This is a genomic window from Thermanaeromonas sp. DSM 22490 (genome assembly GCF_056378755.1).
The window spans coordinates 1-57121 of the sequence record NZ_JBJHHE010000014.1 but is presented as its reverse complement, the minus strand read 5'-3'; the positions used below and the strand labels follow the sequence as shown (position 1 = coordinate 57121).

Genomic DNA, 57121 nt, shown 5'->3' with positions numbered 1-57121 from the left:
CTCCTTCCCAGAAACAAGTCCGAAAATTGGTGCTTTGCTCCTTTTTCCAGGTTAAGCCGGGATTTAGTCCCAGGATTTGCGCTGCTTCAGCAGCTATTCCGGAGGCTTGCTCTAAATCCACAAAAGCCTCTTTAACCCTTCCCCAGCTTTCCAGTCTGGCACTTCCGCTCCTCGCCCCAGCGGCCTCTAGGGCTTTTTCCAAAAGTTCAGGTGCTCTGTTTTCTATCCTCTCCTTTAGGATCTGGTCAACCACCTGTGGCCGAGTTTCACCCGAAAAAAGTCCTCTCTCAATAAACCACCCGGAGATAAAGCCCGATATAAGTACTCCACTTACTATAAGCTTTAACTTCAGTGATCTTAATGATTGCCAACGAAACAAGGGACAAGATCCCCCCTTAAAAGCTTTTTCACCTCCTAGTCTTACCAGTTGACCTGCAGTATAATCATAAACCGCTAAAAGCGGCCCTTTATAACCATAACAATTATAGGAGGCAGAGAGGCACGATCATTTAGCCCGGCCTGAGGGGCCGGGCTTGTAAAAATCCAAAACCCTAACTCTTTTCTTCTGCTGCTGCTTTCAGGCGGGCTATGGCGCGCTTCAGGGCGCCCTCCGCCCGGGCTACATCCAGACCGGGCGGCCGCTCTTTCAGCCGCTTTTCCGCCCTTTCTTTGGCCCGCCTGGCCCGCTCCACGTCGATTTCCTCGGCTTTTTCGGCTGTGTCGGCCATAAGTATCACCCGGTCGTCCGCCACCTCCAGGAAACCTCCGCTCACGGCCAGCTTTTTTTCCTCCGCGTTTTGCCGGTAGGTAACTACGCCGGGCACCAAGGGCGTAACCAGAGGGGCATGGCCCGGTAAAATGCCCAAGTAGCCGAGGGCTCCAGGGACGACGACACTGCTAGCCGTAGTGGTAAGGACTACCCTTTCCGGAGTTACTACTTCCAGGTTAAGCGGGCCGCGGTCCACCTTTTCTTTTTCGGCCATTCAAACGTTACCTCCCGGCCTACATCATTTCCTGGGCTTTTTTCACGGCTTCGTCAATGGTACCTACCATATAAAAGGCCTGTTCCGGTAAATTGTCGTGGCGGCCTTCCAGGATTTCCTTAAAGCCCCGGATAGTTTCCTTCAAGGGCACATAGACTCCCGGCCGCCCGGTAAACGCCTCGGCCACATGGAAGGGCTGGGACAGGAACCGCTGGATCTTTCGAGCCCTGGCTACTATGAGTTTATCCTCCTCGGAAAGCTCATCCATACCGAGTATGGCAATAATATCCTGCAACTCTTTGTAGCGCTGTAAAACCTGCTGCACTCCCCGAGCTACCCGGTAATGCTCTTCGCCTACAATGCGGGGATCCAGGATGCGAGAAGTAGAATCCAGGGGGTCAACTGCCGGATAAATTCCCAGCTCCGCTATCTGCCGCGAAAGAACGGTAGTAGCATCTAAGTGGGCAAAGGTGGTGGCCGGTGCAGGGTCTGTTAAGTCGTCAGCAGGGACGTAAATAGCCTGTACCGAAGTAATGGACCCTTTTTTAGTGGAAGTAATGCGCTCCTGTAGAGCTCCCATCTCCGTGGCCAGGGTAGGCTGGTAACCCACCGCGGAAGGCATGCGGCCTAAAAGGGCCGATACCTCGGAACCGGCCTGGACAAAGCGGAAAATATTATCGATAAAGAGGAGAACATCCTGGCCTTCCTCATCGCGGAAATACTCGGCCATAGTTAACCCTGTTAGCCCAACCCGGAGGCGGGCTCCAGGCGGCTCGTTCATCTGGCCGAAAACCAGTACTGTTTTATCCAGCACTCCGGCTTCTTTCATCTCTAGCCACAGGTCGTTGCCCTCGCGGGTCCGCTCTCCCACTCCCGCAAAGACCGAAAAACCGCCGTGTTCGTAGGCGATATTGCGGATGAGCTCCATTATAATGACTGTTTTACCCACACCAGCTCCACCGAAAAGACCTATCTTGCCGCCCTTGGCATACGGGGCCAGCAAGTCCACCACTTTAATACCCGTCTCCAGGATCTCGGTGGATGGCTCTTGTTCTTCAAAGGAGGGCGCCGGCCGGTGGATGGGAAGCCGGGCTTCTGCCTCCACGGGACCCAGGTTGTCGATAGGCTCGCCCAGGACATTGAATATGCGTCCCAGGGTACCGCGGCCTACAGGGACGGTAATGGGCTGGCCCGTATCCACTGCTTGCATTCCCCGCTGCAGGCCATCGGTGGAGGCCAGAGCTACGCAGCGCACCGTATTATTACCCAAGTGCTGCATGGCCTCCATGGTGAGGTTGATGCGGCCATCCTCCGTCTTTACAATAATCGCGTTTAAAAGGTCGGGCAGTTGATGGGGAAACTCTACATCCACCACGGGCCCGATAACCTGAACTACTCGTCCTATGTTCAACACTTTCACCTCACTTTATTGAAACAGCACCGGATATCTTCCAATGCTTAAGAGCAGGAAGCCTACTGCAGGGCATCAGCCCCGGCCACAACTTCCAAGATTTCCCTAGTAATGGCTGCCTGGCGGACGCGGTTAAAGGAAAGGGTTAACTTATCGATCATCTCCGCCGCGTTTTCCGTAGCGTTATCCATGGCTGTCATGCGGGCGCCATGTTCGCTGGCCTTGGCTTCCAGAAGCGCCCGGTAGACCTGGACCTCACAATACCGGGGCAAAAGCACACCCAGCACTTCTTTTTTCGCCGGCTCATAAATATATTCTCGCTCCTCTCTCTTTTCGCTCCGGGGAGGAGCAATGGGGAGGAGCTTATCTACCTGGGGTACCTGCCGGAGGGCTGAATAGAAACGGCTGTAAATGAGATAAACCTCATCCAGGGAACCTTCCAGGAAAAGCCGTATGAGCTCCCGCGCTATTTCCCTGGCCAGGCCCAAATCCGGGGCATCGCCGACATTGATATATTCCCGCAAGATTTCGGCTCCGCGTCGCAGGAAGTAATCTCGCCCCTTGCGTCCTACCGTAATTAAAGCTGCGGGCCTCTCTTCTTTGGCGAGGCGCTCCTGGGCCAGCCGGATGAGGTTGGCGTTGTAGCCGCCGGCCAGTCCCCGGTCGGCAGTAATTAAAACATATCCGACTTTGCGCACTTCCCGTTCTGCTACCAGCGGTTGTTCATTGGGATCAGCTGTAGCCACGAGATGCCCAATGACTTCTGAAAGCTTATTGGCATAGGGGCGGCCAGCAGTCACTCTGTCCTGGATTTTGCGCAGTTTCGCCGCCGCCACCATTTTCATGGCCCGGGTAATTTGCTGGGTACTTTTGATGCTCCTGATACGGCGCTTGAGATCCCGCATGGTGGGCATAAGGTCTCACCCCCTTCGGGCGATGCCCTCTAAGCCTCGTTCTGCCTCATGATGCTGCAAAGATACCCTTGAATTCATTAATGGCTTCCTTCAATTTGTTTTCCAGTTCCGGGGTTATCTCTTTCTTCTCCCGGATCCCGGACAGAATCTCCGGGCGCTGGGAGCGAAGATAGCGAAGAAATTCAGCCTCAAAGGGGCGCACCCTCTCCACCGGCAGATCGTCCAGGTACCCGTTGACTGCCGTATAGATTACCGCCACCTGTTCCTCTACCGGCATGGGCTGGTACTGGTCTTGCTTGAGGATTTCTACCATGCGCTCGCCGCGGGCCAATCTGGCTTGGGTAGCTTTGTCCAAATCCGAGCCGAACTGGGCAAAGGCCGCCAGCTCGCGATACTGGGCCAAGTCCAGGCGCAACCGGCCCGCCACCTGTTTCATGGCTTTAATCTGGGCAGCACCGCCCACACGGGAAACCGAGAGACCTACGTTGATGGCCGGGCGCACACCTGCATAAAAGAGGTCGGACTCCAAATAAATCTGGCCGTCGGTTATGGAGATAACGTTGGTAGGAATATAGGCCGAAACGTCTCCGGCCTGGGTCTCGATAATGGGCAAGGCTGTAAGGGACCCTCCGCCCATTTCGTCGGAAAGGCGCGCCGCCCTCTCTAACAACCGGGAGTGGAGGTAGAAAACATCTCCCGGATAGGCTTCCCGCCCCGGTGGCCGGCGCAAAAGCAGGGAGAGCTCGCGGTAAGCAGCCGCGTGCTTGGAAAGATCGTCGTAAATACAGAGCACATCACGGCGCTGTTCGTACATGAAATATTCTCCCATGGCACAGCCAGCATAAGGCGCAATATAGAGAAGGGGAGCAGGTTCGCTAGCTGTAGCCGATACTACTATGGTATAATCCATGGCCCCTGCTTCTTCCAAGCGCCGTACTACGCCGGCCACGGTAGAAGCCTTTTGTCCTATGGCCACGTAGATGCATATTACATTCTGGTCTTTCTGGTTGATAATAGTATCTACGGCAATGGCCGTCTTCCCCGTTTGGCGGTCGCCGATGATTAGCTCCCGCTGGCCGCGGCCAATGGGTATCATGGAATCAATGGCCTTAATTCCCGTCTGCAGAGGGGTGTTAACCGGCCGGCGATAGATAACGCCGGGTGCAGGCGACTCCACCGGACGGAAACGGTCAGTCTTAATGGGGCCTTTACCATCAATGGGCTGGCCTAGGGCATTTACCACCCGGCCGATCAACGCCTCACCCACAGGCACTTCTGTGATCCGGCCGGTGCGCTTTACCCGGTCCCCTTCTTTAATATGGGTATAAGGTCCCAGGATGACGCAACCGACATTATCTTCTTCCAGGTTCAAGACCATCCCATAAATGCCGCCGGGAAATTCCAAAAGCTCCCCGGCCATGGCCCGCTCCAGTCCATAAATACGGGCAATACCGTCGCCCACCTGGGTAACAATACCTACTTCGGCTATCTCCACCTCAGCCTGGTACTGTTCGATCTGGCTTTTTAGTATATTGGTAATCTCATCCGGACGGATGCTCAAGGGCTCTTCACCTCTCTAACACTTAACCTCCACACGGCGCAGGCGCTCCTTCAAAAGTTCCAGGCGTTTTTTCACACTGGCATCCAGGACGCGGTCACCTACCTGTACCACCATGCCGCCTATAATCTCCTGATTCAAGCGATTATTTAGGCGGACACGCCGCCCCGTCAGCCGGCTCAGGTGTTCTTCTAGGCTATGTGAGACCTCAGCCGAGAGAGGCAAGCTAGTGATTACCTCAGCCTCCAATATTCCTTCAGCTTCGTTTACCAAGTTTTGCAACTGCTCGGCCATTTGGGGCAGCAGGCGCTCCCGCCTTTTCTCCAACACCAGGTAAAGGAAATTTCGCGTTTCCTCTTTTAGTCCCGGAAAAATCTCCACCACCAGTTTCTTTTTCTCTCCTGCCGGTATTAGCTGGTGGTAAAAAAGACGCCGCAGCTTATGATGCGATTCCAGCAGCGCGGCCACTTGATGCAGCTCTTCATTTACTTCGGGGAGCACCCCCCTGTCCCTTGCCACAAGAAAGAGAGCCTGGGCATAGCGCCTGGCAACCTTTAAACTCATTGCAATCTCTCCACTTCCGCCAGAGATTCTTCTAGAAGCCGTTTCTGGTCGTCAGGGGTCAAAGATTTACGAATTATTTTCTTGGCCATCAGGAAGGCCAGGTTAGCCGCTTCATCCCGGATAGCCGCCAGGGCTTTAGCCTTCTCCCCAGCAATCTCCGCCCGTGCCTGTTCCAGGGTGCGGTTAGCCTCTTCTCGGGCCCGTTTTACGATCTCCTCTCGCATCTCTTCTCCCAGCCGGTTAGCCCGCTCGATAATGGCTTGGGCTTCCTGGCGGGCGCCCGCTAGCTGGGTTTCATATTCCTTCAGGAGCCTTTCTGCCTTCTCTTTAGCAACGGCAGCATCCTTAAGGGAACCCTCTATTTTGGCCTCCCGCTCGGCCAGGATTTTGCCCAGAGGTTTATAAAGGAGCACATAAAGGACCCCCATAACTATCAGGAGATCCAGGGCTTGCCACAGAAAAGTCCAGATATTGAAATTAAGAGCTTTAAAAATGGCTTCCAAAAACTAAACCCCCTTTAAAGCGCCTGATGGGCGGGCGAACAAGAAAGCCTTAATCCTTCCCTGTTCGCCCTCCTTGCTTCAATTAAAGCTTGGTCCACATCAGGATGGCAATAACAAAGGAGAAAAGCGTCAGGGCTTCCATGAAAGCCAGGGCCAGGAGCAAAGTAGTCCGAATGTTTCCCGAAGCCTCAGGCTGCCGGGCGATGCCTTCCATGGCACGCGCGGAAGCATTGCCTTGGCCTAAAGCGGAGCCCAACGCCGCCAGGCCGATGGCCAAACCAACACCTATGAAGCCAAGAGCCGTCATATTTTCCCCTCCTTTACTTCGTTATTCCGGCCCCTAGGTCAGTGGCCGTGCAGGAAGTTAGCGATGTAAGTAACAGTTAATAGGGTAAAGACAAAGGCTTGAATAAGGCCCATCACAACCCCCAAAAGCATGATAGGGGTAGGCAGGAGAAAAGGTACTAAAATGAGTAAAATAGTAACTACCATTTCTTCGCCAAACATGTTGCCGAAAAGACGGAGGGAAAGGGAAACGGGTTTGACCAACTCTTCTATAACGTTAAGGGGAAACATAAAAGGAGCGGGCGAGAAGAAATGTTTGATATATCCTTTAAGCCCCTTTTTCCGTATGGCAATCAGCTGCACAATAATAATGGTAGTAACGCCAAAGGCTGCCGTGGTGCTCAAATCCATGGTGGGCGGCTTCATACCGGGTATGAACCAGGAAAGATTTAAAGACAAGATAAAGATGAAAAGCGTAGCTACCAGGGGGAGATACTTCCGGCCTTCCTTCCCTATAGCCTCCTCTAAAAGGCCCAGAATGAACTCCACCACCATCTCCAACACATGCTGCACGCCGCGGGGCATAAATTGCAACCTACGGGTAGCCAGAAAGATACCAATAAAAAGGAGTGCCATGATAATCCAGGTGTTGACCACTGTGGAATAAACCGGAATAGGCCCTATGGAGAAGACTTCATGGGGCCGCACGTGCTCCATAATAGTAGCTAGCTCGTGTATTTTGGCTTCCATAAAGTAAGCCCTCCCTAGAAATGAAATAACCTGCACTCAAATCCTCCGCCATGAAAACAGCAGGGCTTCCATCATGTAGCTTAGCATTTGCAAAATTAGCCCGCTCAAAACACCCAAGAGAAAGGCCGGCCCGCCGAAGGTGGCCAGCAAAAGCATAGCTAAAAACAAGCCCATGCGGATAAGGGCCCGGCGCAAAAAAACATTTTGTGCCTGGCTCGGTGTTAAACCCGCAGCCCCTTCTACTGCTCTGACCAGCCAGCAGTAAAAACCAAGGCTCACTGGCAAAGTCATTAACACTCCTGCACTATAACCCGGCTGCCGGAGCATAAAGCCGACCGCGGCCATTAACAACCCCAGAACTAGCATTCTAACCGCAGTGGCTTTTTCTTCCCCACTCTTCTGCCCGGCCGCAGCAGCTGCCCCTTTATTGCCTTTTCTTTCCCTCGGACCCATTTTCTAAAGCGCTGATCTCCTTCAGTACGCTGTAAAAACCCACTCCTACTCCCAGCAAAATTCCTACCACCATAAGCCATGGGTAGGTACCCAGCTGCCTGTCCACCCAGTTTCCCAGCCAAAAACCCAAAAGTATACTAGCCCCCATGGTGATACCTATGGAAATGGCCAAATTAGCGTATTTCGCGTAGCTCCATAGATCCTTTCGCATATGTATTATTCCCACAAATACATGGTATTCGCGTTTTTTAGGCGAAATCCTCTTAAGTGAAGCTTAAAATTGTGGTTTTTCTCCCATACAGTGGGGAGCAAATTCCGGCGGCCGGGCTATGCTTAAGCCGAAGTAATAGCGTAGGAAACCCCGGATGCGCTTGCAGGCCAGACCATCGCCGTAAGGGTTTATGGCTCTAGCCATTTTGAGGTAGCTCTGGCGGTTCTCCATAAGTTCCCTGACCGCTGCCACAATACGCTCCTTGTTGGTTCCCACTAAGCGCACTGTTCCTGCCTGGACGGCTTCCGGCCGCTCTGTAACTTCGCGGAGCACCAACACCGGCTTACCCAGGGAAGGAGCCTCTTCCTGCAGGCCCCCCGAATCAGTCAAAACCAGATAAGAGCGGGCCATGAGATTGACAAAAGGTTCATAGTCCAAGGGTTCAATAAGGTGAATACCCTGGCAGCCTTTTAAAATTTGCTCAGCCACATTGCGCACCCTCGGATTTTTATGAACAGGAAAGACGATCTCTACCTCAGCATAGCGCTCCTTTATCTCCCGTAAGGCTGAGAAAATTTCTAACATGGGTTCTCCCCAGTTCTCCCGGCGATGGGCCGTCACCAGAAGAATGCGTTTTCTGAAATCCAGGGTAGCCAGCGTCGGATCAGTAAAAATATAATTGTCCTTTACCGTGGCCTTCAGAGCATCTATGACCGTGTTGCCGGTTACATGAATGCTGTCCGGGGGAACGGCTTCCTTAAGAAGATTCTCTTTGGCCTGGGCCGTAGGGGCAAAGTGGAGGTCGGCCAAAGCTGCGGTCAAACGACGGTTCATCTCTTCCGGGTAAGGAGCGTATTTGTCCCTGGTGCGCAAGCCCGCCTCCACGTGGCCCACAGCCGTTTGCCGGTAAAAGGCGGCCAGAGCAGCCACAAAGGTGGTAGTAGTGTCGCCGTGAACTAAAACCATATCCGGCTGTTCCTGATCCAATACCCTGCTCAGCCCCTCCAGGGCGCGGATAGTAACCTCTTCCAGGCTCTGCCGGGGGCGCATAATATTGAGATCGTATTGCGGTTCTATAGCAAAAAGCTTTAAGACCTGGTCCAGCATCTCCCGGTGCTGGGCAGTAACTGCCACACAGCAGTTGAATTCCTCTGGGTATTTTTGCAGTTCCTGGATCACCGGGGCCATTTTAATAGCTTCGGGTCTGGTGCCAAAGACGACGAGGATTTTAACAGGTGGCAAAACTTTTCGCCTCCAGGATTCAAGCTAAATATCCCTTACGCCGCAGTTTTTCCAGGTGTTCACTTAGGGCCTGTTGAATGTCCACCCCGTACTGCTCTTCTAAAACAAACATAAGGGATACTGCTGTCTGGGCTACGTCCAGAAGTTCACGCGTAATAGCGCGCATAACTTCGCGCTCTTCGAGTTCTATTTTTTCACCGCTTAGGCCCCTTAATTTACCTATGGCCTGGGCCAGCTCCCCTGCCTCCTCCATGAGCTTTAAGGCAGTGGACTCCATGGTAGGAGTAAGCTTATTTAAGCGCGGCAGGGCTATAATCTTTTGCTGCACAAAATTATCCCTCCTCCGGTTCCCGCAAGTCAACCGGATCTTCAACTTCTGCTAACCATTCCTTAAGGGAAACAGAAATTCTAGTAAGGCCCACTCCGCTTAAGTTTAATAATTCCAGGGCGTAAGGGTGCAGGCGATATTCGGTTTCATAGTAAATATGGCGAATGCCGGCCTGGATTATAAGCTTCACACAATTAAGGCAGGGGAAATGGGTCACGTAAAGATCGGCTCCTGCCGTAGCCACTCCAAAACGGGCGCACTGGATAAGGGCATTAGCTTCGGCATGCACGGTACGAATGCAATGGCCGTCCTCCATCTTGCAGCCCACATCCAGGCAATGTACTTCCCCCGAGACGGAGCCGTTATAGCCGGTGGCTACAATGCGCTTATCCCTCGTAATAACACACCCCACTCGCAGGCGGCGGCAGGTGGAGCGGAAGGACAATAATTTAGCCTGGGCCATAAAGTATTGGTGCCATGGCAACCGCCGCATGAGTTTCCTCCCCTTCTTTCTCCCGCTGCATCCCAGACGAGTTTACCACTGTTAACCGAGGGTGACAATGGGTAAAAAGTAAGTAAAAATAATAATACCCTTGAAGGTGCTAATCACCTCCAAGGGTAGAAAATCCACCTTATTACAGGGGTTCGAAGTTTTCCTTGCCCAGGCCGCAGTTAGGACATACCCAGTCCTCTGGTAAATCTTCAAAAGCTGTCCCCGGCGCTACCCCCTGTTCAGGATCTCCTTCAGCAGGATCATACACATACCCACAAGCGGTGCAGGACCATTTAGTCATAGGCCTTCCCCTTTCGCTAAGGTTAATGATAATAAATTCGACTAAAAGTACGCTATTCCTGCTGCCGCAACGCTTTTCCCTGCACGCCAAATAAATTTAATAGCCTTTATACGTAAGATTGGGATAAAGGGGAAATTGCATGCACAGCTCAGCTACAATTCCCCGGGCGCGGTCCAGCTTCTTTTCGTCCTGTCCGTAAGACAGAGCAAGGTCCATGGCTTCAGCCACACGCTCCATGGCTGCCTCATCCATTCCCCTGGTAGTCAAGGCTGCCGTTCCCAACCGGATACCGCTGGTTATATTGGGTTTTTGCGGATCAAAAGGTATGGCATTCTTATTCACAGTAATATTAACCGACCCTAAGATCTCCTCGGCCTCGCGCCCGGTTAAACCCTTGTTGCGCAAGTCCACCAGTATAAGGTGATTATCCGTACCTCCGGAAACAAGTTCAAAGCCATACTTTTGCAAAGCTGCGGCCAAGGCCCGAGCATTGTTTACTATTTGCTGTTGGTATTGTTTAAATCCCGGTTCCATGGCTTCTTTAAAAGCCACGGCCTTAGCCGCTATAATGTGCATGAGGGGCCCGCCCTGGATGCCGGGGAAAACAGCTTTATCAATGGCTGCAGCATATTCTTCTTTGCATAAGACAAGTCCGCCCCGCGGGCCCCGTAACGTTTTGTGAGTTGTACTGGTAACAAATTCAGCATAGGGAACCGGGCTGGGGTGGACTCCGGCAGCCACCAGGCCGGCGATATGGGCCATGTCCACCATAAGCAGGGCCCCTACCTCGTCCGCAATCTCCTTAAACCGGGCAAAATCGATAATCCGCGGGTAGGCGCTAGCCCCAGCAATAATAAGCTTAGGCCGGTGTTCGCGAGCCAGCGCCGCCACCTGGTCATAGTCGATGCGCCCTGTTGAAGGGCTGACGCCGTAGAACACAAAATTAAAATATTTACCTGAAATGCTCACCGGGCTGCCGTGGGTGAGATGGCCTCCATGGGCCAAATTCATGCCCATAACGGTATCCCCGGGCTTAAGGACGGCTAGATAAACCGCCGTATTGGCCTGGCTGCCAGAATGGGGCTGGACATTGGCGTGATCAGCACCAAAAAGGGTACAGGCCCGGTCGCGGGCTAGGTTTTCTACTACATCTACCCATTCGCACCCACCATAATAACGCCTGCCGGGATAGCCCTCGGCATATTTGTTGGTAAGAATACTCCCCTGGGCAGCCAGGACAGCAGGGCTAACAAAATTCTCCGAAGCAATGAGCTCCAGGTGAGAACGCTGGCGGTCTAACTCTTTTTCAATGGCTGTTGCCACTTCTGGATCGTATTGATTCAAGGGTATAAAATTCATGGACTAAGCCTCCTTCTTTAACACCGAATCATCGCTGGGGATAAACGGCGCGTTCGCCGCCAATTAGGGGCGGCCGTGTGCGAGCGAGGGTCAAGGTCGCCTTCCCGATGGTTTTCACCTCGAGACGCACGGGTACTGCCACCGGCCTTAAGTGCATACCGATCAAGGTGCTTCCAATGTCCAAACCAGCATGGGCCTGGATTCTTGCCACCACCACAGGCCGGTGTAAAGCATGGTAGGTTGCTGTAGCCAGAGCACCTCCGGCTTTGAGAGCAGGAATAACGGTTACTTCCTCTAAACCATAAATTTCCGCGGCCTGGGCTTCGATGACCAGCGCCCGGTTAAGATGCTCGCAACACTGGGAAGCTAAATAGACTTGCGCTTCCTTGGTAGCCTGAAGCAGCCCCTCTACCACTGCCTGTCCAATCTCCAGTGAGGACGCCGTGCCTATTTTATGTCCTGCTATTTCGCTGGTGCTGCAGCCTGCCACCAGGATTTGGCCAGCTTTGAGCCCGGCCACGCGCAATAGCTCTCGTGTAACTCTGGCGACCTCTTCAGTAATGTCCTTAAGCTGCACAACCCTCACCGCCCTTGGTCACTACAGCTACAGCTTGTACTTTCTTGCCGTAATGCGGACCCGTACTTTTCCTCCAGGGCAGCTATTTTAGCCACCCGCCGGGCATGACGGCCCCCTGTAAACTCTGCCTTAAGCCAGGTAATCACTATCTCCCGCGCCAGTCCCGAACCGATCACCCGGCCTCCCAGGGTTAAAATGTTGGCATCATTATGTTCCCGGGAGGCTCTGGCCGAAAAAGTGTCGTGGCATAAGGCAGCCCGGATGCCCGGCACCTTATTGGCAGCTATAGCTACCCCTATACCTGTGCCGCAGCATAAAATCCCGCGCTCAAATTCACCCCGGGCAACCGCTTCGGCCACTTGCCGGGCGAAATCAGGATAGTCTACCGCCTCCGGACTAAAAGAGCCAAAATCGTGATACTCAAAGCCTTCCTCTTCCAGAAACTTTTTAATCTCCTCTTTCAAGTAATAACCGCCATGGTCGCTGCCTAAAGCTATCCGCAAATCTTACTGCACCTCACTGGCCCAAAATTAAATTATACTTAATTATTATCTATTCGTCATAAGTCCATAAAATCCTGTTACTTAGCCATAAATTTATCGAGAGCTTGCTCGATAAGCTCTTTCAATTGGGCAACACATGCCTGGTAAACTTCCAAGGGACTACCAATGGGATCGGGTATATCGCCCGGGCAAAAAGTGGCGTATTCCTTTAAGGTAAAGGTTTTCTCCCGGGCCTGAGGGAAGCGGTCCATAACTAGCCTTTTATGCGCGTCGGTCATAGTTAAAATTAGATCTGCCTTTTCCACCAAATCCAGGTCCAGGGACCTGGCCCGGTGCCCGCTTATATCCACCTCCAGCTCGGCCATCGCCTTGATAGCTTCTTCTGTGGCCGGTGCCCCAGGCCAGGCAGCCACACCCGCAGAAAAAATTTCTAGGTCCCAACCCTTATCTTTAGCTATTTTTTTGGCCAGTCCCTCGGCCATAATGCTGCGACAGGTGTTACCTGTGCAGACAAAGAGAATAGCCGCCATAGGCACCCTTCCCCCCCTTTTTTATCCTCCGACCAACATTTTAAACCCAATGCCCATTAGAATCAGTCCGCCCACTGCTTCGGCTTTATCGCCCAGCCAGTGCCCTGCCCGGCGACCCAAGATAAAGCCTGCTGCAGTCATGCTCCCTGCTACTACGCCCATTATAAGAACCGTCAAGGGTAAGCTCGCTTGAAGGGCACCCAAGCCGAAGCCCACGCTTAAGGCATCCAGGCTCACGCTGCCTGCCAGGAGCACTATAGCCGTTACTCCTTGAGCCACCCCTCGGCCCGGTACAGCCCGTAGTACCCGTCCACCGAAGCCCTCCTTCTTCCGGTGCTCGCTTACAGCCTCCCACAACATTAAAAATCCCATACTGGCTAGGACCAGCGCACCTACTACTGCTGCCAACCTTCCCATAAGGCGGCCCAAAAAAAAGCCCAGATAAAGGCCTGCCAGCGGCATAAGTACGTGTAATAGGCCGACGATGCTGGAAAAAAATATGGCCAGACGGTTTTTAAGGCCTCCCATCCCTAAACCTGCCGCCAGAGAAAAGGCATCCGTTCCCAAGGCTACTGCCACTAACAATACCGCCAGAGAGTCCACCAGGGCATATCCTCCTAAGCCTGAATTACACGGTGGCCCGCAGCTTTGCGCAACCTGTTCATAATGGCTAACCCGAGTCCTTCTTCCGGAAAAGTTTCGGCCAAGATGATATCTATACCATGGCGATCGCAATTGCGTAAAGCGGCAAACAGGTGCCCTGCCACCTGAGAAAGATCCTGTCTGCTGCCCAGCACTTCGATATAATCCGGCCGGGGCTCCTTTAAATAATTATCTGCAGTCTCGGTGGTGGCCAATACCGCTACCCGCCGGCCCCGTTTTTGAAAAAAGGTAATTAGCTCCCGAATCCGGGCTACCATACGGGGCAAATCGCCTTCCACCAGGTACACTTCGCCTTCTGGGGCATAATGTACATACTTCATCCCTGGGGATTTAGGCGGCGAGACGTGATTTCGCTCTGCCCCGGGGTCTACAGCTACTTCTCCCAGCACTTCCAGGAGCTGCTCCCTGGTGACGGCTCCTGGTCGCAAGATAGTAGGTACCGAGGAAGTTAAATCTAAAACTGTAGACTCCAGGCCCACAGTAGCCGGTCCTCCATCTACCACGGCATCTATTTTACCTCGCAAGTCCCGCAGGACGTGGTGTCCGGTGGTAGGACTGGGTTTCCCCGAAAGGTTGGCGCTGGGTGCCGCAATAGGTAAACGTGCCACTTTAATCAAAGCTAGGGCCACCGGGTGAGCTGGCATACGTATGGCCACCGTGTCCAGACCTGCTGTTACCTCCGGAGGCACCAGACCGCTTTTGGGGAGTACCAGAGTAAGGGGGCCTGGCCAGAAGCGCTGGATGAGCTGCAAAGCCTGAGGGGGTAAATTGGCTGTTAAGGAGCGCACCATGCTGAGGTTGGCTACGTGTACAATGAGGGGGTTATCCTGAGGCCTACCTTTGGCTAAGAAAATGCGCCGGACAGCGCGGCTATCTAGAGCGTTAGCTCCCAGACCATATACCGTCTCAGTAGGAAAGGCGACTACTCCACCTCGCTGCAAAATACGCGCGGCCAGGCGTATTTTATGTAACTCCGGTACTTGAGGGTCTATTTTTAAATATTTAGTCCTTTTTCCACCAGGCACCTATTTCACCTCTATGTTGACAGTTTAAGGTTTATTCTTACCGGTTAGAGCCTGTCCTCGTTCCGGCGAGCGAGAAAGCAGCGCTCCCGCCCTGCCCAGTCCCTTAAGATTTCCCCGGCTGTATAGGCACCGGTGGCCTCCGCCAGCTCCTTAATTTTTTCGCCCTGGTCAAAACCGATTTCTAGGGCCAAGAGACCCCTGGGCTTTAAGACCTTCGCTGCTTGGGGCAAAAGGCGGCAGTAAAGGGTTAAGCCGTCAGGGCCGCCGTCCAGGGCCAACCGGGGTTCATGGCGCACCTCTGGAGGTAGTTTATCCCATTCACCCGTAGGTATATAGGGAAGATTGGCCAGGACAGCATCCAGGCCAATCAATACTACTTCTGGTTGCTGTAAAAGAGGCGCCAGCAGATCCCCTTGGCAGAAAAATATCCGGTGCGCCACGCCCAAATTTCCGGCATTTTCCTCTGCAACTTTTAGGGCAGCGGGGCTAATGTCAATGGCATAAATAAAAGCCTTGGGTAAATAGTACGCCAGACTAACAGCTATGGCACCGCTGCCCGTACCCACGTCAGCTGCCAACCAGGTTCTATCCTTGTCTACCCTGTTTAAAACCGCTTCCACCAGGACCTCGGTGTCTCCTCGGGGAATAAGAACATCCGGCGTTACCTTAAAGGGCAAAGACATAAATTCTTGGCACCCTGTAAGGTACTGCAAGGGATACCCCCTGGACCGTTTATCCACTAACTGCCAGAAATTATCCCGTGCTTCTCCGGTCAAAGTATATTCCGGATGGGTTAGCACTTTAGTCCGCGTCAAGCCGCTCACAGCTGCCAGCAGCACTTCTGCCTCCAGCCGGGGTTGTTCCACACCGGCCCTTTCCAGCAAATATCCCGCCCTGGCCAGAGCTTCACCAAAAGTAACCTCGCCGGGCATGGATCCTATTACTCCTTCACTCTATTTGTTTCAGCCGCTCGGCCTGTTGGGAAGTTATCAAGGCATCGATGATCTCGTCCAGGTCGCCATCCAGCACGGTGTCCAGCCGGTGCAGGGTCAGGCCTATGCGGTGGTCAGTAACCCTGTTCTGGGGGAAGTTATAGGTGCGGATGCGCTCGCTGCGATCACCCGTACCTACCTGAGACCGCCGGGCAGCTGCCAGTTCATCCTGCTGCTGGGAGCGGGCCATGTCCAACAATCTGGCTCGCAATACTTTCATGGCTTTCTCTTTGTTCTTGTGCTGGGATCTCTCGTCCTGGCAGGTAACCACCAGGCCGGTAGGCAAATGGGTGATGCGCACTGCCGAGTAAGTGGTATTCACCGACTGGCCGCCATGCCCGCTTGAACAGAAGATATCAATGCGCAGGTCCTCAGGTCTTATCTCTACATCTACTTCTTCGGCCTCAGGCAGTACAGCCACTGTAGCCGTGGAAGTATGAATACGGCCACCGGATTCTGTTACAGGGATGCGCTGCACCCGATGGACACCGCTTTCAAATTTAAGGCGACTATAGGCTCCCTGGCCTTCTATAAAAAGGATGACTTCTTTAAACCCGCCCAACTCCGTGGCATGGGCATCCAAGATTTCGGTCCGCCATCCTTTATTTTCGGCGTAACGCTGATACATGCGGAGTAGATCCGCTGCGAAGAGAGCAGCTTCCTCTCCGCCCGCACCGGCGCGGATTTCCATGATTATATTCTTCTCGTCATTAGGATCCTTGGGTAAAAGTAAAATTTTAAGCTTTTGTATTAGGTTTTCCTTTTCTTCTTCCAGTTTTTCAATTTCTTCCTTGAGAAGTTCGATGAACTCCCTGTCTCGCTCTTCTTCCAGCATTTCCCTGGCCGCTGTCAGATCTTCCTCTACCTGGCGGTAGCGCCGAAAGGTGGCCACTATTTCTTCCAGCTCAGCATGGGCCTTGGCAGTCTTCTGTAACTGTACTGGGTCGGTAATGATGGCCGGATCTGTCATCATCCTTCCCAATTCCTCATACTTTTCCTCTAACTCCCGCAGCTTCTCCAGCATTTATATCACCTCCTCTGCGGTACCATCACCTCGAGCGGCAGAAAGAGCTTCAAGAGCTACTTCCAGCATACCATCGTCTGGCTCCCTGGTGGTAAGCTTTTGTAACCACAATCCCGGAGCTACCACCAGCCGTACCAGAGGCGAATTCATATGGCGGCTGGAGAATTTCACGATTTCATAGGCTGCTCCCGCCACTACAGGTAAAAGGATGATCCTGGAAGCCAGTCGCCAGAGAAAGCCTCCCTTCCCCAAAAAGGAAAAGAAAACAATAGTTAGCACCAGTACCAAAAGTAAAAAACTAGTGCCGCACCGAGGGTGAAGGGTGGAATAAGCTCGCACCTTCTCAATGGTTAATTCTTCCCCTGCTTCCAGGGCATTAATAACCTTATGCTCGGCACCGTGGTATTGAAAAACCCGCTGGATTTCTTTTATACGGGAAATAGCTGCTACATAAGCCAGGAATAGGCCTAACCGCAAAGCCCCTTCCAAAATGTTCTGGCCGTAAACGGGCAAAAAGCGCTGAGAAAACATGGCCACTGCGGCCGGCAACAAAACAAAGAAAGCTGTGGCTCCCAGCAAGGCCAGGGCTACAGTTAGGATAAGGTCCCGGGGGGTAAGCTCTTCTTCCTCTTCTTCCAGAGCAAGATTAGCTGAAAAACTCAGGTAACGGATGCCCAGGACCAGGGATTCTATTAAAGCCACTACTCCTCGGAAAAAGGGCAACTTAAACAAACTATGGCGCGCGGCCCAGGATTTAAAAGGCTGGGATTCCACCAGAATATCGCCTGCCGGTCGTCGGATGGCCACCGCCAGGCGATGGGGCCCACGCATCATTACGCCTTCAATAACCGCCTGTCCGCCGTACTGAATTTCTGGCCTACTGCATAGGAAAAAGCAGAGCCTGCGGCTCCGCCTCTCCTTACTTGCCGTATTTTTTCCTAAACCTTTCAATCCGGCCACCACGTTCCACCACCCGCTGCCTGGTCCCCGTATAGAAGGGGTGGCAGTTGGAACACACCTCCACCCGGACCTCCTTTTTAGTGGAGCGGGTCTCGATTACATTACCGCAAGCGCAGATAATGCGCGCCTTATCATACGGTGGGTGAATATCGGGTTTCATTCCACGTCACCTCCGGGGCAAAATCAAACTCACTTTAGTATAGCACAGAAAGGGTACCCCTGCAAAGGGTCCGCGGTCCTGGCGTATCCTCACTTTTCGCTGGGGTGGCCTGCTTAGGCTTGGAAGCGAGCGAACAAGCCTTCGCGGCAGTCCAGGCTTTAAGCTTGGCGAAAGGCGAAAAGATTGGCCCGAGGCCACGGGTAGCCTTGCGGCCGGCAATTGAGGCAGGATACTTAAATTTTGCCGGGAAGCCTGCCTTAAGCCTTTAAGCCAAGCAAAAGTCCTGCCCGCGAGGGTTTTGAAGCGGGCGCAAGCCAAGCAGGCCCAGGCTCAAAACTGGGGATAACTCCGGTAAAGGTACATCTTGTCAACATTTAGCCTTGGTCTTATACTATAAGTAGAATACAAGTTAACTAAAGGGGAACCGGCAGGTGCCCCCACCGGGGGAGAATAGGGAAGTCCGGTAACCGGAAATAAACCGGCGATCCGGCGCGGTCCCGCCACTGTGAGTGCAGAGCCTGCAGCATTAAGGCCACTGGGATACCACCTGGGAAGGCGCTGCAGGGCGAAGAAGCACGAGCCAGGAGACCTGCCTGTCGGGTAGACCTCTTCCCTTCGCGAAAGAAAGGGGGAGGGTGAGCGGGGATGATGGCAAAGTCCCCAGCCTAACTAGGGCTGGGGATTTTTATTTTAGGGGATACCCCGGCCCTTTGCTCAAAGTACAACCTGTAAACCCTCGTGGCTCAAAGTCTTAGCTAGCCGAGACATACTTTTTTGACAAGGCAAAACCTACCGGTATAGAAAAGGAGGTAAGTTTCATGGCCAGAATTTCACCCAGCTGGTCAACCCGGCGCATAGCCTATGTGGCCATGCTCACTGCTTTATCCATAGTGGGGGCCAATTTAAAAATACCCAGCCTGACGGGCACCCCGGCTCTCGATTCGTTTCCTGGCTTTCTGGGAGCCCTCCTCCTTGGCCCTACGGACGGCGGCCTTATAGCTTTTCTGGGGCATCTTCTCACTGCTCTGACCGCTGGTTTTCCCTTAACTTTACCTCTGCATCTGTTGATTGCTGTTGGAATGGGCGGCATTGCCAGCCTTTTTGCTTTCCTCTGCCGCTACTCCTGGTGGATCGGTGGAGCGTGCGGAATATTTCTCAACAGCATCGTTTTGCCCGGTATCGTCGCCCTGCTGCCAGGGTTCGGAAAAGCTTTTTTCTTAGCTATGTTACTACCTCTCTTGGTAGCTTCCACCTTAAACATCGCCCTGGCCCTTATGGTGTTTAAAAGTCTGGGCAAGATATTTCCCGATAGCTATATTGGACTACAACGAAAAGGTGGGAACCCGTGAAGGGCCATACCTTCTGTCCCAGACGCTATCGCGATCTCACAATTATAGATTTGGATGAACATAAGGCCCTGGTCATAGCCTGCGATTCAGCCGGCGCCATCGGCCCCAAAGAGGCTGATGTAATAAAAGTATCCGGCTATATCCTAGGCCGTTTTACCAGCCGAGTGGCCTTAATGGAAGTTCTGGCGGCCGGGGCCTGGCCCTGCTGTGTGGTGAATACCCTTTGTGTAGAACCCATCCCTACCGGGTTAGATATCCAGCAAGGCGTAGCCGATGAAATACGCGTTCTAGGTATAGATCCCGCTACCATTCTTACCGGTAGTACGGAAAAAAATATCCCCACCTCTCAGTCGGGAATAGGGGTTACAGTTATCGGGGTGGTACACAAACAAAATTTGCGCATCGGCCGCTTGCGGGCAGGGGACGCCCTTCTCCTTCTGGGGAAGCCCAAGGTCGGGAGAGAGGTATCCCTGTATGACCCGGAAATCGTAAACCTGGAAACAGTGCGCCTGCTGCTCTCCAACGATGAAGTAAGGGAAATGGTCCCCCTAGGTTCCCGCGGGATAATGGCCGAGGCCCAGGATTTGGCCGAGTTATATGGTTTGCGCATACAGTGGAACGAACTCCCGCCAGACCTAGACCTTCATAAATCATGCGGCCCGGCTACCTGCCTTCTGGCTGCCGGCAACCCTGTAGCCCTTAAGGATCTAGCCAAAAGAACGGGAAAGCCCTTCTTCTCCCTGGGAACCTTTTATACTTAAAGGATACAGTCCTGACCTGGCCCTTGCCTTCCTGTCTCAGTTAGTATTTATAAACGAAAGGACCCCCGCAAACTTGGTATCGGGGGCCTTTCTGTTCTTCAATATTTAAATTAGCCACCAACTTTAACTAGGTTAACCAGGGTATCGTAAAATACGGCGCTACCACCTGGGAAATCCGTCAGGCACATATTTTTGAGCACCGGATCAATTCGCATGGCCGCGTTAGCATGCACTCCCCGGGCTCTGCGAGAATCTCCTTTTATAACCTTACCATCGATTACAATATCATTAGCACCGTAAGCCCAGTGGCCGAAGCCCAGACTAAAGGCCACTGTGCCCTGCCTTATCATTTCCGTTATTTTTACCTTCCCTACTATCGGCTTTTTTAACTCCTCAGTGATAGGCCATATCCCCTCCGGATTGCTGGCAGATACTACCTTAACTATATCCCCGTCCTCGAGACCCAAACCGGCAGCATCCTGGGGATGAACCAGGAAAAAGTTTTCGTTCATTAGCCCGTGCAGCCAGTAATCTACCATGGTCCGGGATTTGGTGTGTACAATTTCGCGGAAGGTGATGAGCTTAAGTTTGTAACCCTGGTTCTCATCCTCAAGAGGCCGGCTCAGACAGTCAGTATAAGGTTCCAGATAAGTGGCCACACCTATGAAGTTCTTACCTGTCATGCTATTTTTAGTTGTAGCTGTCTTTTCCTGGAAGATATTTATCTGTTTGTCATATTTGTTTTTAACTTGCCGCTCCGGCGAAAGATCGGGGTAATCTTCGAAGCGGCCGCCGCGGTTTAAAACATAGATAACTTTTCGCCACCAAAGGCTGCCGGCCGCCCTCTCCCAGCGAACTGGGTCGAATACCGCAGGTGGCAGGTGCCGGCGAGCTTTTAAGAATATCTCTACCTCTCCTTCGCTAGCCTCGGGCACTTGTTCGCTCCCATCTTCCTTGTCTCCGAAAGCAAGGTTGGCCACCATTTTAAGGTAAAAGTCTTCAGGTCTGGTAAATCTTAGGCCTGGGCCAAATCCATTGGGGCCGAAATTGGGTAAACCGAGCTTTTCGGCTAGAGCCAGCAACAACGCTTCTAGACTTAAAGGCTGCTCCTCGCCAAATACCTTAACCGTATCAGTCAAAGGCGCCACCGCCGGCTGGCGCACGGGCTGTACCTTGGGCAAGATGCTGGGATGCGAACCATGGAACTCCCACCGTTCCAGGTACGTAAGGTCCGGGAAAATATAATCAGCATACATAGAAGTCTCGCCTACGGTAATATCTATGGCCACAAAAAGGGGCAGCTTCTCCGGATTGCGCAGTACCTCTATATTCACCTGGCCGGCCGGCAGAGAGTACACCGGCGATCCCATATATAGGAACAGGGCCTTAACCGGATAAGGATAAGCATCACCGATGGAAGGTATGATTTCCTGGTAGACGTCGCTGGAAAGAGGATACCAGGGTCTTAAAGACGGGTACCCCTTGAACAGGGTAGTCTCCTCGTATTTGACCTCGTGGCGAATAATACTTATCCCAAAGGGAGCAAGTTTGCTAGGGTTTAGCTCTTTGAGGTTATAAGGTTTCCCTTTCTTTTCTCCAAAGTGATCGTAGGTTGTAGCCTTTACCATACCCCCTGCCCAATTAAAATTGCCCAATAGGACGTTAACACACATCCAGGCAAAAACATTGTAAAAGCCGTTGGTGTGCTGGGATACTCCCCGGTGCACGTCTACTGCCGCGGCTTTCCCGTAGGACGTTAACTCTTTAGCTACTTCCTCCAGGTCAGCAGGGTTGACCCCGGCAACTTCCGCCCACTCGTCAAAGGATTTTTTCTTTGCTTCATCGTAAAGGAGCTGTAAGGCGCTTTTAACCTGGTGTCCGTTTAAACTGGTGTCTACCAGCAGCTCTCCTTCGACAGAATTATCAGTATCGTTGGGGTCGCAGGGAACAGGTTGACCAGCAGACAGGACTATAAAGGGATCGAATTCATACTTTACTTTCTGCCCCTTTACCTCAGCTTCTCTAACCTGCTTGGGCCATCCCAGATCCGAACCTCTTAAGAATTTCACTGGATTCCCATTTTCTATCTTAACCAGCCAGGTGGCATTGGTCCAGGAAGCCTCTCCGTCGGCCTTGGCCGCCGCCTTATTGGCATTGCGCACATAAATTTCGTTAAAGCGCCGGTTATCGATCATCCAACGGATTATAGCCAGGGCTAGGGCGGCTTCGGTGCCGGGCTTGTTGGGCAACCACTTCCAGGCTTTGGCTGCAGTCTTGGAAAAACGGGGGTCGATAACGGCGTATTTTAAGCGACCACTGGCCAGCCCCTCGGTAATCCCGGGAACCCGGTGAGAAGGCCCATAGTTGCCCTCGAAAGGCGAAGCACCCACAAAGAGTACAAAGCGTGCATGTTGGAGATCAGCCTGCCAGTAGAATTTTTGCCCATCTGTCCACTTCATCTTCCCGTCGCTTTCACTGAATACATACTGTTCGCTCATGGCCTTGCATAGAAAATAAAGGGAGCCCTGGCAGACAGTGGTATGACCATGGGTATTCACCGAGCCGAAGCCATCCTGGACAAAGCGCTTGATAAATTCTTCTCGTCCTTTCTTAAGGCGACCCCACATAAATACTAACTGGTTATTTTTGGGCCCTAAATCTGGGTGATCTGGGTCTATCAGGAGCTTTAAATGGTCTTTATACTTGGCCTTAAACTGTTCTACAGTTAGCTCCCGATTCCAAATCTTTTTCACATCCTGAGCCATATCTTTACTTAGCTTGGTATCGCGCAAAGCGTATATATCCTTTAACCCGGGTACATACCGGTTTTCCTCCCCAGGAACATCTTTAAACAGGTAACCGCCGTTAACTATTTCCTCCACCGCCTGTTCAAAGGGAATGGTAATCCACCGGTTCTCCCCCCGTTTGCCTGCCCGTTTTAAGACTTTTCGGAGGCGGTAAGGATCGTACAAGGTCTGGATACCGGCCTGCCCTTTGGGGCAAATGGCCCCGTCAATTTTAGCTACTTCCTCTAAACTGGAGCGGTAGGGCAAGGGGGGATGCAGAGTCCAGGGGCTTAAGGGATTACCATCAATTTTGACCACTACGCCATCATAAATTTTAGCCTTTATCCCACATCCTGTATTGCATTGCAAACAAACGGTAGGGATATAACTTTCCGGGCCAATCAAAGGATATTCACCTTTGCTCTTAGCTTTTGTTACCTCACTAAATGCCTTCTCTACCTGTGAGAGCAAGACGGCAGAGCCTCCTAAAAGAGCAGAAGTTTTAAGGAACTGTCGCCGGCTCATAAGAAAGCCCTTAGACATTTATTTGCGCCTCCTTATCCCTTTCTCCTACCATCCTGAATTCCTGGATTCTGGCCAGGCCGGTCAACACTACGGCTGCCACCAGGCCGCAAAGGAAGACTACGGTGAACCATTCTCCTGTACCGGGAAGATAGTCATAGGAATAGCGTGTTTCCATAATAGCGTTTTCCAAACCTTTAAGGGCGGCAACCCCTTGGGCGGGCACCACAAACAAGAACCTTAAGGCGAAAAAGCCGACCAGTATAGATATGCACCCCGAAAATGTCTTCGTCCTACCCGACTGGAGAGGTAGTAAAAGGCTTAAGGGCAGGACAAAGGCCAGGAGCACTACTCCTAACCAAAAAGACCAAGCATAACGGCCTACAAGCAAAGAGCGGGCTACTTGATAATGTTCCGGGATACCGCCTTTAACCGCCAGGAAAATCTCGCTAAACTCTATAAAAGCTGTAAGGGCTAAAGAGTACAGAACTACTTGTTTGAGTAGCGCCAGAAGGGTTTTATCTTCGGGCCACAAGATGCTGGTTAGGAGGGTCAACAAAGCCCCGCCAGAAGTTATAGCCGCGCCTAAGAACAGGAGAGGCAAGATAGCCGTATTCCAGAAAGGCTTGGCCACGTTTAAGGCAAAGAGGAAACTGCTGCTTAAAATAATGGCCAATACCAGCACAACTCCCGCAACGGTTAACCCGCTGCTTTCTTTTTCGCCCTTCCAGAAGTTTCTATAGTTAGACCACACCAGGAGTATAAAATATAAAGTATAGAACCCAACTAGCCAGGAAATGGGAGAGGAGAAATTAGGAGAAATCAGAGCCCAGTAAAATCGTTCCATATGCCCGAGGTCTAACCAGATAGCCAGTAAACCTCCTACACAGGCAGCTAGAGCAACAAGCCGCGATATCTTCCTAACTTGCTTAAATGCGGTTCCTACTAGAAAGGAACCCACAGATAGGCCTATAAAATACAAGTAAGTACTTACCCAGATCCCCCAAGTCACGTAATTACCGTAATTCTCGGCCAGGTGCCCGGAAAAAAGTCGACTGTATAATCCGTAAGAACCGATTACCAGGGCAGCAACGGTTATGGCCCAGGGCCAGATTTTCTGTTTCACGTATAGCCCCCCTTTACAATAAATAATAGACACGCGGTTCGGTACCCAAATGTTCTTTAAGGCGCATTACCCGGGGTGAAACAATAAGCTGAGAAACCAGGGTATCTCCTTCTGCATCGCCAAAATAAGTAGCCCGGCCTATACAGCTGCTGACGCAAGCAGGAAGGAGCCCGTTTTCTACACGGTGAAGGCAGAAATGGCATTTGCGGGCGTTGCCCACCGGAGACTTATTCTTTTGCCTTATCCATTTTTGGCCGTATTCCCAGGTAGGAGCTTTTTCGTAAGGCATAATCTGTGGAGTATGATCTGTATAATATTCGCCGAAGTCAAAACTCCTGGCTCCGTACGGGCAGGCGGTAAGGCAGTACCGGCAACCTATACACTTGGTATAATCGATTACCACTATACCGTCGGCCTGCTTCCAAGTTGCTCTCACCGGGCATACCCGTACGCAAGGAGGATTATCGCACTGCATGCAGGGCCGGGGCAAGAAACGCCGGCCGACGCGGTTACTTTCTTCTAACCGTTCTTCTAAAACCGGCCGGTAAGTTACATTGGGTGGCAGCACGTTTTCTGCTTTACAGCTAATGGTACAAGCGCTACATCCCACACACTTCTTAAGGTCGATAACCATGACCCAATGGCGCTTCTCTTTAGGCTTTTCCAGCGCTTTTTCCAGTTGTTTGCGCAAGGCAACAAGAATGTCTGTGCTTTCACTAGCCAACCCTGAAACCTCCTTTTCCTCTGCTTGTTCCCACAATAATTTTAATTCTAAACTGCCAATTCAGAAATTAGGGTAAAACTTTATTTTAAGTTAGGGTTAAGTTAGGGAAAAACCCTAACCCCTTATTGCTTGGACAAGAGGCCCTGCTCCATAGCAAAGCGAACCAATTCAGCCCGGCCCTTCAACTTCAACTTTTCCCTAATATTGGCCTTATGCGCCTCTACGGTTTTAACACTTATCATAAGTTCCTCAGCAATCTGCCGGTTAGTGTAGCCCAACGCTACCAACCGGAGCACCTCCTTTTCCCGCTCGCTCAAATGGTCTACTTCCTTCTGGGGAGCGTTTCGCTTTTCTCCCCGGTTAACAAAATAATAAACCAGGGCTTTCGTAAGAGCAGGATCATAATAGGAATCTCCACGAGCTACAGCCCTTATGGCTGAAATCAATTCTACGTCAGCTGCGCTCTTTAAAATATATCCGGCTGCTCCCCATTCCACCGCCTGGCGCAGGTATGCCACATCGTCGTACATGGTAAGTACCAGGACACGCGTTCCAGTGCCTTTAAGCTCTTCCAGGGCATGGAGCCCTGTCTTACCGGGCATATTAAGGTCCAGCAGCAAAACATCGGGTTTAAGGGACTTGCAAAGTTCTACTGTTTCCTGGCCGTCCCTGGCTTCTCCTATTACTGTCATGTCCGGTTGGGTATGGAGCAAAAGCTTCAGGCCCCCGCGCAAAACAGCATGATCATCGGCCAGCAATATGCGTATTTTATCTCCCATTTTCTAACCCTCCTACTAACCAACGGCTCGCAAGGCTCGCCCAAAGTCGCCTTACGCCAGCATCCCCGGTATTTTCATACCTCATTTCGAAGGCACCGGCACTTTAATGTACACTGTAGTTCCCTGTTCAGGAGAAGATTCTATGATAAAGGTTCCTCCTACCAGAGCAACCCTTTCCTGCATTCCGAATAATCCCAGGTGTTTCCCACCTTGCCCCTCGGCCAGCACTTCTTCCAGAACAAAGCCGCAACCATCATCCTCAATAATAGCCAGGAGTTCGCTGTCACGTCTTTCCAAAACCAGGCTCACCTGGGAAGCTCGAGCATGCCGGACTACGTTGGTCAAGGCTTCTTGTATTACGCGGTAAAGGGTAATAGCTATCTCCGAAGGAATAGTTTTCCATTCGCCATGGGCCTGGATATCCACTTTCATTTTGTACTTGCGAGCATAATCATGGCAATAACGTTCTACGGCCTCTTTAAGGCCCAGATTGTCCAATAAAGAAGGACGCAATTCAAAGGCCAGCTCACGCAAGATTTGTAAGATGTCCCCCGTTAACTTTCGCAACTCCTCTAGCTTCTCCTCGGCTTCTGCTCCGTTAACAGTTTGTTTCAGTCTCTGCAAGCTGATCATGAGATAGGTCAAGGATTGGCCAACCTGGTCATGAAGCTCCCGGGCAATGCGTTGGCGCTCTTCTTCCTGAGCCGATATCACCTTTTGTAATAGATAAGTGCGTATCTCCTCTTTGGCCCTTAGCTGTTCCCATAAGTTCTTTAGTTCGTAATTCTGCCGCTGTATCTCCTGGGTGGATCTTTCCAGGGTATCCATCATATAGTTGAAAGTTTCCGCCAGGAGGTAAGTCTCCTTACTGGCCCAGTCCAGTTTTACCCTCTGGCTCAAATCTCCCCGGGCTACTCCTTGGGCAGCGCTAACCAAGCGGGAAATAGGAGCAGTTAGAAAGCAGGCCAAAATAAAAGCAGCTCCGCTCCCCAGTATAGCTACCAGCAAGGCCACAGCCACCATCTTCCAGGTGAGATGCTGAAGGTTGGCCCAAAGATTCGTTTCGGTTAAACCCAGCCTCACCGTACCCGCTTTGCCTTCCCAGATAGGAACGGCTACATCATGGATAAGGCCTTCGTTAGTGCTCAAATGGACTACCTGGAACTTACTGCCCTCTTTTATAAGATTGGCTTCCAGCAAACCTTCCGGAAGACCTTGTCCAAAGGAATTGCCTAAAAGCTCCCCGGAAGTATCGGTTATAAATAAATAGCGTATATCCGGGTTGCTCTCCATAGTTATCTTAATCAACTGGTGTATAGCATATAGATTATTGGTAAAAATTAGGTCTACACTTTGGGCTGCTACAGTGCCGCCCAAGTAGACCCCTCGCTCATCTAACTGCTGGCGCATATTTTCTAAAAGCGCCTTCCTTATTTCGCTGATGAAGGCTGCACTTACCGAAAGGATCAAGACCAATACTACCAGCATAAATTTAGTGCGTAAGCCTATTTTTCTTAGAATTTGGTGCCATACCATTCCTTACCGACCTCGCAAGATCACGTACTCCTTCATAATGGCTATCGTCCACTGGTACAAAACGCTCGATATGGAGGCGCTGCAAAATGGATTTACCTTCCTCGTCCAGATGCATATCGAGTAGGATCTCCCGCACAGTGGCCTTGGTATCAGCATCCAGGTCGGGTCGGGCTACCACCGGCGGCATGCCATACTTAGGAGAACGGTCGATTATCTTAAGCTGGCTTGTCAACTGCGGTTTTTCCGCAGCCAGAAAATTGAATATCTCACTTTCCACGCTGGCGCCATCGGCCAGACCTTCCACTACAGCCATAATAGAATTATCGTGGCTGTAGGTATAAAAATGCGACCGAAAGAAACTTTCCGCCGTCTCCCCTCGCTGTTTTAACAAAAACCGGGGATAAAGATTCCCCGTAGTAGACATGGGGTCGGTAAAAGCGAACCGGCGACCCCGTAGATCGTCAAAATTCCGGATGCCGCTGTCAGCTCTGGCTATTACATAGGCACGGTAGGTAACCTCCCCATTAATTTGGGGAGCGGCCAGCAGTTCTAGCCCGAATTCGTCATGTCCCGCTACATAGGAGTAGGTGCAGATAAAAGCCACATCCACTCCCCCGACCCGGAGCAGGTCGTTAACTTCAGCATAAGACCTGCGCTGCAATACTTGTACCGGACGATGGAGGTGGCGGGACAAGTAGTCCAACAGCTCTTCATAATAGGCACGGCTGTAACCGGGCGAAGTGATAGAAGAAATGGCCACCCTGAGGGGTTTTTCTCCGGCTCTGTCCCCTGGCGTTACGGGCTTAATCCTGGTAAGATCTATGGTAGTAAGATCTACGGTAGGAGCAGAAGGTTTCCTGCACCCGCTCATAAGGGCAATAAGCACAACTAGCAGGAAAAGCACTAAAACGATAGAGGTACGCTTCCTTAACAGAGCCATGCCCTTACCCTCCTCAGTCTTTACTTTACTAAGTTGCATACTTTTTGTCCAAAGGATTGGTCAACCGAAATTTCTGATAAAAGACGACCTTTTTTAAGCCGAAAAGCCTTACAATAGGATTTCTCCGCCGAGAGCCTTCAAACTCCGAAGCCAGGAATCCTTTTCCCTACCCCAGGGTTCACTTTCATACAAGAGCCCGTCTAAATAACGTATACTTGCTTCCTGGACGATATGACAAAGAGGGCAACCAGGCTTTTTTAATGCCTCTTCCACCTTAATATAAGCCATCGCACTGGACATAGCAATAACCCCCTTATAGTGAAGCCTTCTCTTGCTAGACCATTTTCCCTTGACACCTAACAAGTGAAATTGTTAAATTTAAATATGCCCGGTGATGGAGTCCACCGAAAACACCCGCAAGGGTTGATGACTCCTACCATGGAAAAATCCGTGGTAGGAGTTTTTTCTTTACTTTAACTTCTATCGGGAAGATAGGGGAGGAGGCTTTATGCATAAAGTGAAGGTGCTTGGCGCTTCCGACTTGCTAGCTATTCTACAACAAGCTTTAGATTGTTTAGCCAACCTTGAGCCCCGACAGGACGGCGCCTACCATAAATTAGAAGCTTTAAAGAAACGACTATTGCAGGAACGATTCCATCTTGCCGTTCTGGGACAGTTTAAACGCGGGAAGAGTACCTTGCTGAACGCTCTCCTGGGTGCAGAGCTTCTGCCGACCGCCGTTCTTCCCCTAACGGCCATCCCTACTTTTTTGCTATGGGGCTCCGAAACCCGTGCCCGCGTATTTTATCAGAAGGGGCATAGCGAAGAAGTTTCTTTTCCCCATATCGAAGACTTAACTTCCTTCCTGTCGCAATTGGTGACCGAAGCAGGTAATCCCCATAACCATAAAGGGATATCTAGAGTAGAAGTGTACTATCCTTCTCCCCTTCTCCAGGAAGGGGTGGTGTTAATAGACACTCCGGGTATCGGTTCGACTTTCCGCCACAACACGGAAGTAACTCTTAATTTTTTACCCCAGTGTGACGCCGCCCTGTTCCTAGTCTCTGCCGATCCGCCTGTAACTGAGGTGGAAGTGGAATTCTTGAAGGCAGTACGCGCCAAAGTTTCCCACCTATTTTTTGTGCTGAATAAAATAGACTACCTGAACAAAGAGGAAATAGCCACTCTAAAGCATTTCATTAAGAGTGTATTACGGGAACAAGTAGGAATAGAGGAGGACCCAACCATCTTTTGCGTATCGGCCCGCCAAGGGTTAGAAGCCAAGAAATTAAATGACCCCTCCCTTTGGGCTCTAAGCGGTATGCAAGAGGTTTGGAGTCACTTAATTGACTTTCTGGCCCACGATAAGAAGAGGGTCCTTCAAGAAGCCTTGGCTAAGAAGGCTTCGGATGTAATTACCGAGGCCCTGATGCAACTGGATCTTACTGTGCGTTCTCTGCAAATGCCCCTTAGCGAACTGGAAAAACGCCTCAGCCTCTTCGAGGAAAAGTTGCAAGAAGCTGAACGACAGAGAGTATTAGTGGGAGACCTCCTGGCGGGAGACAGAAAACGGTTGATCGCCTTCCTAGAGGAACAAGCCGAATACTTGCGCCAGAAAGCCCGAGCACACTTTGACGGAATTGTCCAGAGTTATATAGCTAGAATGGGTGATAAATTTAGTGAACAAGAAATACGCAAAACCCTGGCCGAGACCATTCCTAGCTTTTTTGCCCGCGAGCTCGAGGAAATATCCCGCATCGTTGAAGCACGACTAACCGAGGTTTTACGGCCTTACCACGACCGGGCCGAAGAATTGATTGAGGCTGTCCGCAAGGCAGCTGCCGAACTTTTCGATATACCCTATTACCCTCCCCTTGCTTCCGATACCTTGGAGAGGAAGCGGCAGCCCTATTGGGTGACTCATAAGTGGGAGTCTGGTCTGGCCCTGCTCTCAGAAGGCTTGCTTATCAGGCTTTTGCCCTTAAATCAGCGACGGGCCAGGATGATCAACCACTTAATGAAGCAGATTGAAGCTTTGGTGCTGCACAATGTAGAAAACTTACGTTGGGCGACCCTGCAAAACTTGGAGGAGGCTTTCCGTCATTTTGAAGCCGCCCTGTATGAGCGCCTCCAGGCTACCATCTCAGCCACCCATGGAGCCATCCAAGCAGCGCACGCCAAACGCTTGCAGCAGGAACAGGATGTAGGCCGGGAGATTACCAGATTGCAATCCAAGATAGAGCAACTTCAGGACATTCGAACTCAATTGATAACCCTATTCCAGAGCCAATTACTGACAGAATGTCACTTCTACCGGTAAGCCCCCTTGGCTTTGAGGAACTTCACAATTCCTCATCTACTTTTAACTATCAATACGGGACAGTTGGCCAGCCGTACTACGGCTTCGGAAACGCTTCCCAGGAGAAAACGCTTGATGCCGCTCAAACCCCGAGCTCCCAATACAATTAAATCATAGCCTTCTTCTTCCACTAGACGGACCAGCTTGTCTGCCGGGTGGCCCGGTACCACCTTGGTGGTTAAGGTGATTCCTTCCTGGGCCGCCAGCTCCTGGGCCTGCTCCAAGGCTTTAGCGAAAAAGTTGTGTGCATCTTCCAAGGCACCGTTTACTTCGTCTCGGGTATCGGCAAAGTCAGGTACGTGGGCAATAGAAACGGCGGTAATTTCGGCTTTATACTTTTGGGCCAAGTCCAAAGCCACCATTAAAGCTTTCCTGGCATGGGGCGAGCCGTCATAGCCCAGTAATATTTTGGTGAACATCTGTTATTCCTCCTTTTCTTTAAGGATCAAAGCTTGTAGCCTCTTTCCCTGGTCAAGCGCCGGGGTTAGATCGGGCCTGAAAAAAGCCTGGGCAATAAGGGTGGGAACCACGGCGCTTAGGATAACCACCGTTACCAGGATGGTATATTGCTCCTGGTTAATGAAGCCGTGACTCAGGCCAAAAAGGGAAGAAATAGTACCAAAGGTCAGGCCGGTGGACATGAGCAAGGTGGTATACATACCATCCCTGGGAGAAAAATTAAAGAAACGGGTTGCAGGCCAAACACCCATGAATTTAGTAAAAACCTTTACTAAAAGCAGCACCAAAATAGTACCAGCTCCGGCCACTACGGCTGGCAAGGAGACGTACAGCCCAGCTTTCAAGAAATAAAAGGGAGTTAAAAAAGAGAAAGCTATAGTCCGCATCCTCAAGGTTAGATTTTTCTGCTCCAGGAAGAAGCCAGCCATGGCCAATCCCAGGAGATAGGCGGGCAGGACCGCTTCGCTATTGGCCAGAGAAGCCAAACCTCCCAACAAGAAAAGGAGGAAGAATACGTACTTGATCTCCAGCTGACTTACGCGGTTCCCGTACCTTTCTAAGAAAAAGCGACTAAAGCGGGGCACAATAGCCAGCACTAGGGCGGTTACTGCTATGAAGAGTAACATCCAGGCATTGAAGTTGGCAAATAAAATACCCAAGGCTACTACAGTTCCTAAATCTGTTATAAAGCAAGCTGCCAGGATAATACGGCCCAATTCAGTTTGGTTAAGACCCGTTTCCACCATGACCGCATATACTACCGCTACCGAGGTTGTGGACAGGGCGACACCGGCAATCTCTGCTGCCTGGAGATCCCAGCCCAGAACATAATAAGCGTAAGCGAAGGCACCCGCAAAGGGCAAAAGAAAAGACAGAAAACCTATAGACACGCTTTCCTTAAACCTCGTTCGCAGGACTACCGGATCCACTTCAGCGCCCGCGAGAAAAGTTAGCAGAATACTTCCTGTACCTGCCAGATAATTAACCCAGGCATTAGTCTGGAGGCCCAAAAAATTGCCGGCAATGACCCCGACTGCAATTTCCACCAAAGAGATTGAGATTCCCGTCCATCCCGCCACCAGGCCGCTCACCAGGGCCAATCCCAGCCATTCGGCCGCCACAAGCCACATGTTTTCCATAACAGACTCTACCTCCTCTAGTTGTGCCAGAGATCGGCAAAAAAAGAAATAGCTCCCACCGAACCATAAGCCGATTTCGGTAGGAGCTATCAGCTCAAACATGAGCATTAGGCGAGCTCCATCGCCGTTCTTAATTATATCACCACAATTTATTTATTGCCAAGTCATTTTTGTGAGCGGTTCGTTTCAAGATTTAGTAGGTATCTGTTTAAAAAATTTTTGTGTATGAGATCGCCATACACCCCACTCCTTTAGCTCATTTCCTCCTGGATCCACTTCTTAATCTCCTCTTTGTCAGGTACCCGGCCGAAAACTTTCACTTTGCCATTGATGACCAGCCCGGGTGTCATCATGACCCCATAATCAGTAATCTTGTTGATGTCCGTCACCTTTTCCACGTCAGCCGCCACACCCATTTCCGCCAGAGCGTTAATAACATTTTGCTCCAGCGTCTTACACCGGGCACATCCCGGTCCCAAAACTTTGATTTCCATTATCTATCATCTCCTCCTTATTCTTTTAGTTCTATAAACATCTCTTATCTCTAGGTAGAGCTATGACGGCTAGCCTGCCCTACCGTTCTATCACCCCCTCCAGATTTACCCTACCAGCATTCCAAATATCATACCGGTCAAGGTGGCCATTATAACCACTAGGGAAACGTAGGCAAGGGTCTTCTTAAAGCCCAGGACGCTGTTGATAACCAGCATACTGGGCAAACTTAAAGCCGGCCCTGCTAAAAGGAGGGCTAGAGCAGGCCCCTGGCCCATACCCGAACCCAGAAGCCCCTGCACGATAGGCACTTCCGTTAAAGTAGCAAAGTACATAAAGGCTCCGACGACCGAAGCAGTGAAATTGGCTAGAAGCCCATTGCCTCCCACGACCATGGATACATACCTGGCCGGGATTATCCCCGTATCCACACCGGGTCTGCCCATAAGAAAGCCGGCCACCAAGATCCCTCCGAAAAGAAGGGGCAGGATCTTGATACTGAAATCCCAGGTAGAATCTACCCAAGCAGACAACTCTTCCCGGGTAAACCAAGCCCTCAAAATCAAAGACAGGGCTACGAGTAGGCCGACCACCAGATACCATTTTATGTTATAGACAGCATACCAGAAACCGGCTTTTTCCGCAGGCTTGCCCCAAGCGGCAAAGACGAGTATCAGAACCAGAACGAGGAAGAATAGCGTAGTCTGGCCTAAGGTTCGCCTCAGTTCTCCTCCACCTTCAGGCATGAGAAATCCTTTAGCCCTCTCCTGCTCTTCTCCTCTAAAGAGGAAGGCCATAATAAGCCCTACAACTACCGAAAACAGGACCGCTCCCAGGGCTCTGGCGAGCCCTATTTGCCAGCCCAGGACCCGGGCCGAAAGAATAATGGCCAAGACGTTTATCGCCGGGCCGGAGTAAAGAAAGGCTATAGCTGGCCCTAAGCCCGCTCCCCGCTTATAAATACCCATAAATAAAGGCAAGACAGTACAGGAACAGACAGCCAGTATAGCTCCGGAAACCGCTCCTACTCCGTAGGCCGTCACCTTAGGGCTGTCCGGCCCCAGATACTTCATTACGGCCTGGGAGGAAAGGAAATTACTCATAGCTCCTGCGATAAAGAGGGCGGGTACCAGGCAGAACAGCACGTGCTCCCGGGCGTAATCCTGCAGCATGTAAAAAGCCTCCAGGATGGCGCTCTGCATCCTGGGGTGTTGGAAGGGTAGAAAGTAGGCGGCTAGGAATACGGCTACAATTAGCAGGAGCTTAGTTTGCTTGCTCACAGGAAGAACATCTCCTTTTAAATTAGGTTTAAAAATGCTGTATCAAATTTAAACTAAGCTAAGTCGTTATGGGTATCTTCTATAGGCGGGGGACAAGAACCCAGTACTTTCCCGCTGGCTACGAGGGTTTCATAGCGCTCCCACTCTTCTTTCATCTGGGGGATATCCTTGATGGGAGTGGCCAGAAAAAGATCTAGTTCCTTTTTGTATTTATCCAACACCTCTTTGGCCAGCCGGTACCGGATGCGCTGGCCTTCCTTTTTCTCCTCCGCCAGTCCCACCGCTCTTAATCTCCTGAGATGCTGGGATACAGTGGGTTGAGCGATATCCATTACCGCCACCAGTTCACAAACATACATATCGCGCTCCAAAAGGAATTTAATTATCTTCATACGGGTAGGATCGGCTAAGACTTTTAGGTATTCAATTAATCGTTCCACACTTTCGCCTCCTGCAATTGGTTTCAGATACCCTTAAGATGTGTTTTTATATTCTTATATTGCTATTTACCTATATTGTAGCCAAAGCCTTTTCTTCCGTCAACCTTATGTGGGACTACTTGCTACACCCTTAGCCAAAGTTGCACTTCAACACGAAAAAGTCTTCGTCCCGAGCGAGTTTAAGGGAGCAATCCCCGAGAACTGCTTGACGAAGGCAAAAAAGTAAAATATTATATAAGAAAATGGTTATATATCTGCTGCCATGGCCTGCAACTGGAGAGGGGGTGAATTCAGGCTTGCAAATAAAAGAAGCCGAAAAAGTATTTAAGGCCCTCGGCCAGAGCTTGCGTTTAAAAATTATTGCCCTGCTGGCCGAGCACGAGTTCTGTGTATGTGAGCTGGAGGACATCTTCGGCGTTTCCCAGCCGGCTATCTCTCAGCATTTACGCATATTAAAGGAAGCGGACCTGGTGGAAGAAGAAAAAATAGGCCAGTGGGTATTTTATTCTTTAAAGCGAGAATACCTGCAAGAATTCCTGCAGGATTTTTCTTCCTACCTGTTTTCGCCTTTAGAAGCTAAAGAGGATTTGGAGCAAGAAAAGGCGCGGGTGGAAGAGTTGGAGAAGAATCCCAAAGTCAGTTGCCGGCCGGTCAGAAGGTGACCAACCCAAGAGATGGCAACTTTCAAAAAGGAGGCATCGTCACCATGGCTAACAGTCAAGCTGTAGCTCGCCTTTCATTGCTAGACCGTTTTCTTACTTTATGGATTTTCTTAGCCATGGCCTTCGGCGTGGGCCTGGGTTATTTCGTGCCCGGAGTGGCCACTGCCCTGGATAGACTGTCTATAGGTACTACTTCTATCCCCATAGCCATAGGCCTTATTGTTATGATGTACCCCCCTTTAGCTAGAGTAAAATACGAGGAGATGGGCAAAGTGTTTAAAAACAGTAAGGTGTTAGCCCTCTCCCTCCTCCAAAACTGGATAATCGGCCCTATTTTGATGTTTATCTTAGCCGTACTTTTCCTCCGGAATTATCCCGAGTATATGGTAGGGCTAATACTTATAGGGCTGGCCCGCTGCATTGCCATGGTCATCGTCTGGAACAGGCTGGCCAACGGTGACAGCGAATATGCGGCCGCCCTCGTGGCTCTCAATTCTATCTTCCAGGTCTTCTTCTACTCTATATACGCTTATATATTCATTACCGTGCTGCCAACCCTGATCGGCCTAAAGGGTATGCAGGTACAAGTATCCATCGGAGAAGTAGCCACCAGTGTAGCCATCTACCTGGGCATCCCCTTTGTGGCCGGCTTTCTTACCCGGCGGATACTTTTGCCCGCCAAGGGTAAAGAGTGGTACGGAAAGGTTTTTATACGCAAGATCAGCCCCCTGACTTTAATAGCTTTGCTCTTCACCATTGTGGTTATGTTCTCCCTAAAGGGCAATTATATTGTTACCCTGCCCATGGACGTAGTGCGGGTGGTTATACCACTCATCGCATATTTTGTGCTGATGTTCTTAATATCCTTTTTTTTGAGCATGCGCCTGGGAGTGAATTACGCCCAGACCACTACCCTCTCCTTTACGGCAGCCAGCAACAACTTTGAGCTGGCCATAGCCGTTGCCGTGGCCGTCTTCGGCATCAACTCCGGCCAGGCCTTTGCCGCAGTAATCGGTCCCTTAATTGAAGTGCCGGTTATGATTGGTCTGGTGAATGTGGCTCTGGCCTTTTCGCGCAGATATTTTACCCCCTCAGGAGAGCCCAAGACGGCGAGCAACAGGTAAGGAAATTTTTGGTCCAATACCCGACTTCCGAGTTGATGGGTACGTGCATAGCCCCCATAAAAAAAGCCGGCTCAAAAGCCGGCAATCACGGACTGGATTCTGTTTACCTCAAAAACCGCAAAGGATTTACTGCCTTATCCTTCTCCCAGAGTTCGAAATGCAGGTGGGGTCCCGTAGCATTACCCGTGCTCCCGACCAGGGCAATTATATCGCCCGCATTCACCCATTCACCGGGTGCCACCAGATTAGTTTGATTATGGGCATAAACGCTGCGATAACCGTCGCCGTGATCCAGAATGACTGTACGACCGTAGATGCTATTGCGCCAGCCGGCAAATTCCACTGTACCGGCCCGGGCAGCGCGGACTGCTGTTCCGCCTTCCGCCGCAATGTCAATGCCATGGTGGAACTCTTTGTTCCGCCAGCCAAAGCTAGAAGTGATAACCCCTATAAGCGGCCATATAAAGGAAGTGAGGCCGCTGCGCGAAACTGGCCGTACTATAGCCTTTTCTCCAGGCTTTTTATGACCAGGAATGGTAAGTAGAGTTCCCACCTGCAAGGTTCTGGGATCGGTAATACCGTTGGTAGCCATAATTTCTTCTACTGTTGAGCCGAAGGCCCGGGCAATACCCCAGATTGTATCCCCTTCAACTACTTCGTAGGTTCGCTCTGGTTCATAAGGCAAAACCAGAAACTGACCAGGAGTGAGGGGCGCTTTTACATCCAGATCGTTCATAGCTGCCAGGAGCTCACCATCGATCCGGAAGCGCCGCGCTATACGGCTCACGGTGTCTCCTTCTTCGACCCGGTAAAGGCGGGTCAAACTGTTTACCCGCCCTGCTAACTCTGCATATTCAGCGGGTGCAACTACGGCAGCTACCTGCTGCAGGTCCTCAACGACGGCTGCCCGGGCACTGGTCCCTACTGTACTGGCCAGAAAGATAGCCAGCAGCAGTGCACTTACCCGTAGTACAACCGTACGGCGGAGGAACATAACTTAGAATCACCTCTTTAAACTTTGGAATAACTGGTATAGCTTCCCTCCCCCAGTTTTTTATAGTTTAACCTGCTGCAGGTAGAAATATACCCCGATCCTTTTTAATATCTGGTGCGTTCGGTTTCGCGGGGAAAAAGGGCAGGCAGAGCGCGCAGGAGATCTTTATTGCTTTTGGTCTTTTTCATGGCGTCTATGAGCATCTCGGCTACTTCCACAGTACCCAGGTTGGCCGTAACCCGGCGGAAATGCCATACAAGCTCCAGCTCTTCGGGTGACAGAAGGAGCTCCTCCCGGCGGGTACCCGAACGTTTAACATCGATGGCGGGGAAAAGGCGTCGTTCAGCTAGTTTTCGATCCAGGATAAGTTCCATATTGCCTGTGCCCTTAAACTCTTCGAAAATAACTTCATCCATCCGGCTGCCCGTTTCGATAAGGGCTGTAGCTACTATAGTAAGACTTCCTCCTTCTTCCACGTTGCGGGCAGCACCGAAAAAGCGCTTAGGCTTGTAAAGGGCTGTCGGGTCCACACCGCCAGAGAGTGTCCGCCCACTGGGGGGTACCACCAGATTATGGGCGCGGGCCAGGCGGGTGATACTATCTAGCAGGATTACTACGTCCTTTTTATGTTCCACCAGGCGTTTGGCCCTCTCCAGGACCATATCGGCTACTTTAACGTGATTTTCCGGCAGTTCATCAAAGGTAGAGCTGACCACATCTCCCTTTACCGAACGTTCGATATCGGTCACTTCCTCAGGTCTTTCATCGATTAAAAGGATAATTAATTCGATCTCGGGATAATTGGTGCTAATGCTATTGGCAATTTTCTTTAAAAGTACGGTCTTACCGGCTTTGGGGGGAGAAACAATAAGGGCGCGCTGCCCTTTACCTAGGGGCGCAATAAGATCGATGATGCGAGTTGAGGGGTCCCCCTCCGGGGTTTCCAGCGTCAATCTCTCCTGGGGATAGATAGGGGTGAGGGCATCAAAATGTAATCTTTCTAAGCATGTTTCCGGATTTTCTCCGTTCACTTCTTCCACCCGCAGGAGGGCAAAGAAGCGCTCGTTGTCCTTGGGTGGCCTTACCAGTCCCTTGACTTTATCGCCGGTCCTTAAGTCAAAACGGCGAATCTGGGAGGGAGAAACATAAATGTCATCTTCACTTGGTAAATAGCCGATGGGCCTTAAGAAACCATATCCATCGGGCAGGATTTCCAGAATGCCCTGGGCCTGAAGCTGTTCTTCCTGCTCTTCAGCCTGTTGCTGCTGTTGTTTTTGTGCCAAGGCTTTAGCAATCTCAAAGACCAGCTCTTTCTTGCGCAGACGGGAATAACCCGTAAGCCCTATCTCCCGAGCAATACGGTAAAGCTCCACCATCGTTTTGCTTTCTAATTCTGCTATATCCAAGGAAAAAACGACCTCCAATACTATTTGTCTTTAAATTTCTCCCAATCGGCCAGAAATCTGGCTAACCCAATATCTGTCAAAGGATGCTTTATCATTTGCATCAGGACCTGGTAAGGAACAGTGGCGATATCCGCCCCTAGGCGGGCAGCTTCTAAGACATGCAGGGGGTGGCGTATGCTGGCAGCAATAATTTCCGTGGAGAAACCGTACTGGGCAAAGATGGGAACAATATCAGCCAGAATATCCATACCTTTGTGGCTTATATCGTCCAAGCGGCCAACAAAGGGGCTGACGTAAGTAGCGCCGGCCAGCGCAGCGAGCAAAGCCTGATTGGCAGAAAAAATCAGTGTTACATTTGTCTTAATACCTTCTCCGGACAACTGCTTAACAGCCTTTAAGCCTTCACCTGTCATAGGAATTTTAATAACCACATTAGGATGGATGGAGGCTAGCTCCCTTGCTTCCCGAACCATTCCCGGGGCGTCCTGGCTGAGCACTTCCGCGCTAACGGGCCCATTTACTATGTTACATATTTCCTCCACCACCTGGCGAAAAGGGCGGCCTTCCCGCGCTATCAGCGATGGATTGGTAGTTACACCAGAAATTATACCCAAATCGTTAGCACTTTTAACCTCTTCTATGTTAGCTGTATCTAGAAAAATGCGCAAAAAACACACCTCCCTACCAATACCTAATTAACCAATACCTAATTAATCTCCTTGTGCCAGGTAAAATTCGGGCCTTTACGCCCGGCCGGCACACCCGAAGACCCGCATCTTATGGCGGATAACTTCCCGGGCAGCCTCCTTGGCCGGCCCCAGCACTTTGCGAGGATCAATCTCTTCCGGCCTGGCTGCCAACACTTCCCGCATCTTTTCTACAAAAGCGATGCGGATATCGGTGTCGATATTAACTTTGCGCACTCCTAAGGTGATAGCGCGCTGTACGTCCTCGTCGGGTACACCGGAAGATCCATGGAGGACCAAAGGAATCCCTGTAAGCTGGCGAATGACCTGAAGGCGATCAAAATCTAATCGTGGTACACCGCGGTAACGCCCATGGGCAGTACCAATGGCCACCGCCAGAGCATCTACTCCTGTTTCTGCCACAAAGCGGCGGGCTTCTTCCGGTTCAGTTAAGGTTTCCTCCCAACTGGCCACCTGGACATGGTCTTCCGTACCGCCTATGCGGCCAAGCTCCCCCTCTACCGAAACCCCCATAGCATGGGCAATTTCCACTACCTGTCTGGTCATGGCAATATTGGCTTCCAGCGGTAGTTTAGACCCATCCACCATCACCGAAGTAAAGCCAGCGCGTAAAACTCTGAGGACTTGTTCCCGGTCGGTACCATGGTCTAAGTGTAACACCACAGGTACCCATGTGCTGGCAGCAGCCGTCCGAACCAGGGAAACTATGTAGTCTAACCCGGCATACTTAATAGCCCCCTGGCTGGCCTGGATAATCACAGGTGAGGCCTCTGCTTCAGCAGCTTCGATAATAGCCTGCAAAATTTCCATGTTGTTGCAATTAAAAGCTCCTATTGCATAAGATCCCGCTTCTGCCCTTTTTAAAACTTCAGCCAAAGTGACTAATGGCATTGGTTTCCCCCGCTTTCATGATTCAATATTATTATTGCCACTGCAGACGTTATTGAGCCACCCCTCCCCTACTATTCCGAGATCTTGTGCTAATTCCGCCAGGGACCGGTCATGCTGCATTACTGCCTGCTGGATTAGCTCCCAGGTTCCTAAGAACCCAACCTCCAATCCTGTGTCTTCACAGGTCAAAGTGAGGAGATCCTTCCTCCAAAGATCCCGGCGGATAAAGTGCCAGAAATGGGGGGTACCGCACATAATACAATTTAACTGCATCCAGAAACCCTTCCCCTTTTGCCGGCCCATACCCAAAAGGGGCGTCCCGCAAGTACATTCCAACCATTGATGGCGGCCTCCTCCCAGGGCAAAAAGGGAAAGGCTGTAGAATTCCAGACAGCCACATCCCGGACACCGCAAAGCACAGAAAACAGTAGTGGGAATAAGCATAGTCCTTTCCTCCCTTAGCTCCTTAAATTCGCTACTCCAGCGCAGAATCCTTCAGCTAAACACGGTTATAACATAACAAGGGTCCGGCTTTTTTAAACCGGACCCCTCAGGAGCTAAACTAGTACGGCTTCCAGCCCAAAATAACAATCATTCGCCAAAGCCGAGTTAACTAGTCTGTAAAGGGTTGAAAGATCAAAGGGTTTATGCAGGAAATGACGTACTCCTAGTTTCTGGGCTTGCTCTGCTAAATCCTTGTCATTATAGGCGCTAATGATGATCACCGGCAAACGGCAGGATAGCCGGTGTAACTCACTTAGAAACTCCACTCCGTTCATTCCTGGCATTTTCATATCGAGAATTACCAGGCTGGGGTTTTCTGTAATTATCTTTCTTAACCCCTCTTCACCATTAGCGGCCATACTGACTTGAAAGCCTGCTTGGCGCAAAGCTTCCAACAATAGACGGCGTACGCCCGGCTGGTCATCTACGATCAGGATCGTTTTCTCTTTCAGACCAGCTCACCTCCCATCCCCTGAGGGAGTTCTTGGTAAGGCGTCTGTCCGCTTCTGTTTGGGCTTCGCTATAGATTTTTCGCTTCCCTTCACTATAACTTGTGCACAAGGCTCGCTCCTCTACAAAAAAGTTATATTCGCCAACAAACTATAGATTCCTGTTTTTCGCCCCTTTTAACAATACAAAATTATACGACCAAGTCCTGCCCCTCTACCACAGCCAGCCACTCCCCTGTCACGGTACGTAGAAGATAAGGCCTACCTTCCCGCAAGTAGAGGCGGGGCAGGCGCGCACTGGTGGTAGGACGCCCCAGATTTACCCGAACTACCTCCCCCACTTCCGCGGGTATATCTCTTACATCCACTAGGGAAAGCTGCATGCCGATGCGGCCGACCACCGGCGCCAGCCGGTCACCGATCAGCACCGCCTCATCGCGGTGGTGCCAGCCCAGGTAAGCCAGTATGGTTTTAGCCAGAAAGCGGGCCAGGTCGCTTAGAGACTTAGGACGCGCAATAGCCGTTAGGCCCAGGCCGTCAGCATAACCTAAAGGCAACACTCCCAGGCGGGTGGCCTTAGGGGTTACATAATCTCCACCATAACCTACCGGTGTACCCGCTGCCACCTCGCGGATAGCCAAAAGACGAGCCTTTACTTGCCAGGGATCCTGGAGCTCGAGCCCTCGGCCTTTAGCACCCGGAGGCAATTGGCCATAGAGAAGGGTACCGAGCCGCACCATATCTAAGTGCATTTCCGGGTAATTAAGGCAAGCCACACTGTTGCAGATATGCCGGAGAGGGATGTTTATTCCTCTTTCCGCCAGGTCTGCCAGCACCCGGTCAAATCGCTCAAATTGCTCCCGGCTTTTCCGAGGATGGGAGGCCTCCGCCAGGTGGGTATAGATGCCTTCTACTTCCATCGCTGGCCAGGAGGCCATCTCTTGGGCCAGGACTACGGCCTCCTCAGGCTTAAGGCCCGTACGATTAAGACCGGTTTCTACTTTAAGGTGCACCCGTACGGACGACCCTATGTCCCGAGCAGCTTTAGCCGCCCTTTCAGCCCCTGCCCGGCTCTCTATAGTCAGGGTAAGGTTTTCTCGAATGGCCAGGGGTATTTCTTCCGGCAGCAAAGGGCTCATTAAAAGGATAGGTGATTCAATGCCGTTTCGCCGTAACTCGAGCCCCTCTGCCAAGGTGGTTACTCCCAGGTAGCTGGCGCCGGCCTGCAAAAATAGCCGCGCTACCTCTAAAGCCCCCGCTCCGTACCCATCCGCTTTCACCACTGCTAAAAGGCGCGTGCTGGGCTGCAATATTTTTCGAATCTGGTGCACGTTATTTTCCAAGGCGGTAGCCTCAATTTCTACCCAGCGGGGGCCCAGGATTCCGGCCAGCTTTCCCTTTGGAACAAAATCTTGATTCATAGAGCACCTCTCTAAAAAAGCTAATCCTCAATCGCTTCCTGCGCCGGCACTTGTTTCCGTCTCCCTGCTGTCCCGCTTTCGCCGCCAGAAAAGGAATCGGCGGAAAAGGTTGTAGGCTGGCTGGGCCAGGCGCCAGATCCAGTAATAAAGGGGCGAATACACCAGATCATATTCCCCGATAAATTCTGTAAACACCCCATTAAACCCCTTTTTGAACCGATAGAGGCCGTATAAAGGGTTGTCCTCGGAAAGGTCCCCCGGTACTCCCCGAAAATCATAAAGGGTACAGCCCTGTTCTTTGGCCCAGGAGATCATAGTCCACTGCAAGAGGTAATTGGGCATAACGTTGCGGTGCCGGTTGCTGGAAGCGCCGTACATGTACCAGGCCTTATCCCCTAGGATAAAAGCCAGGGTGCCGGCAATAGGCTGGTCCTGGTAATAGGCCATGAAGAGTTTGGCATAACCCTTTTCCACCAGTTCCTTCCATAGGATGACAAAATAATCATAAGAACGGATAAGAAAGCGGTCCCTCAAAGCCGTTTCCTGGAGGATATCATAAAATACAGCCAGATCCTCCAGAGTACAGTCTGTCTTAACCGTTACTCCCCGTCGCTGGGCCAAGCCAATATTATAACGGGTTTTGGGGTGGAGATTCTGCTTTAATTCCTCCAGAGAAGGGCGTAAATCCAACCGGAAAACGTGGCGGGGCTGGACGCCATCAAAGCCCGTGCCCGCGGTAGCTAGCCTGAACCCCCTTTTTTGCAATAGATGTTTAACTTCTACATTGCTGGACGGGATATCCGGATCAATTTTTAAAAGAATAGCGCCCTCCCGCCGGGCAAGGGCCTTTATGGCCTGGAGCAAAAAGTCGAATAAAGCAGTATTACTAAAATCCAGGACCGGCCCCCGGGGAGCATAAAAAATACTCTTCTGGATATAGGGGAGGTGGCGCTTGAGCAGGGAAACAGCGGCCACTATTCTCCCATCCTCTTCCACTACCAGCCGCAAGGGCCGCCACCCGGTGGCGGCCTTTACTTCGCCCCAGGCATAGGTCTGCAGGATATGGCCCTTGGGATGAGCGGCCACAAACTTATCGAAAAGTTTTGCTTCGGCCGGATCGATTAGGCGGTAGGTCAAATTCATTTAAATCACCTTTTTGCTTCAGCATAAGCCAGGGCTGCCCCAATAAAATCGCGGAAAAGAGGATGAGGCCGGTTGGGTCTGGATTTAAACTCCGGGTGAAACTGGCAGGCAACGAACCAGGGATGGTCATCCAGCTCAATAATCTCCACCAGGCGGTCATCAGGGGAAGTGCCGCTGATAACCATCCCCTTAGCTGTTAACTCCGCCCGGAAGGCGTTATTAAATTCATAGCGGTGCCGGTGGCGCTCATACACCAGCGGTTCGCCATAGGCTGCTCGAGCCCGAGTACCTTCCTGCAGACGACAGGGATAGGCTCCCAGGCGCATAGTGCCGCCCATGTTTTCGATTTCTTTTTGTTCGGGCAAAAGATCAATAACGGGGTAAGGCGTCTCCGGATCAAATTCGGCGCTGTTGGCAGCTTCCAGACCACAAACATTGCGAGCAAACTCTACTACTGCCAGCTGCATCCCTAGGCAGATGCCCAAATAAGGTATTTTCTTTTGACGCGCCCAGCCGGCCGCCAGGATTTTCCCTTCAATACCGCGATCCCCAAAACCGCCCGGCACCAGGATTCCAGCGCAACCTTTCAAGATAGATTCCAGGCCATCCTCCGTAAGTTCTCCCGAATAGATCCAACGGATATCTATAGCTGTGTCATGAGCCAGACCGGCATGTCGCAATGCTTCCACCACGCTCAAGTAAGCGTCAGGCAAGGTGACATATTTCCCCACCAGAGCAATGGTTACCTGGCGTTTGAGGTTTTTCATGCGTTCTACCATGGAGCGCCAGTCATCCATACGGGCCGGCCCACAATTTAAACCCAGCTTTTCCACTACGATGCGGTCCAGCCCCTCCTGTTGCATCATGAGGGGTACCTCGTATATGGATTCTGCATCCACAGCTTGAATCACAGCTTCCCTCTCTATGTCACAAAAAAGGGCAATTTTATCGGCCATCTCCGGGGAAAGGGGGCGTTCCGAACGGCAGACGATTATGTCCGGCTGGATACCGATGCTGCGCAGCTCTTTCACACTATGCTGAGTGGGCTTGGTCTTGGCCTCTCCCGCCGCCCGCAAGTAGGGCACCAAAGTGACGTGAATATACAGCACCCGCTCGCGGCCTATATCGCTTTTTAGCTGCCTTATGGCCTCCAGGAAAGGAAGGGATTCAATGTCGCCGACCGTACCGCCTATTTCGGTAATGACTACATCGGGATGGCTCTCCTGGGCCACCCGGTAGATTCTCTCTTTTATTTCGTTAGTGATATGAGGGATAACTTGAACGGTGCCGCCCAGGTAATCGCCCCGCCGCTCTTTGCTGATCACCGCCCAGTAAACCTTGCCCGCAGTTACATTGCTGGCCCTGGTCAAATTAATATCCACAAAGCGCTCATAATGCCCCAAATCGAGATCTGTTTCTGCCCCGTCGTCGGTGACGAAAACTTCGCCGTGCTGGTAAGGGCTCATGGTGCCGGCATCAACGTTAATATAAGGATCGAATTTCTGAATAGCTACTTTGAGGCCTCTGCTTTTTAAGAGCCTACCTAAAGAAGCGGCGGTTATCCCCTTCCCCAGGGAAGAGACGACACCGCCGGTAATAAAAATAAACTTTGTATGCGTTGCCATAATCCTTTTACATCCTCTCAGGAGCACTAATACCTAAAAGATGTAAAACATTGCGCAGGGTTATGCGGGTAGCCGTCACCAGAATAAGGCGCGCCCCCCTCAAAGCTTCCTCATCGGCCAAAACCCGGCAATTAGTATAAAAGTTGTGGAAAAGTGCCGCTAGCTCCTGGGCATAGCGGGTAAGCCGGTGAGGTTCCAGTGCCCTGGCAGCGCCAATTATAGTTTCCGGCAGCTCGGCAATCTTTTTAACCAGCTCTAACTCCGCCGGGTGGCGTAAGACACTGAGGTCAACCTCCCCAGGGGAAGGTACCTCTATTCCCCGCTCCCCAGCTAAGCGCAAAATGCTGCAAATACGGGCATGGGCATATTGCACATAGTACACCGGGTTTTCTGCCGTTTGAGAGCGGGCCAAGTCCAGGTCAAAATCTAAGTGACTATCGGGTTTGATCATCACAAAAAAATACCGCGCGGCATCCCGGCCAACCTCTTCTAATAGCTCCTCCAAGGTAACGTATTGGCCCGTCCGTTTGGACATGCGCAAAAGCTCTCCACCCTTAAAGAGGCGGACGAGCTGCATAAGCACTATTTCCAACTTGTTCGGGTCATGCCCCAAGGCCGCCATGGCCCCTTTCAGGCGCGCTACATGGCCGTGGTGATCAGCACCCCAGATATTGATAATGCGGTTAAAGCCCCGCTCAAATTTGTTGCAATGGTAGGCAATATCGGCAGCAAAATAAGTAGGCATGCCGTTTTGCCGTACCACCACTTCATCCTTTTCTTCGCCCAGGAGAGTACTTCTAAACCATAAAGCCCCATCCTTTTCGTAAATGTAGCCCCGTTCCTTCAAATCGTTTATGGCGCGGCCTACCGCCCCGGAATCGTGCAGGCTCTGTTCGCTAAACCATACATCGTAAAGAACGCCGAACTCCTCCAGGGTCTTCTTAATGGCTGCCAGTTTTTCCTCCAGGGCAAAGCGTACCAGCATCTCCCGCCTTAAAACGGGGTCGGCGTCCAGATACTTATCCCCTACCTGGTCGATAAAGCGCTTTACCGTATCTATAAGATCGTAGCCATGATAACCCTCTTCCGGCACTTGGGCGTCTATCCCGAAGGCCTGAAGATAGCGCGCCTCTAAGGAGAGGCCGAAGTTTTCAATTTGGTTACCCGCATCATTAATATAAAATTCACGGGTGACTTCATGACCGGTGGCCGCCAGCAAATTGGCTATAGCATCTCCCAGGGCTGCTCCCCGACCATGGCCTACATGCAAAAGGCCGGTAGGGTTGGCGCTCACAAACTCCACCTGTACCTTTTCGCCCCGCCCTATGTTGGACCAGCCGTAATATTCATCCTCCGCCAGAACAGCTGGCAAAACGGGCAGCGCCCAAGAATCTTCCAGGGTAAAATTAATAAACCCTGCACCGGCCACTTCCACTTTAGCCACTCCGGGTATGGGTTTTTCCAGGTGGCGGGTGATGATTTCCGCCAGCTGCCGGGGAGAACGGCGCGCCTGTTTGGCCAGGAGAAAGGCCAGGTTGGCCGCAAAATCTCCATGCTGTTTTTCCCGTGGTACTTCAAGCACAAAAGTGGGCAGCTCGTCGTAAGCCACCTCGCCGGCTGCCCTGGCCCTGGCCGCAGCCTCCTTCAAGGCTCTGGCCAGCCTTATTTTCATTTCCTGAACTAAGTTCACGGCTACCTCCTATATGGAACTTACGGTGATTTCTAACTGGTTATAACTAACCTTTTCGTAACCCACCTGCAATTCATATTCTAGATTAATACTTCCACCGGCGTCTGTCAAGTGAACTTCTACTTTAAAGGGCAGGATGGTAAGCCTCATGGTGCCGTAAGGGGTAATATAAAAACCGTCGCTCAAGACTCCTTCCTCAAAAGTGGCCTTGTGCTCGGCTGTACCCATCCGGTTTAAGGTAACCCGGCTGGGCTCGATTTTTAAAGAAGTCGTGGTTCCCTCCATACCTGCTAGGCTAGATTCGTTATAGAGGATGTAGTAGGAATTCTCCCGGCTAAAGAGACGTCCCTCGGTGATGAACTCGATGGAATCCTGCTCCCCCCATTCATGGGTCTGCGTACCCTTGACCTTCACCAGCACCTCTTTTTTCACCGGCACACATCCTTTCCCTAATATTAAAAGGAGCTCATCTGTTATATTCTTTTTTTTAAGGAAATTTCCTCTTGTTAACTTGCTATTAAGATAACTTTTATACCTGGTATTTTATACCTCCATGTGTTCCACAATCCTGCCTGAAGAAGCCAAACCTCGCCCGACGGCCAGAGACACGGGGGTTAACTCGCCCATGAGCCGGTCGAAGGTTTCCGGGTGCAGAGATTGGGGGCCGTCGCACAGGGCGCGAGCCGGATCGGGATGCACTTCAATAAGGAGGCCATCCGCGCCAGCGGCCACCGCTGCCCGGGCCAAGGGGAGGACATATTTCCAGCTACCTGTTCCATGACTGGGATCTACGATTACTGGTAGGTGGGAATTTTCCTTAACCACAGCTACCGCACTGAGGTCCAAGGTAAAGCGAGTGGCCGTCTCAAAGGTGCGGATACCCCTTTCGCATAAAATCACGTTGGGATTGCCTTTATCCAAAATATACTCGGCGGCCATGAGCCATTCTTCTACAGTAGCGGCAAAACCGCGCTTCAAAAGAATGGGTTTGCCGGTGGCCCCCGCCTCCTGCAGAAGCCGGAAGTTCTGCATATTGCGGGCGCCAATTTGAAGGGCATCGGCATATTCTGCCACCAGGGCCACATCCCGCGTATCCACTACTTCGGTAACAAAGGGCAACCCCACCTCTTCCCGCACCCGGGCCAGCATTTTAAGGCCCTCTTCTTCTAAGCCCTGGAAAGAATAAGGAGAAGTGCGCGGTTTAAAAGCTCCCCCGCGTAAAACTTGTGCTCCGGCCGCCTTTACCGACCGAGCAGTGATAAAGAGCTGTTCTTCGCTTTCCACGGCACAAGGACCGGCTATTACCACTATTCCCCTTCCGCCCACGGGGACATCCCCTATGCGCACAATGGTGGGGGTATCCTTCAGCTCCCGGCTGACCAGTTTATAAGGTTTTAGGATGGGGACTATTTTTTCCACCCCGGGCAAATTGATGATAGCCTCCGAGCTCAAAGCCCTCTTATCCCCGATGGCACCGACCACCGTCTTTTCCTGCCCGTAAATAGGGTGGGTCTTGAAACCCAGTTCCTCCAGCCGCCGGCAAACAGCAGCTATCTGTTCCCGGGTCGCCCCCGGCCGCATAACTACAATCATGCCTGCTGCCTCCTTCCCCTTTTGTAAGGCTCTCGAGTGAACCCCGTTATAAAAATTTAAGCTCCCCGTCCCAAGGGACGGGGAGCATACCCGCGGTACCACCCTAGTTGGCCGTACTTATAGGCCCACCTCTAAAGGGTACGGGAAAAGTAAAGCAGTATTCTTTTCCGATACCCCCTCCCTTTTAACGGCGGGAGCTCCGGCCCAGCCTACTAACAGATTCTTAGCACCTGTATTCAGCCTGCTTCTCCGAGGAGAACTTCAAGGAGTAAGGCTTAACCGGCCTCCCACCACCGCCGGCTCGCTGGATAAGCCCCTACTCCCCTACTTTTCCTCTTCCTTGAATTTGACATTATTTATTTGTTAGCTACTATAGCACGGGGGACTAGCCATCGTCAAGGGTTTTGATAAGGCAAAAACGAAGCTAACCCAGGGACAGGGCAAGCTTAAAGCGTCTACCTGTGGTACGGTTCGCCCCGCTGAATCTTCCAGGCCCGGTAGAGCTGCTCCAGGAGGAGCAGCCGCATCAACTGGTGGGGAAAAGTAAGGCGGGAAAAGGATAATTTAAAATCGGCCCGGGCTAAAACTTCTTCACTTAAACCCAGGGTTCCACCGATAACAAAGGCTACCTGGCTTCTGCCCCGGAGGGCAAGATCGGCCATAAACTCGGCCAGCTCTTCAGAGGAAAGCATCCGGCCCTGCCGGTCCAGGGCAATGGTATAGGCGCCGGGAGGTAGCAGGCGCAAGAGGGAGCGCCCTTCCAGCTCCATTATCCTGGCTGCCTGGCCGGGACTCAAGGGGTCCGGTACCTTCTCTTCGGCCCCTTCCCTTATTTCTAATTTTATGTAAGGCCGCAGGCGTTTGGCATATTCTTCCATGCCAGCCACAAGGAATTTTTCCTTGACCTTGCCCACGGCTAAAATATATACTTCCATGGTGCTATTCCCTCAAAAAATTTTGGTCCCAATTTCCGAGCCGCTCTTGTCGGAATTCGTTTTTACAGCACTCAAGATGGCTGCCTAAAAATATTTATTCCCTGGGCAGCTCGCCCAAAGTCACGGTAAAGTTTAATTCCCCTCTGAGCCTGCGGACCACACTTAAAGTAACCTGGTCTCCCGGCCTTTTCCCGGCCAGGGCACGGTCCAGATCTCCGTAAGTGAGTACTTTGTTGTTGTCTATCTTAACGATAATATCCTCCACCCGTATCCCAGCCCGGGCAGCCGGGCTGCCGGGCATTACGCCCCCTACAAAAAGGCCCGCAGGTATATTATACCACCCAGCCATTTCCGGCGTAATTTCCTTTAAATTGTATACCCCTAAAAAAGGCCGGCTAACATATCCTTGGCTGATAAGTTGGTCGATAATCGGCCGCGCATCATTGATGGGGATGGCAAAGCCCATACCTTCCACCCCGGTAGTAGCAATTTTGACGCTGTTAATACCTATTACTTCTCCTCGCATGTTTACCAGGGCTCCGCCGCTGTTGCCAGGATTGATAGGCGCATCAGTTTGTAACACCCGTAAGGTTATTTGCCGCCCCTCCTCCCCGCCTACGGTAATCTCCCGGTTCAGGGCGCTGATGACTCCTACGGTAACCGAGCGGGCGAACTCCCGGCCTAAGGGGTTGCCTATGGCTACCACTGTCTCACCCACCTGAACCCGGGAGGAATCTCCCAGGCGGGCTGTGGGTAAGTTAGTAGCCCTTATGCGCAAAACGGCCAGATCGCTTCTAGCATCCCGCCCTACCACTTCAGCAGGGAAAACCTGTTCCCGGTCGAGGCTCACGGTAATGCGCCCCGCTCCGGCAATAACATGATTATTGGTTACAATATAGCCGTTGGCACCGTCCAGGATAATTCCCGAACCCTGACGGATAGAGCTTTTGTCCAAAATGTCCCGGCCAGAGAGGGCAGTGATGCCTACCACGGCTGGCCCTACCTGTTTGGCCACCGTTACTACTGGCGAAACATCTCCCGCTAAATTAGGCGGTTGAGTTAAAGGCAGAGACGGAAGAGGTGTACTGGGCGGTAAGGGCAACGGCTTGGCTAAAAAACGCGGCGTCAGAACAGCGCTTACAGCCCCTCCCCCCAGGGCGCCGAGCAGCACCAACACCAACACAGCCAGCCACCACCGGAATCTGGAATACTGTTCTCTCATTTTTGTTTTCCCCCTTCTTTTTAAGCATTACCCAAAGTTATGGTATCTATCCGGGTTCTAGCTGACCGATCTTCTTGCTCCCCAGCTCACAATATAAGAAAATAGGCCGCTTACCCCGGAACACGGGATAAGAGGCCCTGGCGTATACCCATTTTTGCGCCTCCACTGGCTCGGCTGTCCCCCCAGCCTATCCACTGGAAAAGCTATACGGCCTCAAGGGGAAAAAGTGAATAGAGGAGCGGGCAACTGGGTTGGCCCCAAGCCGGTAATCCTCTTGATAGCCTCCTCAAAGGTAGTGCCCCGCCCCAGCTCCAGGAGAAGCTGCCTTAGTCCCTCCCAGCCCACCTTGTCTACCAAATAGTCTACCATCATTAAAGACTGGCGGTAGGCCAGGGCCTGGTCGGGAAGTTGATCAAAACGTGCATCCAATTCTTCTAGGGAATACCATTCTCTAATGTCCTCCGGCTCCGGGCCAGGCAACCGGTAGCCTGTGACCTGCCGCTCGATGTACTGGGCAATTCCTTCGGTTAACCAGCGGGGATAATTTCCCCGGGCCAGTTCATCCACTATAAGATGGGTAAATTCATGGATCATGGGCCCCTGGGCCTTGAAGGTGGAGACCAGGCTATTTCCCGGCTCCAGCCAATCCAAAGGTGATAGGATGCGCACCACGCCAGCCCAGTAGACTCCCATCGCACTCTCATCCGCTGCCCAGCCGAACTGCCGGGCCAGGCTCTGCCGGTCGGGATAAATTAAAATCAGGGTTTTGCCCCGGGGCCGGTACTCGAAAATCTCCGTAGCCGGCTGGTAAGCTTCCTCGGCTGCTTCCAGCACCACGGTGACTATGCCGGCATCCTGGGGACGATATTTTAAGCGAAAATGTTCGCTTTCGGCCACCAGCCAGTCGCGGGTTTGCCACTCAGTATGTTGCCGCGCCAGAGCCACTAGAGGACTATAGCTTAAAGTACGAGCCCAATTTAAGTGGCGGCACAGGGCTGCTCCGGCCAGCACTAGGCCCACCAGGCAGACCTTGGCCAGGGCTACGTGGAAAGGATTACCCAAATTTCTCCCTCCCCCAGGGAGCTCTTCGGTTTCTCCTTTCCCGATTATACTACAGCCCTATCTTGCTCTTCACTGTAAATGAGTGGCAAGAAAAACCCGGGCTTTCCAAGGTGAGCCCGGGCTTACGGAGATCTGCTATAGAGTGGCCTTCACTTCGTACCCCGCTTCGACCACAGCCTTTTTTAAATCTTGCACGGTTACCATGGTAGGGTTATAGGTAACCGCGGCCTCTTGGGCCTCCAGATCGACCTGTACCCTTTCCACGCCGGCTAAGCTTTGCAAAGCCTTTTCTACACTCATTTTGCAATGGCCGCAGGTCATCCCTTCTATCTTGAGGGTTACCTCCCGATTGGCAGAACCGCAGCAGCCCACTTAAGCCACCTCCTTTTAGTCTATGGTACCCCCTACGGGTATATCCCATGTCATTATAGCAGACTTGTGTTTTTAAAGCAACCGCCATCTTGCCGCGATTATCCCTGCTTTGGCAAGCCTGCTCTGCCCTTTGGCGTATGCTAGCTCCTGTGCAGGATAGGCAAAGGGAAGCTAGGGCCGCCGGGAAAGGAGGGTTAGCCCTCAGGGATCATGGTCATTATAAAGCGTCTAGAGTTGCCAGCTCAGCCAAGTACTTCTCAGCGGCCATAGCGGCGGCCGCGCCGTCTCCCACGGCCGTGGCTATCTGCCTGAAGGCCTTGGCCCGCACATCGCCGGCAGCAAAGACGCCGGGGACCGAGGTAGATAAGTCCTCTCTCGTGACAATATAGCCACCTTCATCCAGGGTGAGCGCGCCTAGCAAGAAAGCAGTATTAGGCTTATGGCCTATGAAGATGAAAATGCCGTCAAAGCTCTCTTCCCTTACGGCTCCGCTCACCACATCCTTTAGCCGCAGGGCTTCTACTTTACTTTCTCCCAAAATAGCCTCTACCACCGTATTCCAGCAAAAAGTTATTTTGGGGTGTTCCCGGGCCCTCTGCTGCAGCACTTGGGCAGCCCGTAACTTGTCACGGCGGTGGATGATAATTACTTGCTCGGCAAAGCGAGTAAGAAACAGGGCCTCTTCCACCGCCGAATCCCCGCCTCCCACTACAGCTACCTTCTTGCCCCGGAAAAAGGCGCCATCACAAGTAGCGCAATAGGAAACTCCCCGGCCTCTTAAAGCTTCTTCCCCGGGCACTTCCAGCGAACGGGGACTAGCGCCCGTAGCAATAATTACAGCTCTGCCCGTGTATTCACCCTCAGCAGTCCAAACCCGCTTCAGTTTCCCGGTAAAGTCTACTTTTTCCACCGTTGCCATCTCCAGTTTAGTTCCAAAGCGCTGGGCCTGCTCGGCAAATTTCATGGCCAATTCTACGCCGCTGATACCGTCGGGAAAACCGGGATAATTTTCTATCCTATCTGTCTGAGCAGCTTGCCCTCCCGGTGCCCCCCTTTCCAAAACTAAAGTGTTAAGTCCTCCTCTGGCTCCGTACATGCCGGCTGTAAGGCCGGCCGGGCCTCCTCCAATTATTAGAAGATCATAATTCATTTTCCTTTCCTCCCAGTTTCAGGCTTTTAACTTTCATGTGCTCCTTTTTGATACAGCTATCCATTATTACTTCTATACCGGCTTCCCTGGCTCTGGCCGCGGCCTCCGGGTGGCTTATGCCTTCCTGCATCCATATGACCTTTACGCCGCGCCTGATAGCCTCTTCTACCACCGGTGGTACTGCCTCTGGCTTCCGGAAGATATCCACCACATCTATTATTATTTCCGGCGGAATATCTTGGAGGGTGGGATAGCTTTTTTCTCCCAGTACACTGGCCACCCCCGGATTTACAGGTATAATGCGATAGCCTTGCTCCTGGAGGTAGCGGGCTACCTGGTAAGAAGGGCGATCTGGCTTATCGGAAAGCCCCACCACTGCTATAGTGTGTATTTTGGTAAAATCCATGGTAAATCAACTCCGTTTTAGTAATGTTATATTAATTATACGCTATCCCTAAGGGGCGGTACAAGCTCCCCTCCTAAAGGGGTTGTCCCATAAAACACAAAAGGCCGGCCTTAGGAGTTTAAGGCCAAGCCTTCCGCTTCGAATTAATGCCTTCTAGCGCAAGTAGTTGTAAGGGTTGCGGAACTCGCCGTTTATCAGAACTTCGAAATGGAGGTGAGGGCCGGTGGTCCTTCCCGAGGTGCCCACATATCCTATTACTTCACCGCGCGACACCCTCTGGCCTACCGCCACGTTATAGCCTGAAAGATGGGCGTAACGCGTTACCAGGCCACCGCCATGGTCGATGGTAATCATGCGCCCGTATCCGCCTTCATATCCGGCACCTGTGACGACGCCACTCTCTGCAGCAGCTACCGGGGTACCATAGGGAGCACTAATATCCACGCCAGTATGAAACTCGCGTCCACGGTAGCCGTAGGGAGAGGTGATGGGCCCGGACAAGGGCCACGCCAGACGGCCCGAACCGCCACCGCGGTAGGCTAGGGCTACGCGCATCTTTGTGCCGCGTTCCACAATCTTGGTTACAGGGTTTTTCACGACTTCTGTGCTGATGGCTTCCTTATACACTATCCGGCCGTTCTCGGCCACAAGGCGGTAGGTCACTTTCTTTTCTCCCTCTGACCCCGCCTGCCTTACACGTTCCTCTCCGCGCCAGAGATCGGAATTGGTCCTAACTTCGGTCTCATAGGGAATGCTTTCCGTTACCTCCTGGCGGTAAACCACTACCACGTGTAGGAGGGGATTCTTTTGGCGCAAATTGATGACTTGCCCGATATCCAGGCGCTCACCCTGGAGCTGAGGATTGGCTTCCTTAAGCTTCTCCACCGTCAAGCCGTATTTCTGGGCAATGGTCCAAAGGGAATCCCCTTCCTGGACTGTGTACTGACTTACCTCCTCAGTGCCGCCTTTGAGCATACTTAAAACCTGGTCCGGCGAGGCTATTTCGTCGGGGGAAACCAGCTTTCTATCCAGACTTACTTCTTCCTTAAACTTTACTTCTTCCACGACAGCGCCGTCCCTGGGAAGAAAATCTTTTTTGAGCTGTTCCAGGACGGCGGTAGCACTGGCCTCATCCCGGAACACGGCCCTGGGCACTCCGTCTATCTTAAGCTCGAAGGCTAGTGTTTTTAAGGTGGTTTTTGCTGCTAAAAGCTGTTCAAGCTCGTCTCCCGTCTTGATTTGCCCACGGCCGGCTCTTACCCGAACATATTCTACTTGCTCAGCCAGCTGCACTCCTTGATAGCCGGCTTTCTCCATAGCCGCCAGAATTTTTTCTATAACCTTTTCGGCTTCCTCCCGACTGGCGGCTATAGCTACCCTTTCTCCGCCAACTATTATGGCCCATGCATTGGGTGCGGTAGCCCACCGCCAGCCCCCCAAAAGGACTAACCCTCCTACCAATATACCTATAGCCAGGTTCCTCTGGTAAGAATATTTACCATCTTTTTTTTGATAAAAACTGTATATAAGCCCCGCTTTTTTCCTCAAGTCCCTAACTGCTTTACCGGCAACCTCCGCACCCTTTACCGGCCAAACCTTTGCCTTTTGCTTAAGAGTTTGCAACCACTCTGGCTGCCTATAGTGCGGTGGCATGACCTCCCCCCTTCATCCTTATAGACTTAGGCCACAGCCGAGCACCCTTTCCCAATTATATAATTCGCCTTAAAGGGCGGTAAATCCTGCCACACTTTAAAATTTCGCCTTAGATTTGGCCAGAAGGTAAAGGGCCGCTTCCAGCCGGATCTGCTGGATAGCGCAGGCGACGGCATCCGGCTCCCTTAAGTTACCGCTTACTGCCAGCGCTGCGGCCTGGCATCCGCCGCTGCAGTAAAAGCGAGCCCAACAGCGCGAGCAGCGGGGTTTATTATAGACATGGGCCTGGCGAAACTCCTCCTGGAGATCCCGTGCCTCTATTCCCCTGGCCACATGGCCTAACCGTAAATCAAGTTTACCCACCAGTTGGTGACAGGGATAAAGATCGCCGTTTGGGGTGACAGCCAGGTAGCTGAGGCCTGCTCCACAACCATAAAGGCGTTTGTTTAAACAGGGCCCGCCGCCCAGATCAATATTAAAGTGGAAAAACTCGAAGGGCTGGCCTCGAATACGAGATTCCCAGTAAAGGATCGCCAGTCGCTGGTATTCTGCCCTTAAGGCAGGAATGTCTTCCAGCCGCAGGCTGTAGGGCGCTTCCGGCGGTGCCACCACCGGCTCCAGGGAAAGAAAGCGGAAACCTAAGGAGAGCAGATGTTCTGCATCCCGGCTAAAGTCCAGGTTGGACCGGGTGAAGGTACCCCGGATCCAGTAATCGCGGTGGTCGCGCACAGCAATAAATTCTTGGAGCCGGGGCAGAACCGCGCGATAACTCCCCTCTCCGTTGGGCAGGCGCCGGTAGCGATCATTGGTTTCCGGCCGGCCGTCCAAGCTTAAGATAACGCTAATATCCTCCTTGTTTAGAAAATCCACCACTTCTCTGGTCAGCCCTAGGCCGTTGGTGGTCAGGGTAAAGCGTATCTCTTTCCCCAGGGATTGGGCGCGGGCGCGGCCATAGGATACCAACTCTTTGACTACCCGAAAATTGAGGAGGGGTTCCCCGCCAAAAAAGTCTACTTCTACCCGGTGCCTGGAACCCGAAAGCTCGAATAAAAGATCCAGAGCAGCCCGACCTACCTCTTCCGTCATCAGACCCCGGCTACCGCCGAAGGGGCCTCCCCCGGCGAAGCAGTAAAGGCAGCGCAGGTTGCAGTCATGGGACACATGTAGGCAGAGGGCCTGTAGCAACGGTTCAGGGGGCTGGTAGGTATCTCGAGCCACATCCCTGGTGAAGAGGCTGCCTTCTTCCTGGCAGCGGGCCAGTTCGGCCAGCACTTCCTCAACAACTTTTTCACCGTACAGGCGGGTGCTATGGGGCAAAGAGAATCTGTCTTCCCCGCCAGTCCGCGCCAGCTCGACCAGCACTTGCCTGGTTGGCGGATCAATAATATGCAGGGCACCGCTGTTTACATCCAGGAGCAGATCTAGCTCATTAAAAGTAAACCAGTGGAGGTCTGCTTCCCAATCTATACCTTGCAGGTGGGGTAATTTTTTGCCGCTCATAATAAATATAATAGCATATTTGAGAGCTTCTTGATCAACCCGGTAAGGAACTGGGTTATCCCCAGTTTTTATTCCAGGCCTGCTTGGCTTTCGCTCGCTCCGGAAACCCTCGCGGGCCAAACTAGCGCTCG

Annotated in this window: 62 protein-coding genes, 3 riboswitches and 1 other annotated feature (1 of these 66 cut by a window edge); of the genes, 5 read left to right on the top strand and 57 right to left on the bottom strand. The window is 51.8% G+C overall.

Features of this window, described 5'->3' with window-relative positions; translation table 11 throughout:
* The 25 genes from AC1BI1_RS10170 to rpmE all read right to left on the bottom strand — a co-directional run.
* Window positions 1-253, bottom strand: partial view of a YwmB family TATA-box binding protein gene (locus AC1BI1_RS10170; RefSeq protein WP_476717182.1) — the start only. The gene continues 461 nt to the left of window position 1, outside the view; only the first 253 of its 714 coding nucleotides appear in the window; it begins with the start codon at window positions 251-253; the stop codon falls past the left edge of the window.
* Between the two features lie 298 nt (window positions 254-551).
* Window positions 552-983: a F0F1 ATP synthase subunit epsilon gene (locus tag AC1BI1_RS10165; protein ID WP_476717181.1), complete on the bottom strand. Its 432-nt coding sequence runs from the start codon at window positions 981-983 to the stop codon at window positions 552-554.
* 19 nt (window positions 984-1002) lie between these two features.
* Window positions 1003-2394, bottom strand: a complete 1392-nt coding sequence (gene atpD, locus AC1BI1_RS10160) for a F0F1 ATP synthase subunit beta (protein WP_476717180.1) — start codon at window positions 2392-2394, stop codon at window positions 1003-1005.
* A 62-nt stretch (window positions 2395-2456) separates the two neighbouring features.
* Window positions 2457-3308 carry an ATP synthase F1 subunit gamma gene (gene atpG, locus AC1BI1_RS10155; RefSeq protein WP_476717179.1) on the bottom strand — a complete coding sequence of 284 codons (852 nt, stop codon included), beginning with the start codon at window positions 3306-3308 and terminating at the stop codon, window positions 2457-2459.
* 46 nt (window positions 3309-3354) lie between these two features.
* On the bottom strand, window positions 3355-4869 hold the full coding sequence (atpA, locus tag AC1BI1_RS10150; RefSeq protein ID WP_476717178.1) for a F0F1 ATP synthase subunit alpha: 1515 nt from the start codon (window positions 4867-4869) through the stop codon (window positions 3355-3357).
* Between the two features lie 15 nt (window positions 4870-4884).
* A complete protein-coding gene (atpH, locus tag AC1BI1_RS10145; protein WP_476717177.1) occupies window positions 4885-5430 on the bottom strand; it encodes an ATP synthase F1 subunit delta in 546 nt (181 codons plus the stop codon).
* Complete coding sequence (gene atpF / locus AC1BI1_RS10140) at window positions 5427-5933, bottom strand: F0F1 ATP synthase subunit B (RefSeq protein ID WP_476717176.1); 507 nt, start codon at window positions 5931-5933, stop codon at window positions 5427-5429. The genes atpH and atpF overlap by 4 nt, the downstream gene beginning before the upstream one ends.
* Window positions 5934-6015: 82 nt before the next feature.
* Window positions 6016-6240: an ATP synthase F0 subunit C gene (atpE, locus tag AC1BI1_RS10135; protein WP_476717175.1), complete on the bottom strand. Its 225-nt coding sequence runs from the start codon at window positions 6238-6240 to the stop codon at window positions 6016-6018.
* A 38-nt stretch (window positions 6241-6278) separates the two neighbouring features.
* Window positions 6279-6968 carry a F0F1 ATP synthase subunit A gene (gene atpB / locus AC1BI1_RS10130; protein WP_476717174.1) on the bottom strand — a complete coding sequence of 230 codons (690 nt, stop codon included), beginning with the start codon at window positions 6966-6968 and terminating at the stop codon, window positions 6279-6281.
* Window positions 6969-7004: 36 nt separating this feature from the next.
* Window positions 7005-7421, bottom strand: coding sequence for a hypothetical protein (locus AC1BI1_RS10125; protein WP_476717173.1), 417 nt, complete (start codon window positions 7419-7421; stop codon window positions 7005-7007).
* Window positions 7393-7632, bottom strand: a complete 240-nt coding sequence (locus AC1BI1_RS10120; RefSeq protein ID WP_476717172.1) for an AtpZ/AtpI family protein — start codon at window positions 7630-7632, stop codon at window positions 7393-7395. The genes AC1BI1_RS10125 and AC1BI1_RS10120 overlap by 29 nt, the downstream gene beginning before the upstream one ends.
* 63 nt (window positions 7633-7695) lie before the next feature.
* Window positions 7696-8874 carry a non-hydrolyzing UDP-N-acetylglucosamine 2-epimerase gene (wecB, locus tag AC1BI1_RS10115; protein ID WP_476717171.1) on the bottom strand — a complete coding sequence of 393 codons (1179 nt, stop codon included), beginning with the start codon at window positions 8872-8874 and terminating at the stop codon, window positions 7696-7698.
* 19 nt (window positions 8875-8893) lie between these two features.
* A complete protein-coding gene (locus AC1BI1_RS10110) occupies window positions 8894-9202 on the bottom strand; it encodes a MazG-like family protein (RefSeq protein ID WP_476717170.1) in 309 nt (102 codons plus the stop codon).
* Window positions 9203-9206: 4 nt separating this feature from the next.
* Window positions 9207-9695, bottom strand: coding sequence for a ComE operon protein 2 (locus AC1BI1_RS10105; protein WP_476717169.1), 489 nt, complete (start codon window positions 9693-9695; stop codon window positions 9207-9209).
* Between the two features lie 142 nt (window positions 9696-9837).
* Window positions 9838-9996 carry a rubredoxin gene (gene rd, locus AC1BI1_RS10100; RefSeq protein WP_476717168.1) on the bottom strand — a complete coding sequence of 53 codons (159 nt, stop codon included), beginning with the start codon at window positions 9994-9996 and terminating at the stop codon, window positions 9838-9840.
* Window positions 9997-10092: 96 nt separating this feature from the next.
* Entirely contained in the window at window positions 10093-11355 is a 1263-nt protein-coding gene (locus AC1BI1_RS10095; RefSeq protein WP_476717167.1) for a serine hydroxymethyltransferase, read from the bottom strand.
* 28 nt (window positions 11356-11383) lie between these two features.
* On the bottom strand, window positions 11384-11932 hold the full coding sequence (locus AC1BI1_RS10090; protein ID WP_476717166.1) for a TIGR01440 family protein: 549 nt from the start codon (window positions 11930-11932) through the stop codon (window positions 11384-11386).
* A 5-nt stretch (window positions 11933-11937) separates the two neighbouring features.
* Window positions 11938-12435, bottom strand: coding sequence for a ribose 5-phosphate isomerase B (gene rpiB, locus AC1BI1_RS10085; RefSeq protein WP_476717165.1), 498 nt, complete (start codon window positions 12433-12435; stop codon window positions 11938-11940).
* 77 nt (window positions 12436-12512) lie between these two features.
* Window positions 12513-12965, bottom strand: a complete 453-nt coding sequence (locus AC1BI1_RS10080) for a low molecular weight protein arginine phosphatase (RefSeq protein ID WP_476717164.1) — start codon at window positions 12963-12965, stop codon at window positions 12513-12515.
* Window positions 12966-12986: 21 nt separating this feature from the next.
* Window positions 12987-13568, bottom strand: coding sequence for a manganese efflux pump MntP (locus tag AC1BI1_RS10075; RefSeq protein ID WP_476717163.1), 582 nt, complete (start codon window positions 13566-13568; stop codon window positions 12987-12989).
* Window positions 13569-13582: 14 nt separating this feature from the next.
* Window positions 13583-14653, bottom strand: coding sequence for an L-threonylcarbamoyladenylate synthase (locus tag AC1BI1_RS10070; protein WP_476717162.1), 1071 nt, complete (start codon window positions 14651-14653; stop codon window positions 13583-13585).
* 44 nt (window positions 14654-14697) lie between these two features.
* Window positions 14698-15585, bottom strand: a complete 888-nt coding sequence (gene prmC / locus AC1BI1_RS10065; protein WP_476717161.1) for a peptide chain release factor N(5)-glutamine methyltransferase — start codon at window positions 15583-15585, stop codon at window positions 14698-14700.
* A gap of 16 nt (window positions 15586-15601) precedes the next feature.
* Window positions 15602-16669: a peptide chain release factor 1 gene (gene prfA / locus AC1BI1_RS10060; protein ID WP_476717160.1), complete on the bottom strand. Its 1068-nt coding sequence runs from the start codon at window positions 16667-16669 to the stop codon at window positions 15602-15604.
* Window positions 16670-17500 (bottom strand): DUF1385 domain-containing protein, encoded by an 831-nt coding sequence (locus AC1BI1_RS10055; protein ID WP_476717159.1) that lies wholly within the window; start codon window positions 17498-17500, stop codon window positions 16670-16672.
* Window positions 17501-17588: 88 nt separating this feature from the next.
* Complete coding sequence (gene rpmE / locus AC1BI1_RS10050; protein ID WP_476717158.1) at window positions 17589-17789, bottom strand: 50S ribosomal protein L31; 201 nt, start codon at window positions 17787-17789, stop codon at window positions 17589-17591.
* A gap of 412 nt (window positions 17790-18201) precedes the next feature.
* Window positions 18202-18400, top strand: a riboswitch (cobalamin riboswitch).
* 207 nt (window positions 18401-18607) lie between these two features.
* Between rpmE and AC1BI1_RS10045 the strand changes: the two genes are divergently transcribed.
* Together AC1BI1_RS10045 and AC1BI1_RS10040 are read left to right on the top strand one after the other, a co-directional pair.
* Window positions 18608-19138, top strand: a complete 531-nt coding sequence (locus AC1BI1_RS10045) for an ECF transporter S component (protein ID WP_476717157.1) — start codon at window positions 18608-18610, stop codon at window positions 19136-19138.
* Window positions 19135-19899: an AIR synthase related protein gene (locus tag AC1BI1_RS10040; RefSeq protein ID WP_476717156.1), complete on the top strand. Its 765-nt coding sequence runs from the start codon at window positions 19135-19137 to the stop codon at window positions 19897-19899. Before AC1BI1_RS10045 ends, AC1BI1_RS10040 begins: the two co-directional genes overlap by 4 nt.
* Window positions 19900-20009: 110 nt before the next feature.
* On the opposite strand, the gene AC1BI1_RS10035 is transcribed toward AC1BI1_RS10040, so the two are convergent.
* The 7 genes from AC1BI1_RS10035 to AC1BI1_RS10005 form a co-directional block, all read right to left on the bottom strand.
* Window positions 20010-23228 carry a molybdopterin-dependent oxidoreductase gene (locus AC1BI1_RS10035; RefSeq protein ID WP_476717155.1) on the bottom strand — a complete coding sequence of 1073 codons (3219 nt, stop codon included), beginning with the start codon at window positions 23226-23228 and terminating at the stop codon, window positions 20010-20012.
* A complete protein-coding gene (nrfD, locus tag AC1BI1_RS10030) occupies window positions 23221-24333 on the bottom strand; it encodes an NrfD/PsrC family molybdoenzyme membrane anchor subunit (RefSeq protein ID WP_476717154.1) in 1113 nt (370 codons plus the stop codon). Before nrfD ends, AC1BI1_RS10035 begins: the two co-directional genes overlap by 8 nt.
* Before the next feature lie 13 nt (window positions 24334-24346).
* Complete coding sequence (locus AC1BI1_RS10025) at window positions 24347-25057, bottom strand: 4Fe-4S dicluster domain-containing protein (RefSeq protein WP_476717153.1); 711 nt, start codon at window positions 25055-25057, stop codon at window positions 24347-24349.
* A gap of 122 nt (window positions 25058-25179) precedes the next feature.
* The gene (locus tag AC1BI1_RS10020; RefSeq protein ID WP_476717152.1) at window positions 25180-25836 is read right to left on the bottom strand and encodes a response regulator; all 657 of its coding nucleotides are present in this window, start codon (window positions 25834-25836) and stop codon (window positions 25180-25182) included.
* A gap of 81 nt (window positions 25837-25917) precedes the next feature.
* Complete coding sequence (locus AC1BI1_RS10015) at window positions 25918-27372, bottom strand: sensor histidine kinase (RefSeq protein WP_476717151.1); 1455 nt, start codon at window positions 27370-27372, stop codon at window positions 25918-25920.
* The gene (locus AC1BI1_RS10010) at window positions 27329-28312 is read right to left on the bottom strand and encodes a substrate-binding domain-containing protein (RefSeq protein WP_476717150.1); all 984 of its coding nucleotides are present in this window, start codon (window positions 28310-28312) and stop codon (window positions 27329-27331) included. The genes AC1BI1_RS10015 and AC1BI1_RS10010 overlap by 44 nt, the downstream gene beginning before the upstream one ends.
* A 108-nt stretch (window positions 28313-28420) precedes the next feature.
* Window positions 28421-28612, bottom strand: coding sequence for a hypothetical protein (locus AC1BI1_RS10005; protein WP_476717149.1), 192 nt, complete (start codon window positions 28610-28612; stop codon window positions 28421-28423).
* An 81-nt stretch (window positions 28613-28693) separates the two neighbouring features.
* A riboswitch (Fluoride riboswitch) is annotated at window positions 28694-28755 on the top strand.
* A 65-nt stretch (window positions 28756-28820) separates the two neighbouring features.
* Between AC1BI1_RS10005 and AC1BI1_RS10000 the strand changes: the two genes are divergently transcribed.
* On the top strand, window positions 28821-30632 hold the full coding sequence (locus tag AC1BI1_RS10000; RefSeq protein WP_476717148.1) for a dynamin family protein: 1812 nt from the start codon (window positions 28821-28823) through the stop codon (window positions 30630-30632).
* A gap of 32 nt (window positions 30633-30664) precedes the next feature.
* Here the strand turns inward: AC1BI1_RS10000 and AC1BI1_RS09995 are convergent, their stop codons facing one another.
* From AC1BI1_RS09995 to AC1BI1_RS09975, 5 genes are all read right to left on the bottom strand, one after another.
* Window positions 30665-31090: a universal stress protein gene (locus AC1BI1_RS09995; protein ID WP_476717147.1), complete on the bottom strand. Its 426-nt coding sequence runs from the start codon at window positions 31088-31090 to the stop codon at window positions 30665-30667.
* A 3-nt stretch (window positions 31091-31093) separates the two neighbouring features.
* Window positions 31094-32269: a cation:proton antiporter gene (locus tag AC1BI1_RS09990; RefSeq protein ID WP_476717146.1), complete on the bottom strand. Its 1176-nt coding sequence runs from the start codon at window positions 32267-32269 to the stop codon at window positions 31094-31096.
* A 73-nt stretch (window positions 32270-32342) separates the two neighbouring features.
* Window positions 32343-32404: riboswitch (Fluoride riboswitch) on the bottom strand.
* A 116-nt stretch (window positions 32405-32520) separates the two neighbouring features.
* Window positions 32521-32763, bottom strand: a complete 243-nt coding sequence (locus tag AC1BI1_RS09985) for a thioredoxin family protein (RefSeq protein ID WP_476717145.1) — start codon at window positions 32761-32763, stop codon at window positions 32521-32523.
* 105 nt (window positions 32764-32868) lie between these two features.
* Window positions 32869-34041 (bottom strand): permease, encoded by a 1173-nt coding sequence (locus AC1BI1_RS09980; protein WP_476717144.1) that lies wholly within the window; start codon window positions 34039-34041, stop codon window positions 32869-32871.
* 53 nt (window positions 34042-34094) lie between these two features.
* Window positions 34095-34481 (bottom strand): ArsR/SmtB family transcription factor, encoded by a 387-nt coding sequence (locus AC1BI1_RS09975; protein WP_476717143.1) that lies wholly within the window; start codon window positions 34479-34481, stop codon window positions 34095-34097.
* A 296-nt stretch (window positions 34482-34777) separates the two neighbouring features.
* Between AC1BI1_RS09975 and AC1BI1_RS09970 the strand changes: the two genes are divergently transcribed.
* Window positions 34778-35143 (top strand): ArsR/SmtB family transcription factor, encoded by a 366-nt coding sequence (locus tag AC1BI1_RS09970; protein ID WP_476717142.1) that lies wholly within the window; start codon window positions 34778-34780, stop codon window positions 35141-35143.
* A gap of 44 nt (window positions 35144-35187) precedes the next feature.
* Window positions 35188-36267, top strand: coding sequence for an ACR3 family arsenite efflux transporter (arsB, locus tag AC1BI1_RS09965; protein ID WP_476717141.1), 1080 nt, complete (start codon window positions 35188-35190; stop codon window positions 36265-36267).
* A gap of 103 nt (window positions 36268-36370) precedes the next feature.
* Here the strand turns inward: arsB and AC1BI1_RS09960 are convergent, their stop codons facing one another.
* The 20 genes from AC1BI1_RS09960 to scfB all read right to left on the bottom strand — a co-directional run bounded on the left by AC1BI1_RS09960 (window position 36371) and on the right by scfB (window position 56990).
* Window positions 36371-37261, bottom strand: coding sequence for a peptidoglycan DD-metalloendopeptidase family protein (locus AC1BI1_RS09960; RefSeq protein ID WP_476717140.1), 891 nt, complete (start codon window positions 37259-37261; stop codon window positions 36371-36373).
* 104 nt (window positions 37262-37365) lie between these two features.
* Window positions 37366-38667 carry a transcription termination factor Rho gene (gene rho / locus AC1BI1_RS09955; RefSeq protein ID WP_476717139.1) on the bottom strand — a complete coding sequence of 434 codons (1302 nt, stop codon included), beginning with the start codon at window positions 38665-38667 and terminating at the stop codon, window positions 37366-37368.
* Window positions 38668-38687: 20 nt separating this feature from the next.
* Entirely contained in the window at window positions 38688-39335 is a 648-nt protein-coding gene (fsa, locus tag AC1BI1_RS09950; RefSeq protein WP_476717138.1) for a fructose-6-phosphate aldolase, read from the bottom strand.
* A 75-nt stretch (window positions 39336-39410) separates the two neighbouring features.
* Window positions 39411-40265, bottom strand: a complete 855-nt coding sequence (locus AC1BI1_RS09945) for a class II fructose-1,6-bisphosphate aldolase (RefSeq protein ID WP_476717137.1) — start codon at window positions 40263-40265, stop codon at window positions 39411-39413.
* Between the two features lie 15 nt (window positions 40266-40280).
* On the bottom strand, window positions 40281-40709 hold the full coding sequence (locus tag AC1BI1_RS09940) for a hypothetical protein (RefSeq protein WP_476717136.1): 429 nt from the start codon (window positions 40707-40709) through the stop codon (window positions 40281-40283).
* Window positions 40710-40822: 113 nt separating this feature from the next.
* Complete coding sequence (locus AC1BI1_RS09935) at window positions 40823-41200, bottom strand: response regulator (RefSeq protein ID WP_476717213.1); 378 nt, start codon at window positions 41198-41200, stop codon at window positions 40823-40825.
* 209 nt (window positions 41201-41409) lie between these two features.
* Window positions 41410-42639, bottom strand: coding sequence for an alanine racemase (gene alr / locus AC1BI1_RS09930; RefSeq protein ID WP_476717135.1), 1230 nt, complete (start codon window positions 42637-42639; stop codon window positions 41410-41412).
* 27 nt (window positions 42640-42666) lie between these two features.
* Window positions 42667-43782, bottom strand: coding sequence for a lipid II:glycine glycyltransferase FemX (locus AC1BI1_RS09925; RefSeq protein ID WP_476717134.1), 1116 nt, complete (start codon window positions 43780-43782; stop codon window positions 42667-42669).
* 5 nt (window positions 43783-43787) lie between these two features.
* Window positions 43788-45407, bottom strand: coding sequence for a CTP synthase (locus tag AC1BI1_RS09920; RefSeq protein ID WP_476717133.1), 1620 nt, complete (start codon window positions 45405-45407; stop codon window positions 43788-43790).
* Between the two features lie 7 nt (window positions 45408-45414).
* Window positions 45415-47097: an arginine--tRNA ligase gene (argS, locus tag AC1BI1_RS09915; protein WP_476717132.1), complete on the bottom strand. Its 1683-nt coding sequence runs from the start codon at window positions 47095-47097 to the stop codon at window positions 45415-45417.
* Between the two features lie 9 nt (window positions 47098-47106).
* On the bottom strand, window positions 47107-47529 hold the full coding sequence (locus AC1BI1_RS09910; RefSeq protein ID WP_476717131.1) for a YwiB family protein: 423 nt from the start codon (window positions 47527-47529) through the stop codon (window positions 47107-47109).
* A 111-nt stretch (window positions 47530-47640) separates the two neighbouring features.
* The gene (gene aroF / locus AC1BI1_RS09905) at window positions 47641-48690 is read right to left on the bottom strand and encodes a 3-deoxy-7-phosphoheptulonate synthase (RefSeq protein WP_476717130.1); all 1050 of its coding nucleotides are present in this window, start codon (window positions 48688-48690) and stop codon (window positions 47641-47643) included.
* Window positions 48691-48760: 70 nt separating this feature from the next.
* Window positions 48761-49040, bottom strand: a binding site (T-box leader).
* Window positions 49041-49145: 105 nt separating this feature from the next.
* Entirely contained in the window at window positions 49146-49625 is a 480-nt protein-coding gene (rlmH, locus tag AC1BI1_RS09900; RefSeq protein WP_476717129.1) for a 23S rRNA (pseudouridine(1915)-N(3))-methyltransferase RlmH, read from the bottom strand.
* Window positions 49626-49719: 94 nt separating this feature from the next.
* The gene (locus AC1BI1_RS09895) at window positions 49720-50847 is read right to left on the bottom strand and encodes a S1C family serine protease (RefSeq protein WP_476717128.1); all 1128 of its coding nucleotides are present in this window, start codon (window positions 50845-50847) and stop codon (window positions 49720-49722) included.
* 213 nt (window positions 50848-51060) lie between these two features.
* Entirely contained in the window at window positions 51061-51909 is an 849-nt protein-coding gene (locus AC1BI1_RS09890; RefSeq protein WP_476717127.1) for a peptidase MA family metallohydrolase, read from the bottom strand.
* 135 nt (window positions 51910-52044) lie between these two features.
* A complete protein-coding gene (locus tag AC1BI1_RS09885) occupies window positions 52045-52281 on the bottom strand; it encodes a heavy-metal-associated domain-containing protein (RefSeq protein ID WP_476717126.1) in 237 nt (78 codons plus the stop codon).
* 217 nt (window positions 52282-52498) lie between these two features.
* Window positions 52499-53431: a thioredoxin-disulfide reductase gene (gene trxB, locus AC1BI1_RS09880; protein ID WP_476717125.1), complete on the bottom strand. Its 933-nt coding sequence runs from the start codon at window positions 53429-53431 to the stop codon at window positions 52499-52501.
* Entirely contained in the window at window positions 53421-53837 is a 417-nt protein-coding gene (locus AC1BI1_RS09875) for a CoA-binding protein (RefSeq protein WP_476717124.1), read from the bottom strand. The genes trxB and AC1BI1_RS09875 overlap by 11 nt, the downstream gene beginning before the upstream one ends.
* A gap of 153 nt (window positions 53838-53990) precedes the next feature.
* Window positions 53991-55277, bottom strand: a complete 1287-nt coding sequence (locus AC1BI1_RS09870) for a peptidoglycan DD-metalloendopeptidase family protein (protein WP_476717123.1) — start codon at window positions 55275-55277, stop codon at window positions 53991-53993.
* Between the two features lie 309 nt (window positions 55278-55586).
* On the bottom strand, window positions 55587-56990 hold the full coding sequence (gene scfB, locus AC1BI1_RS09865) for a thioether cross-link-forming SCIFF peptide maturase (protein ID WP_476717212.1): 1404 nt from the start codon (window positions 56988-56990) through the stop codon (window positions 55587-55589).
* Between the last annotated feature and the right edge of the window lie 131 nt (window positions 56991-57121).

Coding starts and splice junctions, on each gene's coding strand:
- AC1BI1_RS10165 (WP_476717181.1), bottom strand. CDS start 983: ATGGCCGAAAAAGAAAAGGTGGACCGCGGCCCGCTTAACCTGGAAGTA.
- AC1BI1_RS10120 (WP_476717172.1), bottom strand. CDS start 7,632: ATGCGAAAGGATCTATGGAGCTACGCGAAATACGCTAATTTGGCCATT.
- AC1BI1_RS09995 (WP_476717147.1), bottom strand. CDS start 31,090: ATGTTCACCAAAATATTACTGGGCTATGACGGCTCGCCCCATGCCAGG.
- AC1BI1_RS10095 (WP_476717167.1), bottom strand. CDS start 11,355: ATGAATTTTATACCCTTGAATCAATACGATCCAGAAGTGGCAACAGCC.
- AC1BI1_RS10105 (WP_476717169.1), bottom strand. CDS start 9,695: ATGCGGCGGTTGCCATGGCACCAATACTTTATGGCCCAGGCTAAATTA.
- AC1BI1_RS09875 (WP_476717124.1), bottom strand. CDS start 53,837: ATGGATTTTACCAAAATACACACTATAGCAGTGGTGGGGCTTTCCGAT.
- AC1BI1_RS09985 (WP_476717145.1), bottom strand. CDS start 32,763: ATGGAAATCAAAGTTTTGGGACCGGGATGTGCCCGGTGTAAGACGCTG.
- atpH (WP_476717177.1), bottom strand. CDS start 5,430: ATGAGTTTAAAGGTTGCCAGGCGCTATGCCCAGGCTCTCTTTCTTGTG.
- rlmH (WP_476717129.1), bottom strand. CDS start 49,625: ATGGAAGTATATATTTTAGCCGTGGGCAAGGTCAAGGAAAAATTCCTT.
- AC1BI1_RS10015 (WP_476717151.1), bottom strand. CDS start 27,372: ATGGTATGGCACCAAATTCTAAGAAAAATAGGCTTACGCACTAAATTT.
- AC1BI1_RS09945 (WP_476717137.1), bottom strand. CDS start 40,265: ATGCCATTAGTCACTTTGGCTGAAGTTTTAAAAAGGGCAGAAGCGGGA.
- scfB (WP_476717212.1), bottom strand. CDS start 56,990: ATGAGCGGCAAAAAATTACCCCACCTGCAAGGTATAGATTGGGAAGCA.
- AC1BI1_RS10125 (WP_476717173.1), bottom strand. CDS start 7,421: ATGGGTCCGAGGGAAAGAAAAGGCAATAAAGGGGCAGCTGCTGCGGCC.
- AC1BI1_RS10005 (WP_476717149.1), bottom strand. CDS start 28,612: ATGTCCAGTGCGATGGCTTATATTAAGGTGGAAGAGGCATTAAAAAAG.
- alr (WP_476717135.1), bottom strand. CDS start 42,639: ATGAATCAAGATTTTGTTCCAAAGGGAAAGCTGGCCGGAATCCTGGGC.
- AC1BI1_RS09960 (WP_476717140.1), bottom strand. CDS start 37,261: ATGTTCCTCCGCCGTACGGTTGTACTACGGGTAAGTGCACTGCTGCTG.
- prmC (WP_476717161.1), bottom strand. CDS start 15,585: ATGCCCGGCGAGGTTACTTTTGGTGAAGCTCTGGCCAGGGCGGGATAT.
- trxB (WP_476717125.1), bottom strand. CDS start 53,431: ATGAATTATGATCTTCTAATAATTGGAGGAGGCCCGGCCGGCCTTACA.
- AC1BI1_RS09990 (WP_476717146.1), bottom strand. CDS start 32,269: ATGGAAAACATGTGGCTTGTGGCGGCCGAATGGCTGGGATTGGCCCTG.
- AC1BI1_RS10045 (WP_476717157.1), top strand. CDS start 18,608: ATGGCCAGAATTTCACCCAGCTGGTCAACCCGGCGCATAGCCTATGTG.
- rd (WP_476717168.1), bottom strand. CDS start 9,996: ATGACTAAATGGTCCTGCACCGCTTGTGGGTATGTGTATGATCCTGCT.
- AC1BI1_RS09940 (WP_476717136.1), bottom strand. CDS start 40,709: ATGCTTATTCCCACTACTGTTTTCTGTGCTTTGCGGTGTCCGGGATGT.
- AC1BI1_RS09920 (WP_476717133.1), bottom strand. CDS start 45,407: ATGGCAACGCATACAAAGTTTATTTTTATTACCGGCGGTGTCGTCTCT.
- AC1BI1_RS10010 (WP_476717150.1), bottom strand. CDS start 28,312: ATGGCTCTGTTAAGGAAGCGTACCTCTATCGTTTTAGTGCTTTTCCTG.
- atpB (WP_476717174.1), bottom strand. CDS start 6,968: ATGGAAGCCAAAATACACGAGCTAGCTACTATTATGGAGCACGTGCGG.
- prfA (WP_476717160.1), bottom strand. CDS start 16,669: ATGCTGGAGAAGCTGCGGGAGTTAGAGGAAAAGTATGAGGAATTGGGA.
- AC1BI1_RS10000 (WP_476717148.1), top strand. CDS start 28,821: ATGCATAAAGTGAAGGTGCTTGGCGCTTCCGACTTGCTAGCTATTCTA.
- AC1BI1_RS09895 (WP_476717128.1), bottom strand. CDS start 50,847: ATGAGAGAACAGTATTCCAGATTCCGGTGGTGGCTGGCTGTGTTGGTG.
- AC1BI1_RS10020 (WP_476717152.1), bottom strand. CDS start 25,836: ATGGGAGATAAAATACGCATATTGCTGGCCGATGATCATGCTGTTTTG.
- arsB (WP_476717141.1), top strand. CDS start 35,188: ATGGCTAACAGTCAAGCTGTAGCTCGCCTTTCATTGCTAGACCGTTTT.
- AC1BI1_RS09925 (WP_476717134.1), bottom strand. CDS start 43,782: ATGAATTTGACCTACCGCCTAATCGATCCGGCCGAAGCAAAACTTTTC.
- atpE (WP_476717175.1), bottom strand. CDS start 6,240: ATGACGGCTCTTGGCTTCATAGGTGTTGGTTTGGCCATCGGCCTGGCG.
- aroF (WP_476717130.1), bottom strand. CDS start 48,690: ATGATTGTAGTTATGCGGCCGGGGGCGACCCGGGAACAGATAGCTGCT.
- AC1BI1_RS10035 (WP_476717155.1), bottom strand. CDS start 23,228: ATGTCTAAGGGCTTTCTTATGAGCCGGCGACAGTTCCTTAAAACTTCT.
- AC1BI1_RS10055 (WP_476717159.1), bottom strand. CDS start 17,500: ATGCGTGGGCCCCATCGCCTGGCGGTGGCCATCCGACGACCGGCAGGC.
- atpG (WP_476717179.1), bottom strand. CDS start 3,308: ATGCCCACCATGCGGGATCTCAAGCGCCGTATCAGGAGCATCAAAAGT.
- rpmE (WP_476717158.1), bottom strand. CDS start 17,789: ATGAAACCCGATATTCACCCACCGTATGATAAGGCGCGCATTATCTGC.
- AC1BI1_RS10080 (WP_476717164.1), bottom strand. CDS start 12,965: ATGGCGGCTATTCTCTTTGTCTGCACAGGTAACACCTGTCGCAGCATT.